Source organism: Enterobacter sp. ECC-219, from assembly GCF_043966805.1.
In the GTDB taxonomy this organism is placed as follows: Bacteria; Pseudomonadota; Gammaproteobacteria; order Enterobacterales; family Enterobacteriaceae; genus Enterobacter; species Enterobacter cloacae_N.
This window is the reverse complement of sequence record NZ_CP143680.1, coordinates 1,200,022-1,257,023: the sequence shown is the minus strand read 5'-3', so window position 1 is coordinate 1,257,023 and position 57,002 is coordinate 1,200,022. Positions and strand designations below refer to the sequence as shown.

General features: G+C 53.2%; 54 protein-coding genes, 1 tRNA gene and 1 pseudogene (2 of these 56 only partly in view). 20 read left to right on the top strand and 36 right to left on the bottom strand.

All coding sequences use genetic code 11. The features are described 5' to 3' along the window. The 4 genes in view from V1603_RS05870 to V1603_RS05855 are tightly spaced (at most 30 nt apart) and all read left to right on the top strand, a layout consistent with a single transcriptional unit that may run on beyond the window. Positions 1-1,567: the 3' portion of an amidohydrolase gene (locus tag V1603_RS05870; RefSeq protein ID WP_395313613.1), read on the top strand. It extends 305 nt beyond the left edge of the window; the window shows 1,567 of its 1,872 coding nt (coding positions 306-1,872); its start codon lies beyond the left edge, outside the window; the stop codon is at positions 1,565-1,567. Continuing rightward, the gene (locus V1603_RS05865; RefSeq protein WP_116343929.1) at positions 1,567-1,974 is read left to right on the top strand and encodes a DoxX family protein; all 408 of its coding nucleotides are present in this window, start codon (positions 1,567-1,569) and stop codon (positions 1,972-1,974) included. Before V1603_RS05870 ends, V1603_RS05865 begins: the two co-directional genes overlap by 1 nt. Next, complete coding sequence (locus tag V1603_RS05860; protein ID WP_395313612.1) at positions 1,971-3,590, top strand: MFS transporter; 1,620 nt, start codon at positions 1,971-1,973, stop codon at positions 3,588-3,590. Before V1603_RS05865 ends, V1603_RS05860 begins: the two co-directional genes overlap by 4 nt. Before the next feature lie 30 nt (positions 3,591-3,620). After that, positions 3,621-4,442: an alpha/beta fold hydrolase gene (locus V1603_RS05855; RefSeq protein WP_061099379.1), complete on the top strand. Its 822-nt coding sequence runs from the start codon at positions 3,621-3,623 to the stop codon at positions 4,440-4,442. A gap of 41 nt (positions 4,443-4,483) precedes the next feature. On the opposite strand, the gene V1603_RS05850 is transcribed toward V1603_RS05855, so the two are convergent. Both V1603_RS05850 and V1603_RS05845 read right to left on the bottom strand, forming a co-directional pair. Further along, positions 4,484-5,878 (bottom strand): MFS transporter, encoded by a 1,395-nt coding sequence (locus V1603_RS05850; protein WP_395313611.1) that lies wholly within the window; start codon positions 5,876-5,878, stop codon positions 4,484-4,486. Positions 5,879-5,928: 50 nt separating this feature from the next. Further along, positions 5,929-7,017, bottom strand: coding sequence for a cellulase family glycosylhydrolase (locus tag V1603_RS05845; RefSeq protein WP_395313610.1), 1,089 nt, complete (start codon positions 7,015-7,017; stop codon positions 5,929-5,931). Between the two features lie 185 nt (positions 7,018-7,202). Here V1603_RS05845 and V1603_RS05840 point away from each other — a divergent pair, with 185 nt between their 5' ends. Continuing rightward, positions 7,203-8,210, top strand: coding sequence for a LacI family DNA-binding transcriptional regulator (locus V1603_RS05840; protein ID WP_395313609.1), 1,008 nt, complete (start codon positions 7,203-7,205; stop codon positions 8,208-8,210). Here V1603_RS05840 and fosA read toward each other — a convergent pair. Further along, positions 8,196-8,621, bottom strand: coding sequence for a FosA/FosA2 family fosfomycin resistance glutathione transferase (gene fosA / locus V1603_RS05835; protein WP_395313608.1), 426 nt, complete (start codon positions 8,619-8,621; stop codon positions 8,196-8,198). The two genes, V1603_RS05840 and fosA, sit on opposite strands and share 15 nt — an antisense overlap. A 199-nt stretch (positions 8,622-8,820) precedes the next feature. Between fosA and trpS the strand changes: the two genes are divergently transcribed. Then, entirely contained in the window at positions 8,821-9,825 is a 1,005-nt protein-coding gene (trpS, locus tag V1603_RS05830; RefSeq protein WP_395313607.1) for a tryptophan--tRNA ligase, read from the top strand. A gap of 573 nt (positions 9,826-10,398) precedes the next feature. Next, complete coding sequence (locus tag V1603_RS05825) at positions 10,399-10,770, top strand: hypothetical protein (RefSeq protein WP_163330729.1); 372 nt, start codon at positions 10,399-10,401, stop codon at positions 10,768-10,770. Positions 10,771-10,828: 58 nt separating this feature from the next. On the opposite strand, the gene V1603_RS05820 is transcribed toward V1603_RS05825, so the two are convergent. The 4 genes from V1603_RS05820 to V1603_RS05805 form a co-directional block, all read right to left on the bottom strand. Further along, positions 10,829-11,296, bottom strand: coding sequence for a SymE family type I addiction module toxin (locus tag V1603_RS05820; protein WP_163330728.1), 468 nt, complete (start codon positions 11,294-11,296; stop codon positions 10,829-10,831). Positions 11,297-11,739: 443 nt separating this feature from the next. Then, positions 11,740-12,225 (bottom strand): Hcp family type VI secretion system effector, encoded by a 486-nt coding sequence (locus tag V1603_RS05815; RefSeq protein WP_008501360.1) that lies wholly within the window; start codon positions 12,223-12,225, stop codon positions 11,740-11,742. Position 12,226: 1 nt separating this feature from the next. Beyond that, the gene (locus V1603_RS05810; protein WP_395313606.1) at positions 12,227-12,745 is read right to left on the bottom strand and encodes a hypothetical protein; all 519 of its coding nucleotides are present in this window, start codon (positions 12,743-12,745) and stop codon (positions 12,227-12,229) included. After that, positions 12,726-13,241 (bottom strand): DUF2778 domain-containing protein, encoded by a 516-nt coding sequence (locus V1603_RS05805; protein ID WP_395313605.1) that lies wholly within the window; start codon positions 13,239-13,241, stop codon positions 12,726-12,728. Before V1603_RS05805 ends, V1603_RS05810 begins: the two co-directional genes overlap by 20 nt. Before the next feature lie 638 nt (positions 13,242-13,879). Between V1603_RS05805 and V1603_RS05800 the strand changes: the two genes are divergently transcribed. Then, the gene (locus tag V1603_RS05800; RefSeq protein WP_395313604.1) at positions 13,880-14,893 is read left to right on the top strand and encodes an HNH endonuclease; all 1,014 of its coding nucleotides are present in this window, start codon (positions 13,880-13,882) and stop codon (positions 14,891-14,893) included. Then, positions 14,893-15,477: a class I SAM-dependent methyltransferase gene (locus V1603_RS05795; RefSeq protein WP_395313603.1), complete on the top strand. Its 585-nt coding sequence runs from the start codon at positions 14,893-14,895 to the stop codon at positions 15,475-15,477. The genes V1603_RS05800 and V1603_RS05795 overlap by 1 nt, the downstream gene beginning before the upstream one ends. A gap of 295 nt (positions 15,478-15,772) precedes the next feature. Here the strand turns inward: V1603_RS05795 and V1603_RS05790 are convergent, their stop codons facing one another. Then, positions 15,773-19,291 (bottom strand): AAA domain-containing protein, encoded by a 3,519-nt coding sequence (locus V1603_RS05790; RefSeq protein WP_395313602.1) that lies wholly within the window; start codon positions 19,289-19,291, stop codon positions 15,773-15,775. Positions 19,292-19,523: 232 nt separating this feature from the next. Between V1603_RS05790 and V1603_RS05785 the strand changes: the two genes are divergently transcribed. Together V1603_RS05785 and mcrC are read left to right on the top strand one after the other, a co-directional pair. Further along, entirely contained in the window at positions 19,524-20,918 is a 1,395-nt protein-coding gene (locus V1603_RS05785) for an MrcB family domain-containing protein (protein WP_395313601.1), read from the top strand. After that, positions 20,918-21,964, top strand: a complete 1,047-nt coding sequence (gene mcrC, locus V1603_RS05780; RefSeq protein WP_395313600.1) for a 5-methylcytosine-specific restriction endonuclease system specificity protein McrC — start codon at positions 20,918-20,920, stop codon at positions 21,962-21,964. The genes V1603_RS05785 and mcrC overlap by 1 nt, the downstream gene beginning before the upstream one ends. Positions 21,965-22,059: 95 nt before the next feature. Here mcrC and V1603_RS05775 read toward each other — a convergent pair whose 3' ends face one another. The 3 genes from V1603_RS05775 to V1603_RS05765 are packed head-to-tail and all read right to left on the bottom strand — an operon-like array spanning position 22,060 to position 28,978. After that, the gene (locus tag V1603_RS05775; RefSeq protein ID WP_395313599.1) at positions 22,060-25,308 is read right to left on the bottom strand and encodes a type I restriction endonuclease subunit R; all 3,249 of its coding nucleotides are present in this window, start codon (positions 25,306-25,308) and stop codon (positions 22,060-22,062) included. After that, complete coding sequence (locus V1603_RS05770; protein ID WP_395313598.1) at positions 25,305-26,618, bottom strand: restriction endonuclease subunit S; 1,314 nt, start codon at positions 26,616-26,618, stop codon at positions 25,305-25,307. Before V1603_RS05770 ends, V1603_RS05775 begins: the two co-directional genes overlap by 4 nt. Then, positions 26,618-28,978 (bottom strand): N-6 DNA methylase, encoded by a 2,361-nt coding sequence (locus V1603_RS05765; RefSeq protein ID WP_395313597.1) that lies wholly within the window; start codon positions 28,976-28,978, stop codon positions 26,618-26,620. Before V1603_RS05765 ends, V1603_RS05770 begins: the two co-directional genes overlap by 1 nt. 430 nt (positions 28,979-29,408) lie before the next feature. On the opposite strand from V1603_RS05765, the gene V1603_RS05760 reads away from it, so the two are divergent. After that, positions 29,409-30,635: a site-specific integrase gene (locus V1603_RS05760; RefSeq protein ID WP_167790694.1), complete on the top strand. Its 1,227-nt coding sequence runs from the start codon at positions 29,409-29,411 to the stop codon at positions 30,633-30,635. A 21-nt stretch (positions 30,636-30,656) separates the two neighbouring features. Continuing rightward, positions 30,657-31,301, top strand: coding sequence for a hypothetical protein (locus V1603_RS05755; protein ID WP_395313596.1), 645 nt, complete (start codon positions 30,657-30,659; stop codon positions 31,299-31,301). A 44-nt stretch (positions 31,302-31,345) separates the two neighbouring features. Here V1603_RS05755 and V1603_RS05750 read toward each other — a convergent pair whose 3' ends face one another. The 13 genes from V1603_RS05750 to V1603_RS05690 all read right to left on the bottom strand — a co-directional run bounded on the left by V1603_RS05750 (position 31,346) and on the right by V1603_RS05690 (position 39,034). Further along, positions 31,346-31,777, bottom strand: a complete 432-nt coding sequence (locus V1603_RS05750; protein ID WP_395313595.1) for an endonuclease domain-containing protein — start codon at positions 31,775-31,777, stop codon at positions 31,346-31,348. Next, positions 31,750-32,049: a hypothetical protein gene (locus tag V1603_RS05745; protein WP_001598188.1), complete on the bottom strand. Its 300-nt coding sequence runs from the start codon at positions 32,047-32,049 to the stop codon at positions 31,750-31,752. The genes V1603_RS05750 and V1603_RS05745 overlap by 28 nt, the downstream gene beginning before the upstream one ends. Beyond that, the gene (locus tag V1603_RS05740; RefSeq protein WP_001598187.1) at positions 32,033-32,458 is read right to left on the bottom strand and encodes a hypothetical protein; all 426 of its coding nucleotides are present in this window, start codon (positions 32,456-32,458) and stop codon (positions 32,033-32,035) included. The genes V1603_RS05745 and V1603_RS05740 overlap by 17 nt, the downstream gene beginning before the upstream one ends. An 18-nt stretch (positions 32,459-32,476) precedes the next feature. Next, on the bottom strand, positions 32,477-32,986 hold the full coding sequence (locus V1603_RS05735; protein WP_137578987.1) for an HNH endonuclease signature motif containing protein: 510 nt from the start codon (positions 32,984-32,986) through the stop codon (positions 32,477-32,479). Between the two features lie 16 nt (positions 32,987-33,002). Then, the gene (locus V1603_RS05730) at positions 33,003-33,998 is read right to left on the bottom strand and encodes a hypothetical protein (protein ID WP_001598185.1); all 996 of its coding nucleotides are present in this window, start codon (positions 33,996-33,998) and stop codon (positions 33,003-33,005) included. Positions 33,999-34,066: 68 nt separating this feature from the next. Further along, positions 34,067-34,414, bottom strand: coding sequence for a hypothetical protein (locus V1603_RS05725; RefSeq protein ID WP_001598184.1), 348 nt, complete (start codon positions 34,412-34,414; stop codon positions 34,067-34,069). 159 nt (positions 34,415-34,573) lie between these two features. Then, the gene (locus V1603_RS05720) at positions 34,574-35,269 is read right to left on the bottom strand and encodes a hypothetical protein (RefSeq protein WP_001598183.1); all 696 of its coding nucleotides are present in this window, start codon (positions 35,267-35,269) and stop codon (positions 34,574-34,576) included. A 2-nt stretch (positions 35,270-35,271) separates the two neighbouring features. Then, positions 35,272-35,511: a hypothetical protein gene (locus V1603_RS05715; protein WP_001598182.1), complete on the bottom strand. Its 240-nt coding sequence runs from the start codon at positions 35,509-35,511 to the stop codon at positions 35,272-35,274. A gap of 247 nt (positions 35,512-35,758) precedes the next feature. Next, positions 35,759-36,340 (bottom strand): hypothetical protein, encoded by a 582-nt coding sequence (locus V1603_RS05710; protein ID WP_001598178.1) that lies wholly within the window; start codon positions 36,338-36,340, stop codon positions 35,759-35,761. Beyond that, positions 36,324-36,515, bottom strand: coding sequence for a hypothetical protein (locus V1603_RS05705; RefSeq protein ID WP_001598177.1), 192 nt, complete (start codon positions 36,513-36,515; stop codon positions 36,324-36,326). The genes V1603_RS05710 and V1603_RS05705 overlap by 17 nt, the downstream gene beginning before the upstream one ends. Then, positions 36,515-36,718: a hypothetical protein gene (locus tag V1603_RS05700; protein ID WP_001598176.1), complete on the bottom strand. Its 204-nt coding sequence runs from the start codon at positions 36,716-36,718 to the stop codon at positions 36,515-36,517. The genes V1603_RS05705 and V1603_RS05700 overlap by 1 nt, the downstream gene beginning before the upstream one ends. Beyond that, entirely contained in the window at positions 36,715-37,152 is a 438-nt protein-coding gene (locus tag V1603_RS05695; RefSeq protein WP_044264644.1) for a hypothetical protein, read from the bottom strand. Before V1603_RS05695 ends, V1603_RS05700 begins: the two co-directional genes overlap by 4 nt. Positions 37,153-37,189: 37 nt before the next feature. After that, positions 37,190-39,034, bottom strand: a complete 1,845-nt coding sequence (locus V1603_RS05690; protein ID WP_395313594.1) for a DEAD/DEAH box helicase — start codon at positions 39,032-39,034, stop codon at positions 37,190-37,192. A gap of 1,064 nt (positions 39,035-40,098) precedes the next feature. Here V1603_RS05690 and V1603_RS05685 point away from each other — a divergent pair. Continuing rightward, complete coding sequence (locus tag V1603_RS05685) at positions 40,099-40,308, top strand: hypothetical protein (RefSeq protein WP_001598170.1); 210 nt, start codon at positions 40,099-40,101, stop codon at positions 40,306-40,308. Positions 40,309-40,347: 39 nt separating this feature from the next. On the opposite strand, the gene V1603_RS05680 is transcribed toward V1603_RS05685, so the two are convergent. The 7 genes from V1603_RS05680 to rraB form a co-directional block, all read right to left on the bottom strand. Then, the gene (locus V1603_RS05680) at positions 40,348-40,974 is read right to left on the bottom strand and encodes a recombinase family protein (RefSeq protein WP_001598168.1); all 627 of its coding nucleotides are present in this window, start codon (positions 40,972-40,974) and stop codon (positions 40,348-40,350) included. A gap of 588 nt (positions 40,975-41,562) precedes the next feature. Then, complete coding sequence (locus V1603_RS05675) at positions 41,563-42,378, bottom strand: hypothetical protein (protein WP_112018755.1); 816 nt, start codon at positions 42,376-42,378, stop codon at positions 41,563-41,565. A gap of 35 nt (positions 42,379-42,413) precedes the next feature. Beyond that, the gene (locus V1603_RS05670) at positions 42,414-43,325 is read right to left on the bottom strand and encodes a restriction endonuclease (RefSeq protein ID WP_094317794.1); all 912 of its coding nucleotides are present in this window, start codon (positions 43,323-43,325) and stop codon (positions 42,414-42,416) included. A 546-nt stretch (positions 43,326-43,871) separates the two neighbouring features. After that, positions 43,872-43,956, bottom strand: a tRNA-Leu gene (locus V1603_RS05665). A gap of 106 nt (positions 43,957-44,062) precedes the next feature. Continuing rightward, entirely contained in the window at positions 44,063-44,785 is a 723-nt protein-coding gene (locus tag V1603_RS05660; RefSeq protein WP_395313593.1) for a topoisomerase II, read from the bottom strand. A gap of 30 nt (positions 44,786-44,815) precedes the next feature. Next, a complete protein-coding gene (gene miaE, locus V1603_RS05655; RefSeq protein ID WP_395313592.1) occupies positions 44,816-45,574 on the bottom strand; it encodes a tRNA isopentenyl-2-thiomethyl-A-37 hydroxylase MiaE in 759 nt (252 codons plus the stop codon). 46 nt (positions 45,575-45,620) lie between these two features. Beyond that, positions 45,621-46,046: a ribonuclease E inhibitor RraB gene (rraB, locus tag V1603_RS05650; protein ID WP_006810300.1), complete on the bottom strand. Its 426-nt coding sequence runs from the start codon at positions 46,044-46,046 to the stop codon at positions 45,621-45,623. A gap of 99 nt (positions 46,047-46,145) precedes the next feature. Between rraB and argL the strand changes: the two genes are divergently transcribed. The 5 genes and pseudogenes from argL to xynR all read left to right on the top strand — a co-directional run bounded on the left by argL (position 46,146) and on the right by xynR (position 49,224). Next, on the top strand, positions 46,146-46,241 hold the full coding sequence (gene argL, locus V1603_RS05645) for a putative translational regulatory protein ArgL (RefSeq protein WP_213375672.1): 96 nt from the start codon (positions 46,146-46,148) through the stop codon (positions 46,239-46,241). Then, a complete protein-coding gene (gene argF / locus V1603_RS05640; protein ID WP_225287231.1) occupies positions 46,211-47,215 on the top strand; it encodes an ornithine carbamoyltransferase in 1,005 nt (334 codons plus the stop codon). Before argL ends, argF begins: the two co-directional genes overlap by 31 nt. A gap of 277 nt (positions 47,216-47,492) precedes the next feature. Then, positions 47,493-47,855, top strand: a pseudogene (locus V1603_RS05635) (CHAP domain-containing protein). Between the two features lies 1 nt (position 47,856). After that, positions 47,857-48,291: a DUF3828 domain-containing protein gene (locus V1603_RS05630; RefSeq protein ID WP_395313591.1), complete on the top strand. Its 435-nt coding sequence runs from the start codon at positions 47,857-47,859 to the stop codon at positions 48,289-48,291. A 174-nt stretch (positions 48,292-48,465) separates the two neighbouring features. After that, a complete protein-coding gene (xynR, locus tag V1603_RS05625) occupies positions 48,466-49,224 on the top strand; it encodes a DNA-binding transcriptional repressor XynR (RefSeq protein ID WP_233003434.1) in 759 nt (252 codons plus the stop codon). A gap of 4 nt (positions 49,225-49,228) precedes the next feature. On the opposite strand, the gene V1603_RS05620 is transcribed toward xynR, so the two are convergent. The 5 genes from V1603_RS05620 to V1603_RS05600 all read right to left on the bottom strand — a co-directional run bounded on the left by V1603_RS05620 (position 49,229) and on the right by V1603_RS05600 (position 56,030). Further along, on the bottom strand, positions 49,229-50,839 hold the full coding sequence (locus V1603_RS05620) for a glycoside hydrolase family 43 protein (RefSeq protein ID WP_395313590.1): 1,611 nt from the start codon (positions 50,837-50,839) through the stop codon (positions 49,229-49,231). A gap of 11 nt (positions 50,840-50,850) precedes the next feature. After that, positions 50,851-52,233 carry an MFS transporter gene (locus tag V1603_RS05615; RefSeq protein ID WP_320720085.1) on the bottom strand — a complete coding sequence of 461 codons (1,383 nt, stop codon included), beginning with the start codon at positions 52,231-52,233 and terminating at the stop codon, positions 50,851-50,853. Between the two features lie 226 nt (positions 52,234-52,459). Further along, positions 52,460-54,427, bottom strand: a complete 1,968-nt coding sequence (gene yagF / locus V1603_RS05610; RefSeq protein ID WP_395313589.1) for a xylonate dehydratase YagF — start codon at positions 54,425-54,427, stop codon at positions 52,460-52,462. Positions 54,428-54,441: 14 nt separating this feature from the next. Further along, positions 54,442-55,350 carry a 2-keto-3-deoxygluconate aldolase gene (yagE, locus tag V1603_RS05605; protein WP_116343957.1) on the bottom strand — a complete coding sequence of 303 codons (909 nt, stop codon included), beginning with the start codon at positions 55,348-55,350 and terminating at the stop codon, positions 54,442-54,444. Positions 55,351-55,577: 227 nt separating this feature from the next. After that, positions 55,578-56,030 (bottom strand): YhcH/YjgK/YiaL family protein, encoded by a 453-nt coding sequence (locus V1603_RS05600; protein WP_233003429.1) that lies wholly within the window; start codon positions 56,028-56,030, stop codon positions 55,578-55,580. A gap of 674 nt (positions 56,031-56,704) precedes the next feature. On the opposite strand from V1603_RS05600, the gene arcA reads away from it, so the two are divergent. Continuing rightward, on the top strand, positions 56,705-57,002 hold the beginning of the coding sequence (arcA, locus tag V1603_RS05595; protein WP_395313588.1) for an arginine deiminase. Its footprint extends 923 nt past the window's final position; only the first 298 of its 1,221 coding nucleotides appear in the window; it begins with the start codon at positions 56,705-56,707; its stop codon lies beyond the right edge, outside the window.

The following is a 57,002-nucleotide window of genomic DNA, read 5'->3' as shown; positions in this document are numbered from 1 at the left end:
GCAGGCCCTGCGCACGCCGTCACCCCAGTGGGTGCGCGTGGTGGGCGGCTGGACCGAGTTCCAGTTTGCCGAGCGCCGCATGCCGACCCTGGACGAAATTAACGACGCCGCGCCGGATACCCCGGTCTTCATCCTGCACCTGTACGACCGCGCCCTGCTCAACCGCGCCGCGCTGAAGGTAGTCGGCTACACCAAAGACACGCCCAACCCGCCGGGCGGCGAGATCCAGCGCGACGCCAACGGCAACCCGACCGGGATGCTGATTGCCCGTCCGAACGCCATGATCCTCTACGCCACGCTGGCCAAAGGGCCGAAGCTGCCGCTGGAGCAGCAGGTCAACTCCACCCGTCAGTTCATGCGCGAGCTGAACCGCCTGGGGCTGACCAGCGCCATCGACGCGGGCGGTGGCTTCCAGAACTACCCGGAAGATTATGAGGTGATTGCCGAGCTGCACGAGAAAAAGCAGATGACCATCCGCATCGCCTACAACCTGTTTACCCAGCGTCCGGGCCACGAGCTGGAAGACTTTGAAAAATGGACCGACATGCTCACGCCGGGCCAGGGCAGCGACTTCTTCCGCCACAACGGCGCGGGCGAGATGCTGGTCTTCTCCGCCGCCGATTTTGAAGATTTCCTCGAACCGCGCCCTGACCTCGCGCCGGGCATGGAGGACGAACTGGAGCGCGTGGTGCGCCATCTGGTGGAGCACCGCTGGCCGTTCCGCCTGCACGCCACCTACAACGAATCCATCAGCCGCATGCTGGACGTCTTCGAGAAGGTGAACCGCGACATTCCGTTCAACGGCCTGCACTGGTTCTTCGACCATGCGGAAACCGTTACCCAGGCCAACATCGACCGCATCAAAGCGCTGGGCGGCGGCATTGCCGTGCAGCACCGCATGGCCTTCCAGGGAGAGTACTTTGCCGAGCGTTACGGCATCGAAGCCACCCGCCACACGCCGCCGGTGGCGAAAATGCTGGAGACCGGCGTGCCGGTGGGCTTAGGGACGGACGCCACTCGCGTGGCGAGCTACAACCCGTGGACCGCGCTCTACTGGCTGGTCTCCGGCCGTACCGTCGGCGGGATGCAGATGTACGACCACAGCGCCCGTCTGGATCGTGATACCGCCCTGATGCTCTGGACCCAGGGCAGCGCGTGGTTCTCCAGCGAGCAGAACCAGAAGGGGCAGATCAAAGTCGGCCAGCTTGCCGATCTGGCGGTGCTGAGCAAAGACTACTTCCGCGTGCCGGAAGAGGAGATCAAGGGCATCGAGTCCGTCCTGACGGTGGTCAACGGCGACATCGTCTACGCCGCAGGCAGCTTTGGCCCGCTCGCGCCGCCGGCCATTCCGGTTCTGCCCGAGTGGTCCCCGGTGGTGAAGGTGCCGGGCCACTACCGCAGCGCGCCGCCGCAGGCCGCACGCGTCGGCTTGAGTGTGGCTCACCACTGCAGCGGCCCGTGCGGGGTTCACAGCCACCAGCATGATTTCGCCCGCACGTCAGAGATGCCGGTGTCCGACGATAACGCTTTCTGGGGGGCGCTGGGCTGCAGCTGCTTTGCATTCTGATGAAAAACACCACTATGCCGCCCCGGGTCGACCTGGGGCTGTTCTTCCTGCGCCTGACCGGCAGCCTGCTGCTGCTCTACGTGCACGGCCTGCCAAAGGTGCTGCACTTCAGCGAAGAGCTGACGCGCATTGAAGATCCGTTTGGCTTCGGGCCTTACGCCAGCCTGATCCCGGCAATATTCGCTGAGGTGATCTGCCCGCTGTTTATCATTGCGGGCGTGTACACCCGCCTGGCGTGCCTGCCGATTATCGCCGTGCTGCTGGTGGCGATGCTGGCGGTCCACCCGAACTGGTCGATTGCCGAAGGGCAGTTTGGCTGGCTGCTGCTGATTATCTTCACCACCCTCGCCCTCACCGGGCCAGGCCAGTGGCGGCTGCAGCGTAAGGCAACGGAGAGGTTCGCATGACCCAGGTTAACGACGTTCGCGACGCACACGTCGAGACGACGCCCGCATCGACGGTTTCTCCCTGGCAGCCGCTGAGCCAGCCGGTGTTCCGCATGCTGTGGATCGCCACGGTGGTCTCTAACGTCGGCTCATGGATGAGCGACGTCGGCATCAACTGGAGCATGCTGAGCCTGAGCACCGATCCGCTGGATATCGCGCTGGTACAGGCGGCCAGCAGTCTGCCGATGTTTCTCTTCGCCCTGCCGTCCGGGGTGATGGCGGACATCGTCGACCGACGTAAATACCTGCTCTTCTCCCAGCTGTGGGTGTTCATCGCCGCCGCCGTACTGACGGTGCTCTCCTTCACCGGACACGTTACCCCTACCGTTCTGCTGGTGGCGACGTTTCTGCTGAGCGTGGGCGCGGCGATGAGCTCGCCGCCGTTCCAGGCCGTGGTGCCCGATCTGGTGAGCAAGCCGGAGCTGGGTGCCGCCGTGGCGCTGAACTCGCTCGGGGTGAACATCAGCCGGGCGATTGGCCCCGCGCTGGGCGGTTTTCTGCTGTCGCTCGCCGGGCCGTGGATGGTGTTTGCCCTGAACGCGCTGTCCGTGGTCGGCGTGGCGTGGGTGCTGTGGCGCTGGCGTCCGGCGCCATCCGTGCAGCGCCTGCCGCCGGAGCACTTCTTCTCGGCGGTGCGCTCCGGCATTCGCTACGTGCACGCCGCCCCGGTGCTGCGCAACGTGCTGGTGCGCACCGTGGCCTTCTTCGTTTTCGGGAGCGCGGGCTGGGCGCTGCTGCCGCTGGTGGCGCGCCGCGAGCTGGGCTTAGGCCCGGCGGGCTACGGCGTGATGCTGGCGTGCATTGGCCTTGGAGCGATTGCCGGAGCCATCCTGCTGCCGCGCCTGCGCCAGCGGCTGAACGCCGACCGCCTGATGGTGGCCGCCAGCCTGACCTTTGCCCTCACCATGCTGGCGCTGGCGTTTGTGCGCCACGTCTGGCTGCTGAACCTGTTTGAGTTCTTCACCGGCTTCGCGTGGATTGCGGTGCTCTCCACCCTCAACCTCGGCGCGCAGCGCAGCGCCGCCCGCTGGGTGAAGGCCCGCGCGCTGGCGGTTTATCTGACGGTGTTCTTCGGCTCGATGACCACGGGCAGCGCCATCTGGGGGCAAATCGCCTCGCAGTTTGGTACCCCGACCTCGCTGGTGGTCGCCACGCTGGGGATGGTGCTGGCGAGCACCACGGTGTTCCGCTGGAAGCTGGAGAAAGATCCGGATTTAAATCTCGACCTGAGCGGCCAGCCGCTGGACGGCGTGGAGATTGAGCTGCCCAACGAGCGTGGCCCGGTGCTGGTATCGCACGAGTACATCATCGACCCGCACAACGCGAAGGCCTTCCTGGAGGCGGTACACGAGCTGCGCCGGGTGCGCCGCCGCGCCGGGGCGATGAGCTGGGCGGTGTATGAGGATATTGAGCGCCCCGGTCTGTTTATCGAGACCTTCCTGATGGGCTCCTGGATTGAGCATCTGCGCCAGCAGGAGCGCCACACCATGAATGACCTCCTGCTGCAGAGCCGCGTTCTGGCTTTTCATCAGGGCACAACATCACCGGCAATTCGCTATCTGGTCGCGCCGGTTTAAACATAACAATCACCTGTAGAGGAAGACACTATGGCAACGTTTAAGGCAAAAGACGGCACGCAGATTTACTACAAAGACTGCGGCGCGGGCAAACCGGTTCTCTTCAGCCACGGCTGGCCGCTGGACGGCGACATGTGGGACAGCCAGCTGAACTACCTGGCGGAGCGCGGCTTCCGCGCCATCGCCTTTGACCGTCGCGGCTTTGGCCGCTCGGATCAGCCGTGGAACGGCTACGACTACGACACCTTTGCGTCCGACATCAACGACCTGATTACCACCCTGGATCTGCGCGACGTGACGCTGGTGGGCTTCTCCATGGGCGGCGGCGACGTGACCCGCTACATCAACAACTACGGCAGCGCGCGCGTGGCCGGTCTGGCGCTGCTGGGTGCGGTAACGCCAATCTTCGGCAAATCCGACTCCTTCCCGCAGGGTGTGGATCAGAGCGTGTTCGACGGCATTCGCGACGGACTGCGTAAAGATCGCGCCCAGTTCATCAGCGACTTCGCGACGCCGTTCTACGGCACCAACGCCGGGCAGACCGTCTCTGCCGGTGCCCTGACCCAGACGCTGAACATCGCCCTGCTGGCGTCGCTGAAGGGCACCATCGACTGCGTGACCGCCTTCGGCGAAACCGACTTCCGCCCGGATATGGCGAAAATCGACGTGCCGACGCTGGTTATTCACGGCAGCAACGACCAGATCGTACCGTTTGAAAGCACCGGCAAGCTGGCGGCGGAGATGATCAAAAACGCCACGCTGAAGGTGTACGACAACGCGCCGCACGGTTTCGCGCTGACCCACCAGGATCAGCTCAACGAAGATCTGCTGACGTTTGTGAAGTCGCTGTAATGCTTTAAATGCGAAGCCTGATGGCGCTTCGCTTATCAGGCCTACAAGGGCTGGTCCTGTAGGCCGGGTAAGGCGCAGCCGCCACCCGGCGCTTTCGCAGACGCGTTCCGCTCCGCCAGCAGCCGACAAACCTCCGCATGCTTCTCCTCGGTGAAGGTAAAGCGCGACATAAAGCCCATTCGGATCAGCGAGCCGATAGCCGGTAACAAACAGATCCCGAAGAACAGCCCCGACAGTACGCCTTCGCTCTGAATTTGCGCCTGCGGCACGTAGCCGATCATCGTCAGAAACACCCCGATTAACCCGCCGCCCACCGCCACCGACATCTTGCCGGTAAAGGTCTGCCCGGAGAAGGTAATCGCCGCGCAGCGCTTGTGGGTGTGGTACTCCGCGTACTCGATGGTGTCGGCAATCATCGACGAGGTGAGGATGTTGGTCATCATCACGAACAGCGTGCTCAGGCCGAGCAGAATAAACAGCATCGTCACCTGCTGATAGCCGACAAACCACATCACCACGCGCACCGCCACGTCCAGCCCGCAGAGGATCATAAACAGCTTCCGCTTCTGCATCCGGCGCGTCAGCATCGGGGCAACCAGGCACAGCACCGCCGCCACGATCCCCATCACACCAATCGCCATCTGCAGGCTGCCGTCGCCCAGGTTGTTGATAAAGAAGTAGATATACAGCCCGCCCGCCACGTTGTGGAACACGCAGAAAAAGAACGACAGCAGGACGATAAACAGCGGCTTGTTCTGGCGCAGGTTGTGGAAGGTGTCGCGGATGGTCACCTTCTCCGGGCTCGGCGGCACGCGCTCTTTGATCTGCATAAAGCCGTTGAGCATCAGCGGCAGACCCACCAGCATCATCACCAGCGCCGCCATAAAGTAGCCTTTATCGTTGCTGTACTGGGCGAAGAACGCCGCCAGCTTCGGGAAGAAGATGTTGGCGCAGGCAATCCCGGCGTTCACCCCGAGCATTGCCGCCGTCACCGCGCGGGTGCGCTGGGCGGAGTCGTTGGTCATCACCGACGACATCGACCAGAACGGGATATCAGAGATAGCGTACAGCGTCCCCCACAGGATATACGTCACCCCGGCGTAGAGGATTTTGGTGGGCATGTCCGCTTCGATTTTATAGAACGACAGCAGCGTGACGCCGGTGATCAGCAGCGGCGCGATGAGCAAAAAGTGGCGAAACTTGCCGAACCGGCTGTTAATGGTGTCCATAATGCTGGCAAACAGCGGATCGTGAACCGCGTCCCACGCGCGGGCAATCAGGAAGATGGTGCTCGCCGCCAGCGCCGAGATCCCCAGCACGTCGGTGTAAAAATAGTTAATAAACGAACCCACTAAACCAAAGCTAAAACATTGACCTAAACCATAGCCAAAATAAGACCACAACTCGCGAGACGGTATTTTCATTGTCATTGCCATTGTTATATGCCTGCCTGGTTGCCCGGCGGTCGGCCGCCGGGTCGATATTATTAGCCCTGAACTTTCGGGGCGATCTTGCGCAACTGCTGCATTAATGCGATTTCACGGCGCGAGAACGGAATGCCGTTCTCCTCGAACACGTCGTGGAACCAGAGGCGGCAGTAGTCCGTGGACTCCTTCATCACCACCGGCCACGGCAGCCACGTCTGGGTTTTGCCGCGCACCAGGCCCCACTGGTACGGCGCAACCTTCGCCGCGTACATCAGTGGAAGCTGCTCTTCGATGGTGCTGCCCACGTGACGCGCCAGCCATTCGGTGCAGAACAGCGGCCGACCGAGCTTTTGCAGCTGCTGGATAATCGCCGTCATGCGCCCGGTGTGGGTGTAGGCGTGGAAGCTCACCACGTCCGAGAGCGCCAGTGCGGTCTGGTCCAGCGGATGCCGGAAGAACGTCTCGCCCTCCTCTCCCGGCGGCAGACGCCAGGCGCAGACGGTAAGCGGCTGGGTCGGGTCCTCCTCACGCACCCACCGGAACGCCAGCTTCATCAGCTCATGGGCGCAGGTCTCCAGCTTCGCGTCGTACTGCACCTCCTGCGTGCCGGTCGCGAAAATGCCGCGGTTGCCCGGCTCGTTATAGAGATCCCACAGCAGGACGCGCTTATCGTCGCGGAACTGGCGAACAACGTCGCGGATATAGTACTCAATCTGCGGCCAGCAGTCGGGATCGCACACCTTGTCGCGCCCCGGGCTCGCCGCCGCCTGGCTGTTGTGCTTGCCCGGCACCGGCGGCTTTTGCGGGCCGAGGTACGGCTCGTCGCCGGAGAAGCCGCAGTCGTCCATCAGGGTCAGCATGGTGCTGAACCCGTGACCGTCGGCAATCGTCAAAAACTGGTCGATGCGCGCCATCAGCCCGTCACGGTCGTGCTCCCAGACGATAAACGGCAAGTTGATGCGCAGGGTGTTATAGCCCGCCTCCGCCGCCCAGCCCAGCTCGCGCTCGATGGTTACGGCATCGAAGGTCTCTGCCTGCCAGATATCGGTCCAGTTCACCGCCGTCGACGGCAGATAGTTGAACCCGCACAGCCAGCCTTTTTGCTCGTACCACGCCTGTGCCTGCTCCCTGCTCCACTGCTCTTTCATTACGCGTCCTCTTACTGATAATATTTAGCTAATAAATATTAGTTGCGGGATAAATGCGCAAATCACGGCGCACCGAAAAGCGACGGCTCTCACAAAGTTCACGCTTCGATGAATGAGAAACGTGATCGACGGCGCTAAAGCGTGCGGTTAGGGTATGATGCGAAGTCGCGAAAGGGAGAGGACGGATGAAGCGAAAAACGAAAGTGACGATGAACGATATTGCGCGGGCGGCGGGCGTGTCGCAGGCGACGGTATCGCTGGTGCTTAACCAGTCCCGCAACATCAAGCTCAGCGACGACACCCGCCAGCGGGTGATTAACGTGGCTACCGAGCTCGGCTACGACCGCCTCCCCGCCGTTCACGCTCCGCGCAACCAGGAAGAGATCGCCCTGCTGGTGAGCTCCATGCAGAGTTTCGACCCGTTTATCGACGCCATCAGCCAGGCGCGGGAAGCGGCGTGGCGCAACGAGACGTTGCTCACCGTCTACGACTACGGCGACGACATCGAGCTGGCGCTGAACATCATCCGCCAGCTGGAGAAGCGTAACTGCATCGGGATTATTCTCGCGTCTCCGGTCACCACGCTGGTGGACATGACGGCGTTCCAGGACTGCACCCGCATCCCGCTGGTGCTGCTCAACCAGCGCGACCCCGGCTCGCCGCTGCTGCCGTCGTTTATCCCGGACGACTACGCCAACGCTTTTCAGGTGACTAAACACCTCATCGCCTGCGGGGCCACGCGCATCGCCCACATCACCGGCGAGAGCTGGATGGAGGCCTCGCGCCAGCGTCTGGCGGGCTACCAGGCGGCATTACAGCAGGCCGGACTGTCGTGCGACGACAGCCTGGTGCGCCAAACCAACTGGCAGTTCAGCGAGTCCTTTACCGCCACGACTTCTCTGCTGGAGCTGACCGAGCGCCCGGACGCCATCTTCTGCGCCAGCGACTGGCTGGCGATTGGCTGCTATCAGGCGCTGGCGGTGAACGGCGTGCGCATCCCGCAGGACATGCTGCTGGCGGGCTACGACGACCAGAAGATTTCCGAGCAGCTCACCCCGCCGCTGACCAGTATCCAGCTGCCCTACAGCGAGCTGGGGCGGCTGGCGGTGGAGTACCTGTGCAATCAGGAAGATGCCGCCACGCACGTGACGCTGGCGGGCAGGCTGAAGGTGCGCGCCTCAAGCCTCGTCTGAGGTAAACACCATGCCCGCGTAGGGCTTCTCTCGACACGCCGCCAGCCGCGCGGCGAGGCTGCCCACGTGCAGCTCCAGCTTGTGCCCGTCCGGGTCGAGAAAATAGTACGACGCCCCCTCGCTTTTGTTCTGCTTCCAGACGGTGACGCCCGCCTGCTCCAGCCTTTGCGAGAACGGTTCAAAATCCGCCTCCGCGACGGTAAACGCGTAGTGGGTGTAGTCGCTCTCCTGCGGCGGCACGTACTGGCGCGCCTCGTCGTACGACAGGCAGACCCACAGATCGCCGCAGGTGAGATAGGCCCCGGTATTCCAGCGGGCGTGCAGCGCCAGCCCCAGCAGCTCGTGCCAGAAGGTGACGCTTTTTTGCAGGTCGCTGACCGCGAGGGTCAGGTGGTTGAGTGATTGCAGCATGACATGCCCTTTTGTTTTTCGCGCCGGACGTGATACGGTAAAGAGATGAACATAAACCACGCCGTGCTCACCGTAAACCGCTGGTGGCTGCCTTCTTAAAGGCGGCACGGAGTAGTTTTTCCCATTTTCAGATAGCCGCCGAAAGGCGGCTTTCACACATCTAAGACCCCTTTCGGCATTACAACGTTAAGGAGTCTTTATGAACAAGCAAACCATCCTCACCGGCGACCGCCCAACCGGCCCGCTGCACCTCGGCCACTTCGTCGGATCGCTGCGCCAGCGCGTGGCGCTCCAGCAGACGCACAACCAGTTTGTGCTGATTGCCGACCTGCAGGGGCTGACCGACAACGGCAGCAACCCGCAAAAAATCCGCGACAACATCCCTGAAGTGCTGGCCGACTACCTCGCCGCCGGCATCGACCCGAACCTGACCACCGTCTGCCTGCAGTCCGCCCTGCCCGCCCTCGCCGAGCTGACGATGCTGTATATGAACATCGTCACCGTCGCCCGCGTGGAGCGTAACCCGACGGTGAAAAACGAGATTGCGCAGAAGGGCTTTGCCCGCTCGCTGCCGGTCGGGTTTATGGCCTACCCCATCAGCCAGGCGGCGGACATCACCGCGTTTAAGGCCGAGTGCGTGCCCGTCGGCGACGACCAGCTGCCGATGATTGAGCAGACCAACGAGATTGTGCACAAGATGAACAGCCTGCTGCCCGCCCCGGTGCTGCGCCACTGCAAGGCGATGCTGAGCGACACCAGCCGCCTGCCCGGCATCGACGGCAGCGCCAAGATGTCAAAATCGCTGGGCAACACGCTGCACCTGTCGGCCAGCGAAGAGACCATTCACCGTGCGGTCAGCGCCATGTACACCGACCCGAACCACCTGAAGGTGAGCGACCCGGGGCAGATTGAGGGGAACGTGGTGTTTACGTACCTCGACGCGTTTCATCCGGACAAGGAGAAAGTGGCGGCAATGAAGGCGCACTATCAGGCGGGCGGGCTTGGGGACCGGGTATGTAAGAACGAGCTGGAGGGGTGTTTGCAGGAGCTGATTGCGCCGATGCGGGAGCGGAGGGCGATGTATATGCAGGACAAGGGGGAATTGATGGCGATGCTGAAGCGCGGGACCGAGCGGGCGCAGGGGGTGACGCAAGAGACGTTGAGGGAGGTGAAGGTTGGGCTGGGGGTGCCGGTGTTTAGTTAAGTTAGATTTAGCGGTGGAGTGCGTGGAATTGGCATGAAGCCGCTAACTTGATTATTACGGAAATCAGCGAGGAGCAAAAATTCTTAAATGCATTATTAGTCAATGTCGTTTGTCATTCTGTTAAGAGCGCTATATTCATAGACTCTTAATATTTTAAACGCCACGGCAACTGCTATGAGTAAGTTTATTATTTCCATGCTGAATACGTTACTTTGTGTATTTGTGATTGTGTTATGCCTCATATGCGTGGGCGTCACTGATAACTGGAAAGAATGCACAATAGCTATAACCATCACTTTAGGATGCGCACATTTCATGGCCGTTTTACTAAATCGTGTATTGCCTCATAAGTTATCTATCTTAGAAGGAATACTGGAATTATTGGGAGGACCACTATTAGTTATAGGCGCAATTGTGTGCTTTGATGTATTCGAACCCTGGCCGTTAAAAATCATTGGGATGTTTGCGTGGGTTGTTTTGGTTTTCTTTGGACCATCAATTATAAGTCCCAGGCGTTAACTCGGTCTGTTAATAAATGTCTACGTCATTTCTTCACTCACGGAATCCAACATAATGTACCCCACTCTTTCGCAGGTCATTGAGGTTGTACGCCAGTCATCTGGACATCATCGCAAGCGCATCGATGAAAAAACCCTAATCGAAGCTGACCTTGATATCTGCGGCATGGATGGCGATGCCCTAATTGAAGACTGCGAGGCAGCGTTTGGCGTTACGCTCGTCACTGAAGAAGATGGTTATGAGAAAACTTTTTCTCTCGCTGCAAATGAATTCCTCTTTAGTACCGAAGGCATAGATTACTTCGGTATCTGCCGTTTGATTCGCAGGATACGTGGCATACGTGAACCTGTGATACGCGATTTAACCGTTGGCGAACTCCATGCTGTACTGGTTAAGGCTGTCAGAGAACAAAGACATGATGTTTGAGTTATTTTTAGCGTAGTGCGGGCATGTCCTCACATGCCCGTGCAGACTGGCTTGAAGTTTAAACAGCCTTCCCACTCCCACGCTTAATCACCGGCATATCACCCGTATCATTTAGCGCTCCCGGAAACGTCTTCAACCACTGCGCGACTTTCTTTTTATTTATATTCACCACGCTCATACCTTCCAGGCATCCCCATAATTCTCTTGTATGCTGTGGCGTAATCACAATGCAGTCTTTCATGGCGCGGATTTTCACTGGCATGCCATTGATGAAACCCGCGCGTTTTAACCAGTCGCCGCCCAGAAGAAGATATTTCATGTCTATGCGTGCATAGAGTTCGCAGCAGGCGGCGCTGTCCTGCGGCGTTTCCGCGCGGGGATGGACGGGCGCCGCGTTGGGCGGGTTGCCGTGAAGTCGGCGGGCGCTGTTTTTGCGTACCAGCTCGCGGTTTTCAATCATGCCGGTGAAAGCGTCTGATTCTGTTTTGCAAACAGTAAACTCTGGCTTAAAATTCGTCGCAGCCATTTTCAACTCCCTTATAGTTGGTTGTGGTTAGCGGTATGGGGGTGTTGCAGCACCTTCATATCGCGAATTCTCTCTTTAAATATTCTTTGATACTTCCTTTGCCGTTCGGCGTAATTTCTGGTGCTTATTATACAGGACTGAATATAAATACAGCGGTTTGGCGTGGGATAAATTTGAAATTTGCGAGGGAGATTCAGGAAAAGGGTTGGGTCAGGGAAATTACGCAGCGAGGACTATCAGAATATAAGGTGAGCGCCCGCATGGACCTCAGAGCAACCATTCGCCGATCTGCGGGCTGGCCATGAGTCGTTTTATTATCAAGTTCGGTGACCGACTGAGCGATCACCTTTAATACGATGGCAGTTATACAGCATTACGGACAGGTTCCCTTGAGAGGATAAGCGTTAATAAAGAGGAGGCACTCAATGCCTCCTTTCTATTTGTTACGCTCTTACGTTCCAATCGTCCGTATACTGGACATTACCATCAACATAACGCCAGGTGATTTTGTCATACATCAGGGAAACAGATTCCATGTGGTTGATCTGCGAGTTTCCTGCCATTTTAGCGTTTGGCATCCCTGGGTTAATGCCCGTCACTTTCACACCCTCAATGGTCATGACGAAGTAGCACTCTTCTTGTCCTGCATGGTTAATGCGATACCAGCGAATCTCCGCACTTTTCAACGTTTGACCGGTGGCAACGGCTTTGTATAGGTACGGGCTGGAGCTATCAAACTCCTTTTCAATCATCATCGGAGAATGTGAACGCTTGCCAGTAATCTTCCCGTTGGCACTGTCTACTGGAATGTTCAGACCATGACTAAAGCCAACAATCTCTATACTCCCCTCACGATCCTGAACGTCTACAGCTCCTTTAATGTCTGCGCCGCCATCGTCCTTAAGCCACATGTAAGCCGGAATAGGCATTTTACAAACTCCTTTTAGTTGTGATTTTCTTCGTGATGAACCAGTAGCAAACAATCGTTAAGAGCAACTGAAAGCCCACAATCGCCGCCATTGTGAAATTTGAATACGTTTGATCCGGGAATAAAGACTGATAAGGCAGTAAGCGAAATAACGCCCAAAACAGGAAGGTAAACCCGAAGATTTTAGCTAACCGTCGCAATGTGGAACTGAACCACTCTCCGGGGATGCCAGCTGGACTAACTTTTTGTGTCGCGCCACTGTACGCCGTGGTAATCGCGCTCATGACAGGTACGCTGATTAATGTATTGATTAAGATGCTAAAATAGCCGTCTAACGATTCCCAAACTTCTAAATCAGGTTCACCCAAAATGAAGCGGGTAAACTTGTCGGCGCTTTGGAAATCGAAAAGCCCCGTAATAGAATTAACTAATCCATCATACGGAACCATTTCAGCAACGATCAGCACAACAACAGCGAACAGCACTATCTTAATGAATAAACTAAGGGCATGTTTTGCCACTGGAGATCACCTCAATCGTGCCGTATGCCTGTAGCTTCCTCATGCAAGGAACATCTATTCTTTGGCTTCTCAACAGAGCATTACGCAACATGGCAAAATCAGAATCATGTGGGAGAGTGATACAACCTTCTGATAGTACGCCTGGATGCAAACGGAAATTGCCACGCTTAACGCTCTCAATCCATGTGTAATCGTCGATCCCCCAATCATCACGCCATAATGCGAACCATTCAGAATGTTTGAATGTTGCACCATTGGCGAAGTGATTATAAATGTCTCTTCCCACTGTGTTTAGCTGTGACTTGAGTCCACCCTGAGGGCGGTCAACAATCCAGTATTTACCCGCTGGTACTGGCCCCTCTTTGGGGATCATTCCACATGCCCCACGATTACGGTAAGCACCATTACCAGAGAAAGCTAAAAACGTGCCTATACCAGGAAACGATAACGGGGAATAGTACGCATCATTAATTACGAACTTTCCATGTAGAGCCATAGATAACCCTTTTATCTATAATGACTTGTTGGCTTATCGTACTCCTACGCATTCGGACATAAGAAAGTTTTCTGCCGGGAGATCTCTGATTTTCAGATAATAGCCCGTTGGTGGTAAGACAACGTGTAAGGCCGTTAAGCGGTAACATCAGAGGTGTATCAGGAAGCTAGGTTTATCAAGTTGACCATGTGCCCTCAGGGGCGTGACCGAACCGCTGGCAGAGTGACCTGCTCCCTGATGTTAGTAATGTCTTCATAAGCCACATGAGAACATCCCCATGAAGAGGCGTTTTTCCGACTGGCGTAATTACCGCTGCCTATTATACAGAACTGAATATAAATACAGCGGTTTTGCGACAGGTAAAATTGGGAAATACCAGGGGGATTCAGGGAATGGGTTTGGCGGATACTGGTAAATCGCTGGCTTGAAAATCAGTCTTATTTTCCTCATCCAGAAATCTATTCATTCGTTAAATTAATTTAGACGACAAATTCGTCGCATCCAGCCCTTCTTCTCAGATCCTACAAAAATTCATCAAACCTATAGATTAACGATTTACATCACCCTGATTTTGTTATGTGATCCTGTTACAGGCTTTAGTAACGCCCTGCCCAGCCAACCGTAACAGGACTTCATCGATGGAATTTTATCAGGCCGATCCGACGCTTGAGAACTACTGGCGTGGTGTGATCCTCTTTGGAAGGAACGTCGCATCTTACAAATTTGCGCTGGCGTCGGCGTTGTATGAAGTGGATAAGACGGGCAGCGATTTGATAACGCTCGACCAGCTTGCTGTGCCGTTCAGCCGCTATCTTTGCGAGCACATGAAGCATGCGCCAAAGCAGATCACCTCCCGCAGCAGTCAATTTCTGGAAACCTGCCTGAAGTTCAACAGAGGTGAAATCACCCACGCCCAGCTCATTGAAGCGACGGTGCGCCTTGGCTTTAACAATGTGATTGATGCCTTTCATTACGTGAACCAGGGCGAGATCGATAAACGTTTTTTCCTTGATGAGCGCAAAACCCACAACGGGATCCGACTGACGGATAACTTCTATTTACTGGGCGAACGCCTGCAGTATAAAAACCTCGCCTTTGAAACCAATGCTCGCTGGAACCTGGTCGAACAGGCCTGGTCGATGGGGATTTCACGTAACCTTGCGGGCGTGGAGTTTGATGAAGATAATCAGCTGTTGTTCACGAGGGTGAACGCGCGTCGCGTAGACATCACCAGCTGTCGCGACAGCCTGAATGGTTACCAGAAAGGACGGTGTTTTTACTGCTTCAAACCCATCAGCCTGGTACCGGGAGACGCAGAACTGGCGGACGTCGACCACTTTATTCCCTGGGCTGCCCGCCATGAAGTGAGCAATATTAACGGCGTATGGAATTTAGTGCTGGCCTGTCGGTGCTGTAACCGTGGCGTTGAAGGCAAATCTGCACGCATTCCCGACCTCAGGCTCCTGCAGCGGTTACACACCCGCAATGAATATTTTATTCAGAGCAAACTGCCGTTACATGAGACGATTGTTCAACAGACAGGGCTGCGTCCTGAAGCACGGAAAAGCTTTCTTCAGCGTAACTGGCAGGCCGCGCTGGACAAACTTATCCATACCTGGAAACCCAACGCGGAAGGCGAGGCAACGTTTTAATGACACTTCACTACTATCAGAATCACGCACAGGATTTCTTCAATGGCACGGTCAATGTCGATATGACCCCGCTTTACGAGGCCTTCACCCAACATCTGCCTAACGGTGGCCGTGTTCTGGATGCGGGCTGCGGTTCAGGACGAGACGCAAAAGCATTTCATGAGAGGGGCTATCTTGTGGATGCTTTTGATGCCTCTTCCGCGATGGTGGAACTGGCAAGGCAACATACCGGGTTACCCGTGCAGTTGATGACATTTTCAGAGATCGACGGTAAAGCGCAGTACGATGGGATCTGGTGTTGTGCATCTTTGCTGCATGTCCCCTCTTCTGAGTTGCCTAAAGTGATGCAGAAGATTGCGGATGCGCTTAAGCCTGGCGGCGTCTGGTATGTATCCTTTAAGTATGGCAACGGTGAGCGCGTGCAGGGTGAAAGACGGTTTACGGATCTGGATGAAGAGGGATTGCAGGAGTTGCTGAGGGCGGTTCCGGGGATTGAGATAGCTTCGCTTTGGACGACACAGGATAACCGCCCGGACAGGGATGAGGCATGGCTGAATGGGGTAATACGAAAAACCGCCGCTTGATCATTAGTCGGTGCTAATCGACACGGAGTATCTCGATGCGGTTTTCATCATCGCCAGCATGATTCTGTTGATGTCTCCAGTGCGCTGGCCACGCCAGATTTCCCAGTGGGAGAACATTCCTACGCCTCTGTATAGGCAATTTCTCCGTCGAACACGTCGAATAGTGCTTCAGCCTTTATCTTTCTTATGCTGCTCATACTTACATCTCCACGAGCAGTACACGGCAAAAATCTGTCAGAGCGTCAGGCCTGAACACCCAATAACGTATCGGTGTGTTCAGGCACTTACTACAGTTTTATAACTGCCGCTGCTCAAGGCTGGAATAAATCGTTTTGATCTCAGCTTTTAAGCTATCACCGCGATAGACCATCGACGTATCGTATCGCTGATATCTTTCCTCACGCGCGGCGCTAAACCAGTTAAAGGAACCGACGCAGAGTAGCCCCTCATCACCCACCACAATCTTACTGTGAACACGATTAACCAGCTTCGTTGTGATGCCCATCTCATCCAACCTTTCCAGGGCTTCATTCAGGCGCTGGTGTTTCTCTTTACGCTTTTCAAAATCAGCATGATCTGTGTTAGACGACTTATCCGTCACTACCGTGATATCAATACCACGGGCGCGCGCCTGAGACATCGACGCCAGGAAACCCGTCTGTTCCAGCTTTTGCCAGGTGAGCCACGGGGAAACGATAGTAATACTCTGATTAATGGAGTCAAAAGTCTGGTTCAGAAACGCATCATGTTGCTCCACCCCGTGCAGGGTTGAAATCTGCGTTTGCGAGGTAGTTAAATCCTGGCGCTCCTGAAACTCAAACTGCAGCGCATTATCAGTAGAAGCAAACAGGTATTTCGCCAGCAGCCCCCGGGGTGACGATCCGGGTTGGATCTCAAAGAGGTCCATATCGCCAAAGACCAGGAAGCTGTCTTTCGCACGCGAAACGGCGACGTTCAGCATGCTGCTGTCGCTGTCAATAAAACTGCCATCTTCATGCTTCGAATATACAGGAGAGAACAGCACAATCTCCCTTTCCGCCCCCTGCAATGAATGAACAGTACCGACTGTCAGCGAATTTTCATCGCCACTACAATTAATATCCAGCTTACGTAATGACGATTTAATCGTACTGACTTGTGCCGAAAATGGGGTAACAACCCCCACTACTTTATGTAGAGGTTCGCCATAATGACGCTCGATTTCCTCTTTGTGCGCAGCTAGCCACGCAGCTATCGTCTCAGCTTCAAATGCGTTATAACGGCTTCCTCCACTAGCCTGCATACCTTTACCATCAATATGCAAATATCCCATTGCAGGAAATATTGTCTCTTTTTCTTCCCCTCGTTTGGGCTGCAACTTACCGTGGTAGCAGAGGGTATTACAGTAGCCAATGATGTTATCGAAACAGCGACGGTGTTCGTACAGATACATCCCCCTCGCAAAGTCCGGATCATATTGATAACGCGAGTTAAACTGGGCGATCTTCATGACACTGCCAGATGCTGCACTCTTTCCTGAGTCACACACTAGGGCATAAGATTCGGTAAGTTCTTCTTGAGTACCCCCAGGAAGGATATTCTCCTCAACCATGTTGCCGATATCAATACCGGGCAAGCTATTCCAGATAGGCGCAATCTGCTCTGTGTCACCAATCACCAGGGCTTTCTTCGCCAGTGCGAAGGAGGCTGCGGCAACCTCAGGAAGCACCTGCCCCGCTTCGTCGACAATTAGTAAATCGGCAAAGTTATATAAATAGTTATCGTCGAATTTCTTATTGCCGCCGACAAATTCGCTGGTTTTCATATGGTAAGGAAACATGAAGCACGTCATAACTACACAGGGCGTTAGCTTCATTCTACGCTGCCAGCGGGCCTTTGTACTTTTCGCACCAGTACGACCTTTTTCTTTTTGAATATTATCTATGGCAGCCATGTCCATCAGCCACCGACCTTCCCAGTAATGCGTCGCCAGCAGAAACGCCGGGAAACGGAGCTGTGTATCGGCAAGTTCATCGGCTTCGCGCAGACTCAACTCTGTTTCGTCCTGATTTCCCAGTGAGCGAGTAATCTCGCGCCAGCGCAGTGCCGCTTCGCTTTCACGTCGGGAAATGTCCTCAGCAATATCGATCTGCTGCTGATACCCGGTCTGTTCATTATGCGATTGTGCAATCAGGTCATCGATAAAAGCATCAATTCCATTAGGCAGAGTTCCCTGGAATGCAGTCATTCTTTCGCCAAACGTAGCCTCCAAAAACAGCTTCATTTGATAGTGACGCTTAGTACGAACGGCGGGAAGCCAGGAGAAGAGAGCAAACATGAACGACTCACCGGCGCGATATTGTTCCCACTGTTTTTTTCCCTGCGTTAATAGCGAGATTTCATTTGTGCTATCGAGCAGTAACGTCCTCTTGTCCTGAATATACTGCTCGAGATTGTCACTGATGGCATGTCGCTCCTGACGGATTGCGTTCAGGCTGTCCCACGCAGGCTCTATTTGCTCAAGCTCTGCAGAGAGTTCAACTAAACGCTGATGCAAGAGATCCACAACCTGTTCAGGTGAATGGCATTCCACAGTCGGAAATGCTGCACTTGCCTTTTCAAGGAAAAAGAACCGGGCATCTTCTACATATTCAAGGGATTCAACGCAGTTAAAAAAGTCTTCCGTCTGGTATTTTTTTGCTGCCTCGGCTTTTCGGCTTGAAGACGGGAAGTAAGCGCCAAAGCTTTTTACATCAGGTAACCAACGTCCGGCCATAGGCCCACTGCCGGTAGCAAAATCTTTTCCGAACGCCTCAATAATGTTGGTAACCGCCTGGTTGTTGGTTGAAGTCGCAATCACCACTGGTGGTTCAGTTTTGTTAAGCGCCGCCCTCGCCCACTCCGTGGCAATGATAGAGAGCACCAGTGTGGTTTTTCCGGTTCCCGGAGGACCGTTCACAGCAAGAATATCGCCCGGCTTCTGAGTGAGATAATGGCTTAGGGCATCGCGCTGTGCGACAGCCAGAGGGAATTTATCGCCAGAATGGCCCAGACGCTCACTGAACATAGCATTGCTGGCAAGGAGTGACTCAACAGAAGACTTCTCTTTTGAAGCAAAGCGCGCAAGTAAAGGCACCTCTTTTTTGCACGACAGCAAATGATCGTACATAGGCAGGATATGAATGCTGGCTCCGCCAGGCTGGTTGGCTTTAATCACATAGCCATATCCAGCCGGCTCATATTGCTCTGGTGCATCAAGCCATTTCCCGGCCACACTTTTTAAAAGTTCATTTGTGTCTTTCAGATACTTTTGCCACAACTGCTTATAGCGAACATATCGTTCCGCCCGTTGTTCGTTTGTTTCCTCGCGCGGTTCACCCTCATCTCCGGGACCAAAAGTGACCGAATCATGTGTGGTTTTGTACCTGTCATATTCCGTCATCTCACCAATAGAAAAGGTACCTTTAGGGAGAGGTTCAAGCAGGTCACGGGGAATGGTTGCAGGAGATGCGGGGAACAAAAAGCCCTCTCGGTTCAACAGTGCGGAAGTAACCAGAGGCGTAACTATACCTGGTGCGCCTGCCTTGCGTTCCTTGCCATGCTTTAACAGGCGGATCCATACCTGCGGCCGTAACATCACCTCGACGGTCTTAACCTGCTCGTCTTCGCCCTCGAAGAACGCTTGCACGATCTCTTCATCCAACCTGCCCCGCTCGACATTCATCCACTGAGTAAATGACTCTTCATCTTTGCACTCAAATGCCCCTTTTCCAGACTCGGCATCAGCTAAGGTATTACGCCAGTATGAAGTGAATCCCTGAGTGTTACTGTCCATTCCCCATCCCGTGACTTAAATGAAATTATTGATTTCGCAGATATAAATTCTTCATATGATTAAGTATTGTCCACGTTGCGAGCGGGATCGCAATAATTATTTGGCATGCACGAAGGAACTGATTTCAAAGACAGAATATATTCACTGAAGAGTTCGAACTGTTACGATTAACAGTAGCGATTCGTCCTAGTGGGCGTCATAATGCACGATAGACTTCTCGTAAGGAGTAGAAATGCTATCAGTTCAATCATGGCTTGAAAAATTTGTTGAACAGGCCGATCAGAAAATTTCACAATCAACTAAAGACTATCCAGATACGCTTCATGGACTTAAGGTGAAGGTTAGTTTCGGCTTTGGTAATTACAGTTCTGTTCCCTGGATTGCATTTCTTGCTGAGGGTCAGGAAGTGTCTCATGGTATCTATCCTGTCATACTTTATTATAAAGATTTTGACGAACTTATACTTGCTTATGGGATAAGTGATACAAAGATTCCTCAACTTCAATGGCACTTTAACTCTGATATACCAGTGACGATTAGAGAATATTTACATACTAACCTTGGGATATACCCAAAGAAATATGGTCAGTCTTACTATGCATTCTCACAAAAAGTTTCCAATGGAATTGATTACGTAAAATTTGATGAAGAAATAGAAAAAACAATCAATGTATACAAAAAATTATTTTCCAGTTCCAAAGTATTGCCCCATCCAGATCCTCACTCCATTACTATGGTCAAAAAGCCCTACGATATAAACAATGCATTGAACGACCTCTTTATTCCTCAATCAACAATAGAAACAATTATTAAGCGTTTGGTGGTAAAGAAAAACGTCATTCTGCAAGGTCCACCCGGAGTAGGCAAAACCTTCGTAGCTCGCCGACTGGCTTATCTGCTTATGGAAGAAAGGGACTCACAAAGAGTTGGTATGATCCAGTTTCACCCATCTTATAGTTATGAAGATTTCGTACAGGGTTATCGCCCAAATGGTGATGGCTTCCAACGGAAAGATGGGATTTTTTATAGCTTCTGTCAGAAGGCTCTGAAAGAGCCAGATAAAAAACATGTTTTTATCATCGATGAAATTAATCGGGCGAATTTAAGCAAGGTTTTTGGCGAAGTCATGATGCTTATTGAACATGATAAGCGTGGTGCGAACTGGGCAATACCTCTTACCTACTCGGAAAATTATAGTGAACAATTTTATATACCTGCTAACGTCTATATTATTGGTTTAATGAATACAGCAGACCGTTCTCTGGCAGTCGTCGACTACGCTCTCCGCAGACGCTTTTCATTTATTGATATCGAACCCGGATTTGAAACAGAGCGATTTCGTACTTTCTTACTGGATAACAAAGCCGAGCCTGAATTCGTCGAATCATTATGTTTCAAAATGTTGCAATTAAATAATGAAATTAGTAAAGATCCTGAAATACTCGGAAAGGGTTATAGGATCGGGCATAGCTATTTTTGCAATGGTTTAGATGATGGCAATCAACCAAATGTGGAATGGTTCAGAACAATTGTTTTTTCAGATATAGCGCCGTTGCTTGAAGAGTATTGGTTTGATAATCCTGGTAAAAAACAAAACTGGCTCGACCTGTTACTTGAGGACATATAATGCATCAGCCAGCGATCCCAATACGTAACATCTATTATATGCTGACTTATGCATGGAATCATTTACAGGATGCTAAAATAGTAAATCTTGATGCAATACCGGCCAATAACTTACTAGATATACTCGGACATGCTTTAAATAAATATGTTCTTTATCTTTCTCGTCGGGGGTTTGAGCTGGATTACCAGCCAAATACGGAACTAATCTCAGGAGTAAAAGGAAGGGTGAATCTCACTCAAACACTCCGAGGTTTACATATGATACAAGGAAAAACAGTCAGTACTTTTGATGATCTAAATCCGGATACGCTTGCAAACGAAATTATTAAAAGTACTCTGACTGTATTAATAAAAAATGAAAATTTAAATAAAATCATCCGAGAAGAATCTCGATCCATTAGAGCAAGGATGCCAGAAGTGAGAGAAATTAATTTATCTCCCCTTCACTTCAATAAAGTGAAAATTAGGGCTGGTAATCGTCACTACAAATTCGCGATTAGTTTATGCAAGTTTATTGCAGACAATTCGATAAGCAATCAAAAAAATGGTAGCTATCGTTTTTATGATTTTGAGCGTGATGAACGTAAAATGTCGCTTCTTTATCAGGAGTTTTTATATTGTTTTTGCATGCGAGAATTACAAAACGCTGAAGTTAAACGCTCATATTTGAAATGGGATGCATATAGTGACACTGATAAAAATTTAACTTTCTTACCGCGAATGGAAACAGACATAACAATTACTAGCAATAGCAGAACATTAATAGTTGATGCAAAATATTATAAGAATATCTTTTCTAGCCGTAACGAAACGCAAAAGTTTCACTCATCTAACCTCTATCAGCTGATTAATTATTTATTGGCCTATAAACCTACGCAAGGTCATAAAATTAGCGGATTGCTAATTTATCCTCATGTTAAGGGAGCAGTAAAACATCGATATAATGTTAGCGGTTTCGATGTGGGGTTATGTACTATAAATCTTGATCAAGAATGGACGCAGATTCATAAAGATCTATTATCTATCTTTACCGAAAATTTAGAATAATTAATTAGATAATGGTCTATAAGATCAAGGGGTAACCGAATATTATTTATAATTCAGCCACTCGTCACTCCGGCGCCCCTTGAATCGAATAATTGCTAAGCCCCTTTCAACATATCAAACACCACGCGGGCAAAGCCCTTCGCCAGTTCAGGATTAGAGAGATATTGCACCATCATCTCCTGCTGGGCTTCGTTGCTGTCCATAACGGCATCATCAATCGCCTTCGGGAAATCACCCAACATCGCTTGTTCGCGCGTATTGTTCGCGATCTGAGTCATCACCGCCTGATTTTCTGACAGCTTGTCGCGCACCGCAAAGGCATAATTGATCATGTCTTTATCGGTCAGATTATCGGTGACAAAAAGCTCGTTCAGACGAGCCAGTATATTTGAAAGAAACTCCTCTTTCTTGTCCTTTGGTTTCGCCGTTCCGACATCATTACCCGGTTTGATTTTGTATTCCTCTGCATCCTCTTGCAGCTTCAGGTGCTGTTCGTGAAGTTTAGACAGGCGATAATGGCTCATCTCCACATTGCTTAAATCAATCTCGTCTTCTTCGATACGCTGCTCATGCAGCAACGGACGCAGATGGCGGGCAAACAGGCTCAGCTTTTCAAGGTTCTTGTCGTCATAATCGACGATTTGCGACATAAACTCGTAAAAGCGAACAAAGCTGCCGAGATCTTTCTTGAAGATATCCAGCTTACTTTTTTCTTTCTCGCAATCTTTGAAGGTGTTTTCCGCATTGGTGATCAGCACAACATCACCGGTCTTCTTGGTGCGTTCAAACATCTCTTTGGCCAGCACATAGGCATCTATTGCCGAAGTGTAGCGATGCTTCCAGCGCTCCACCGCAGGTTTGCAGATATTGCTGATGGCAGCGTTGGATTTGTTTTTGCTGAAGAACGCCTCACAGAACTGCTCCACTTCGTTCCACAGGAAAATACCGCTGGTGCGGAGCTTTTCATAAAGCTCAAAGACCAACTGCGGATCGCTGACATCCGTCAGTTCCGCTGTCTGGTAGTACGGCTGGAAAGCCCCCAAAATCTCGTCCGGCTCGTTATAGAAATCGAGCACAAAGGTGCCGGACTGTGCCTTCCCAGGATAGGTACGGTTCAGGCGCGACAGCGTCTGTACGCACTCCACGCCCCCCAGCTTTTTATCCACATACATAGCGCAGAGCTTGGGCTGGTCAAAACCGGTCTGGAATTTGTTGGCTACCAGCATCACCTGGTAGTCATCGGTATCAAACGCTTTACGCATATCCCGGCCTTTAAGTCCTGGGTTCATATTGATCTCGGTGAACTTCTGGTTAAGCAGCGCAAGGCTGTTGTGGTCATCTTCATGGAATTCCACTTCCCCGGAGAATGCCACCATTGCGCTAATCTTGTCGTACTTATGCTCGGCGATGTATTTATCAAATGCCAGCTTGTAGCGCACTGCTGCTTTACGCGAACTGGTCACCACCATCGCTTTTGCCTGGCCGGCCAGTAAGTGCATAACATGCTTGCGGAAGTGCTCAACAATCACCTTCACTTTCTGCGACACATTATGATCGTGCAGCGACACCCACTGGTTCAGTTTGATCTTCGCTTTCTTGCTGTCCACTTCCCGATCAGGATCGTCCAGCTTTTGCAGCAGCTTGTACGCCACTTTGTAGTTGGTGTAGTTCTTCAGCACATCAAGAATAAAGCCTTCTTCGATGGCCTGACGCATAGAGTAAACGTGGAACGCTTCCGGTTTGTTCGTTTTCGATGCCGGTTCCTGTGGGTTGGGACGACGGCCAAACAGCTCCAGCGTTTTGGCTTTCGGTGTGGCGGTGAAGGCGTAATAGTTGAGATTGTTGCTGCCCTTACGCGAGGCGACGGTGGCATCCAGAATATCTTCAGAAGACATTTCCACATCGTCATCCACTTCTTCGGTCATCAGCACTTCTTTCAGCTGACGCGCCGTAGAACCGCTCTGCGAGGAGTGCGCTTCATCGGCAATCACCGCGTATCTTCGCTGCTTCAGGCTGACGCTATTTTCAATCGCCTTCAGGACAAACGGGAAGGTCTGGATGGTGACGATAATGATCGGCTGCGAGTTTTCCAGCGCACTCGCCAGCTTCTCCGATTTAGAGCCGTCGCCCTCTTTATTATTGATACGCCCGACCACGCCGTCCTGATGTTCAAACTGATAGATGGTGTCCTGCAGCTGGTCGTCAAGCACGGTGCGGTCCGTCACCACAATCACCGAGTGGAACTGCTTCTCGCCATTTTCATCGTACAGGCGGGAAAGCTGATGGGCCGTCCAGGCGATAGAGTTGGATTTGCCCGACCCCGCGCTGTGCTGAATCAGGTATTTATTGCCGGTGCCTTCCACTGTGGCGGCAGTGATCAGTTTGTTCACCACGTCCCACTGGTGATAGCGTGGGAAAATCAGGCTCTCGCTTTTGTACTTCAGGCCAATGGCATCTTCTTTTTCAACGATTTGCAGATGCACAAAACTGGCGAGAATTTTCAGCAGATTGTCTGGCAGCAGCACCTCATTCCACAGGTAGCTGGTGGCGTAGTCATTGGCATCTTCCGGGATGTCGTTCCCCGCACCGCCGTCATGGGTACCTTTGTTAAACGGCAGGAAGAAGGTTTTATCGCCCTCGAGCTTGGTCGCCATAAACACTTCGTACTGGCTGACGGCAAAGTGCACCAGCGCGCCGCGTTTAAAGGTCAGCAGCGGCTCAGGTTTGTTGGTGCCAGGATCCTTCGGCAAACGCGTTTTCTTATATTGCGTAATGGCGTTTTGCACCGCCTGCTTAAATTCAGACTTCAGTTCCAGCGTCGCCACCGGCAGGCCATTGACGAACAGCACCAGGTCGATACGCCATTTCTTTGCCTTACTACCCGTTTCTTCAAATGCAGCGTTCGACGCATGCGGGCTGTAAACCAGTTCCGGCACAATACGGCAGATATTCTGTTTGTAGCGCGTCAGGGTTTCCGGATTAAGGTTATGTTCCGGTTTAAACTGGCACAGGGAAAAGCGTGCGTTATGGCTTTTGATACCATGACGCAGCACGCCTAAAGTGCCGTAAGTACGAGACAAAACATCGGTGGCGTTGATATCCGCTTTTTTCAGCTGAGCCACCAGCGCATCAAGGAAATGACGCTCGGTATCGGTAGGATAAATTTTGGCAAACTTCTCCCACTCCTGCGGCTGCGTGGTCTGCACAAAGATCAGTGCATCTTGGGAATACAGCGCTCGTTCGCGATCGTAGCCGTCGGTTTTGCCACAAATCCAGCCTCTTGCTTCCATCTGAGCAATCATTTCACTCTGGAAAATCAGCTCTTTGGTGCTGTCCATGCTCATGCGATGACCTCCTGTGACTCCTCAGCTTCCTGTGTATCTGGCGCAACCCAGTCACGGACGTCGATTTTTCCGGTGACGGCGGCGGAGATAAGGGCGGTGCGGCGTTCTTGCATCAGTTCAATTTGATGTAAAACATTACCAATTAATTTGGAATACATTTTATTTAAGCTATCTAAATAATTTTCAATAGCAATTAATTCCTCTGCGGGAGGAAGGCAGATTTTAAAATTACCTATAACTTCATTTGATAACTGTTTTACTGTGGATCCATATGCAGACACATTCAATTGTTGCTTCCAATATAAACTTTCACTCACAAGTAAAATAAATTGAGTTAACATTTCTTTTGGTCGCATAATCATCATTTGAGCATTAATAAAACCAGTATCACAACCAATTATATTTCTATCAAACTTAGCTACATGCCCAATTGTGCCACGAACAGTTATGATAAGATCATTATGTTTAAGCTTCCCTCTTCCAAGAGAGTTAAATTTCGCAGTAGAGATATAACTTAAATTATTTGTCGTGAGTTCAAAATCAGTAATGTTCTTTGAAGAAAAGAATGGGATTCCATTATCAACATAATCACTTTCATTTGGATAATTAACGCCTCGATCTCCATCGATAAGATAACAAACATTCTTTACTTTAGTCACAGTCCAATGAGCCGGCACGTCCCCCAACCACTCAACACCAGAATCTTTCATCGGCACATCAGGGTTTAGCCCTTTTGTAACGGCATGGCTAATGACTGCCTGACGTTTTTCTTTCAGAAGTTCAATTAGCTGCTGTTGCTTCTCGATTAGGTTATCGATTTTTGCGGTTTCGAGATCTAAAAACTCGGTTATTTTCTTCCGTTCTGACTCAGCCTTTGGTACGGAAAATTTATAATTACTCAAATGCTCCTGAGTCATACTTGGCAGGGCTGTATTTGTAGAATAACGAGAAAACTGTATCGTGAGCGCCAGATAATGAAGGTATTTTGCATTAAAACCTTCATTTAACTCTGTGTAATACATTGTATCAACAGTCCAGAATGGCTCATTTATATATAATGGCTTGTCGATGGTTCCTTTGCGTCCAAGTAATACAGATGGCTTGTCATACATAAATTTAGATGCGAACGTAAATTGTCCACCTGACCCCATAACTGGATAGCCATCTTCAGTCTGAACAGATTTATAATCTTGGCCGTTTTTTATTGTCGCCAAGTTTTTCAATCTACAAACAGTCCAGGATTTAGGTATTGGCCCCAGCCACTCAACCCCAGAATCCTTATACTCCGGATACGCCTTATACTTAGCCATCAGGAATGTACCTCCTGCAGCAGCTTCATAATCTCGGCGCTGACCGCGTCCAGGTCGGCATCGATCTCTTCCAACGGGCGCGGTGGTTGATAGACGTAAAAATGGCGGTTAAACGGAATTTCATAACCCACAATCCCCACCTCACCATCTTTCGCATCACGCTTATCAGCGTTGATCCACGCGTCATTCACGTGCGGTAGTACTTCAGACTCGAAATAGTTTTCAATCAGGTCGCTGGTGGATACCGCCGGGTTCAGCGGCACGTTTTCGTTATCACGCAGCTCGCCGTCCTGCTCAAACTCAACAACCTTGCCTTTGTATTCAAACGCACCGTACAGCGGCTGAGCGGCTTCTTTCAGCGCCTTCTTCACCACCGGCTCGGCATCCGGGTTTTTGGCGGTGATAGCATCGATAAACTGCTTGTTCTCTTTCGCATCCAGCTTCACGCCAGCCGTTTTGATGGCCCCTTTCAGGGTCAGCTGGAACTGGTTGAAGTCATTGCTCACTAACGTTTTACCACCGGCCTGCGTACCCAGAGCAGCCTGAATCTGCTGTGCTTTTTCCATCAATCCGCGCTGCGCCAGCCACAGTTTGCTGTCGAGCAGGTCTTTAATCTGCTTCTCTTTCAATTCCGCGAACTCGGCTTTAATAATGGCGCGTGCTTCTGCTTCCAGTTCGGAGAAATCACCATAGGTGTCTTCCTGCCATTGGGCTGCGAACTCTTCATACAGGCGTTCCATCGGCGCGTTAAACGGCTTCGGCGCAAAGCGCAGCGTCGCAATTGCCTCATCCGTCACCTGAGCAGATAAACGCAGCGGGCGTTCAATGGTCAGGCGGCGATAGCCAAAGTCGGTGCTGTTAAAGATTTTACTGGCGAAGGTTTTCGGCGCTTCGGTTTTAGTAGTGGCAGGCTGGCGACCGCGGCTGGATTTTTGCTCGGCGGCTTTTTCCAGACCAAGCTCTTCCAGAGTGGTGGCATCCACGACCTCAAAATTACCGAAGGTCTGGGTAATAAGCTTAATATCGTCTTCGCCCATCAGGTTGCGCTTGGAACCCAGCGATTTACGCATTTTGCCGCACAGGTTGGTGCCATCAATCAGCTGTACTTTGCCTTTACGCTCAGGCGCTTTCTTGTTGGAGAGGATCCAGACGTAGGTGGCAATACCGGTGTTGTAGAACATATCCGTTGGCAGCGCGACAATGCCTTCCAGCAAGTCGGCTTCCAGAATGTAGCGACGGATTTCGCTCTCACCGCTACCCGCACCGCCGGTGAATAGTGGGGAACCGTTAAGGATAATCCCGATACGCCCGCCGTTGCTCACGGTGCCATCCACATTGTGGTTGTCGCGCATTTTGCTGATCAGATGCATCAGGAACAGCAGTGAGCCGTCGGAGACACGCGGTAGGCCCGGGCCAAAGCGACCGTTAAAACCTTTCTGCGTATGTTCGTCGTTAATCTCGCCCTCAATCTTTTTCCAGTCCACGCCAAACGGTGGGTTAGAGAGCATGTAGTCGAACTGATCCAGCGGCAGCTGGTCGTTCGAGAGGGTATTGCCCAGCTTAATACGGCTGACGTCCTGACCTTTGATCAGCATGTCGGCTTTACAGATTGCGTAGGATTCCGGGTTCAGCTCCTGACCAAAGGCACGCATAACCGCGTTAGGGTTCAGCTCATGCACATATTCCATGCCCGAAGAGAGAAAGCCGCCGGTCCCGGCCGTCGGGTCATAAATGGTGCGGATGATACCGTCCTGTGTTAGCGCTTCGTCATCTTCCATAAATACCAGTGAAGTTGTCAGACGCACGATATCGCGTGGAGTAAAGTGCTCACCGGCGGTCTCGTTGGAGCTTTCCGCAAAACGACGGATAAGCTCTTCAAACACCAGACCCATTTCATAGTTGGAAATGGCTTTCGGGCTAAGGTCGGTAGTGGCGAATTTCTTCACCACTTTGAACAGCAGGTTGGCGTCTTCCAGCAGTCCGACAAACTCACTGAATTTGAAGTGTTCGAAGATTTCACGCGCGTCCGGGGAGAACGCCTGTACGTAGCTTTCCAGGTTGGCTTTGATGTCGTTCTGCCCCATCTTCCCCAGATCCATCTTCGAGGTATTGAAGAAGGAGAGGCCGCTGGCGCGCAGCAGAAACTTCTCTTTGGCATCTTCCGGCAGTGGGCTGGTTTTTAATTCATCATATTTCGCCACAACCGCATCTTTGGTCTCCGCCAGCACACACTCTAGACGACGCAATAGCGTAAAAGGCAGGATCACGCGCCCGTACTGAGACTGTTTGAAATCACCGCGCAGCAGATCGGCCACCGACCAGATAAACGCAGCCGTTTGGGAAAAGTTAGTGTTAGTCATGAAACCCTCGGGGAGATCGCAGCCATAATGCAAATGTGCACAGGCAAATATTCATTTTTGGAATCCAGTGCGCAAAATCATACCCGCTATAAAGGCTATCGCAAACGATACAGGGCAAAGAAATGAACAATGATATTGAATAACTAATTATCAGCAGAGTGAGTAATGTGGATTCTGCTTGCTGTTCATGAAGGAAAATAATTGGGTGAATATGGCATTTCAGACACAAAAAAAGCCGCCCTTAAGCGACTTTGATTTGCATCTTTTGGTGCCGAAGGCCGGACTCGAACCGGCACGGGTTATAGCGGCTTAGCTTGCTTCAAGAATCATTGTTAACTCATTGAACTAGCGAGACTAAAGCTCATAACCCCGGCACATTTCACAGACTGTTTAGCCATGAAAAAGCCCCGACAACATAACCGGGGTTTGTATGAGTTTCAAGAGAGATCGTTATCTAGTTTTAGATCCCTGCGGGAATTACCTCGTGCGGATAGCTATCCCCAGCTACATGCGCCACCTGTTCCAAGGGAAACGCTACTTTATGAAAAGCACAGGGACACGAGACATACGGCAAGCGCGTTTGTTTCGCGATGCTATTGCTCTGGAATGGACTCGCTTACGGAATCTGCTTAAGCCACAAGGCGGCTCATCTGTAGACCAAATCATTGATGAGCTACGCCGTGTCAGTGTGTACGCCAAGGAAGCCCCCGCATCGTTTGGTGCATCGATTCAGGCTTGCCCTTCCCTACTTAAAATGCGCGATCTGTATCTTCTCCAATACAGCGAGAAGAGAAAGCTAACTACACTATCCAAGACCAACAAAGCCGTAGAGGTGCTGTTAACCCACCTGAAAAAGAAAGATGTTCAGTTGCGGGATATTAACCGAACCATAGTTACAGGCTGGTTAGATAAGCTCAAAACTGAGCGAGCGCCTCAAACCATCCAGAACTATATAAGCGCACTGGCGCAGATATGGGATCTGGCACGCAATCGCTATCACGATGCACCACAGGACAATCCTTGGCGCGGCCATGCGCTCGAAGCAAAAAGCAGCAAGGTCAGCTATGAAGTCTTCGCCCCGGGCGAGCTAGCAAAGGTCTATGATTTGCTCGATGATGAGATGAAGGCGGTAACGGCTATTGGGGCATACAGCGGTATGCGGATCAATGAAATATGTACGCTACGTGATAGCAGTATTAAAACCATCGAGGGCGTTTTGTGCTTTGAGATCACCGAGGGGAAGACCAAGAGCGCGGCACGAATCGTTCCAGTACACAGCAAGTTAATCCCCCTCGTGAAATCATTGCTCAAAACCACACATAGCGGTTTTCTGTTCTATCACGCGTCAATTACAGACCGGGCGGATGGGAAACGCTCAACGTGGCATACGCAGCAGTTCACACGGGCAAAGCGTAAAGCTCTCGGTGAGACTTATACACAGAGAAAAGTGTTCCATTCACTCCGCCATGAGTTTGTGCATCAACTCGACCGTGCTCAAGTGCCAGAAGATAGAATTGCGCTACTGGTCGGTCATGAGCGCGGAATCACAGAAAGCTTCAAGACTTACTCAAAAAATGCCGTGTCCGCACAAGAAGTAAAGGAATATGTCGAGTTGGTCAAACATGTTTTTGATCTGCCGATATATAATAAGTTGTGATAAATATTAAATGAGGAATATATGGAAACTATCAATACAAAAGAAACATGCCCTTCTGAGTTTTATATTTTCGTAAACGATATGAATCCTATAACACATAATAACGTCAATATTGTAGGTTCAATATCTTCAGCAGCTATCTCAGCTTTAGCCATGAATGGAAATAACCTTCAAAAATATATAGACGGTGATCTAGACTACCTTCCATTTTTACCAAATGAAAACATGTTCCCTGCATTGTCCATGTATCATGTTAGTGCAATCAATGACTATCGCATTGAGTATAATGCAGAAATAAATAGAAAGGCATATTTTAAAACATATCCCTCCAGACTTTCTGCTGTATACGCGTTTGGTGATTATGATACTTGCGTCGAGGTACATCAAAGACATAATTGGGATCTAAATACTGTTCGACGTTTTCGATTGAAGGACTTACCCTATACACGAGTAGCAAAAGTTAATATGGAAATAGTCTCTTTAATGAGACACGCATATAAAATATCAACATTTGAGTCTGACTACGAAGTATGGCAGCATTACTGGAGTGGGCAAGGAAACCTAGGACTACAAATCCCAGACCGTGATTTCAAACCCCAGCACATCGAAAGCGGCGTTATTTGGGAGTATTTGATAGAAGGAGCGCTAGAATTAATTAGAGAATAAAACAAATACGCATTGGGCTAGGTTATTCTAGCCCCATATGAAAATTATTTGTTAGGGTAGATAACATTAATCCCTTTGTAAATTTTACGATACATATCTACCATTGCCCCTAATCTTATGACACTCATCCCGCACGTCAACCCAACATAGCGGCCACCCTCAGCAGCGTTAGCAGAACGATGCACCACAGCACGCACGCGCCCGGTTCGGTGGCAGTGATCTAGTACGGCAGACGTAAGGCGCAGCGGCTTACCTGTCACTGCACAGCGTCGGTATTGATAATTCCACAAGAAGACACGGACAGCGGCCACGTCAGCGCGGCGCAACTCCAGCCGCCCGGAACCATTCAACAGGAAGCGATACACATCTTCGAATACAGCAGCATTTGTAATCCGTTCTGCCAGCGGCATGTTGCCGAGGTGTTCCAGATAGCCCCGCATCGCTTTTCTTAGTAGTTGGTCTGTCCGTGTAACCATGATTCAAAGTCTCCATTGTCAGAGGCAGCCCGCTTGCAGGCTTCGTATTCTTCGCGCTGGCGTTGGCATACCAGAACATAAAGCTCATCAGCCATCGCATTAACGCGTTCGTCACTGATACCGTTGCGGCGCATTAGCCCCAGCAGCTTACGAAATTCAGCTTCAAGCTCAGGCTCTCCGGTATCCATTACCCACTGTTTCAGGTCAGCGAGTGCGCCAGCCATTGGCGGCGGCTCGATGTACCGCCACCTTAATTTAATCGTGGTTGTCATCTTCTTTATCCTCTCTGTAAGCCGGGTGCATTGCCCGGTATTGCTCAATGGTCAAACCCTCGCTGGCCGCTGTAAGCCGTTCCTTTTGCTTACCAGCCAATCGCAAGGCGCTGTCTCTCCAGCAGAGCAGAAAGAAGATTGTCAGCACCTGCTTACTCAAGCCACCCAGCAGATCGCCAAGCCCTTGCTCCAGCAGACAGGCACGCCATGCAGCGGCGTGCTCCGTCATAGCACCCACTATCGGGACAGGTGCGCCGAGCATTGTCGCAAGCTGACTCATAACACTGTTAGCATCGCCCGGATGCAGCCGGGGAATAGTCATGCGGCCAGCCTGCGCCAACAGTTCGGCGTACCGCTGGCGGCGCGGGTCATCATCTGCCAGCGCTCTAATCGGCTTTTCATCAGCCATTAATGGAACCTCCGAGGATTAGGCAGCCTGCAATAAATCGGCTGGCGTTGAGGGATGGTATCTGGCTTTAACTTTCAGGTACGCGGCACGCGCCGCCGCTTCGGTAGTGAACAAGCCAAGGTGATGGCGTACACCATCAACGCGTATGTAAGCCTCCCATTTGCTACAACCCTTATTCCAGCTATACCCCCTTGCCTTGCGTCGGTTCTGGTCGTTTTCCCGCTGCGTAACCAAGCGCAGATTGCATAGGCGGTTGTCGTCACGGATACCATTGATGTGATCGATCTGCTTACCGTGAGGAATAGCGCCATGCGCAAGAATCCACGCCACGCGATGGGCTTTTAGCTGGTACTGCTTGCCATCAAGTCGCAGGGCAACTTGACGATAGCCATCAGCTCGCCGGGTGGAGTCAGCATAGGAGCCAGCCTTAACCCGGCGTCGGTTAGCTTTATGGTGCAGGCGACCTGTCACCGGGTCATACAGGAAAAGGGATCGCAACAGCTCAGGGGCGTAAGCATCATTAACCATGACTCAGCCCCTCCAGTTATGCAGCTTGTCGGAAATTGATAACGCAGTCAGGACGACGCAGCCCAACGTTGAATAGGCGATATGAGTCCATCACCATTGTCATTTCGCGCTCATCATCCCACTGGCGATTGATGACGCTCTGCGCTTCGACTGTCACAAGTACAGACGCAGGCCGGAACAGCGTCGCCCTCGTCATCGCTTCCTCTGCGGTAACGTCATAATCAGCGCCCAGTTCATGCCCGGTAATGGCTTCCTGCGGGTAACTGTTCAGCTCAATGACACGCACCCCAGCGACATAGCCAACACGACGCCATGCGTAATCGTTGCCACTATCCCGGCTGTAACGGACGTTCATCAGCTTCTTATGTTCCATCAGGATGCTGAACCAAGCCGGGTCGATAAGCAGTACCAGCTCCGCCACCGGAATATCTTTCTCAGTCAGGAATCGATTAACAGCAGCTTTGATAGCGTGAACCAGTTCGTTAGCTGCATCCTCTTCGCTCCCCGTGGTCAGGTCGAGCGAGACAACATTATCCGTAAGCGGGTTAAACGTTGGTTGCAGTGTCGGCGGCGGTACGAAATCAGTCGCTTTGAGTAGCTGGATGGTGTGCGCTTCGTCGTAGAATTTAGCGTGAGCAGTACCGATATTGCGGCTCAGCTCTGCGCGAAAGGTGGGAGCTGTCCAGTCATCCTGATAGTCAATCGGGATGCGGATATAGCTCAGCGTATCCACAGAGATAACCAACTTGTCCGACTTAACGGTGGTAAGCTCCAGCGATTGCCCTGCGGTTCTACCCTTCACCTCAAGATCACCACTCAGGCGATCAATGCGGTATTGGTTGCTGGCTTTCAGCGGCTTGTATGTGCTCAGCCCCTCGGCCAGAAAGACGCTCTTTGCCTCAAGACGGGTCTGAACGTCCCGGTCATACGCTTCAATGTGAATGTCGTTGTCAGCATCTACACCGCCCCAGTGCGGGCGGAATTGATCAGGGGTATAAACATTGTCAGTCATAGAAATAGCTCCCGCGCCAGCGTTAGCCAGCGCGATTTATGGAAAAGGGGAAAAGAGAATGGGATGAATCAGGCAGCAGCTTTTTCAGCCGCGATCTCAAGAATCAGGCCGATAAGCGCGAAGGCAGGCCAATGGGGATTAAGCTCGTGCAGGTGCGCAACGCCCCCACCAAAAGCATCGCGCATATCAGCACCAGAGATGCCCGCGCGTTTGGCCGCCCGGCGCAGCAATCGCAGCTCGGAGCCGGGAACATATGCCGAGGGCATACGCACGCCAAAGCGTGAGGCGAGCCGCCGCCAGTGAGTTTCATCAACAAAGTCTTGTTTAAGCTGGCTGGCGTTCGCTTTCCAGTGTTCAATCCTTGCGCTACGGGCAGCCCTAGCCGCTGCCACGTTTTCAGGTGTCAGTAAGGTCATTGTCAGATCTCAATGCAAAGTGGGTTTATGTGTGGCGTTTGAGAGGTAATTTCGCGTTTTACAGGCGCAGGTATACGAATGCACATCTGGCGATGTACAACGCGATTCAGGCTCTAAAACGTAAGGTTAAGACGTGGGGAAGACAGGACAGGCGATTGCTTAACGGCCAGCGCGTTTGCCAGCGGAGCGCTGCGCAACCAGAGCGCGGTATTGATCGTCGTACTGGCGATGGCCGGGGCCATACCCTGATTGCTGCGCCCACTGCGAAAGCTGGTCATACGCCGCGATAAACTCCGCATGTGACATTCCAACAGATTGCGCGGCAGGCTGGCCGTATGGGTTTCCCTGTGCAGAAACGTACCCGGAAGCAGAACCAGCAGCCATACGTTCTTGCAGGTACTGAACCGCCCGCTGCATCTGTGCAGGGTCGCCAGACATAACCATACGTTCAAGGGTGGATTGCGTCCCAGCGTCGAGTGTGCCAGCGTACTGCAACATCGCGTCAACTGTCCCCTGCCCTAGCTGGCTTTCGACAGACTGGTGAAACTGCCCCATTAACCCTTGTAGCTCGGCGGTGTACTCAATAGATGTTCCATCCATCAGGGGGATAGTATCGCCCACCTGCGCCCCGGCGCTGTCCGCGTTTTGGTCTTGCTGATTAGCAATGTTGCTATTATTCCATTGGCCGCCATCATTGCCGTTAACGGGCTGGGTACGGAGGAAATCAGCATCAGCAGGCGCAGAGCTAAAGCGGGATGCGCCATTGTCAGCGCCAACAGGTGCAGCCATGTATGGCGATTGCTGCGACGCAGTATCAGCGCCCGAAAGGTACGGATTAACATTCTGGTCAGCCATGATTATGCAACCTCTTGTGATGTAACTCGGCGGTGTGCCAGTTCAAGTAAAAGCATGTGCGCGTGTACGCATCGGGCAGGAATCATCTTCTGTCCGTGGTACGCTTTGCCGAGATCTTGTCTGTCGATCTGGTACACATGAGCCAAATCGATTTGGCGTAGATTTAAGGCGTCAGCAATGAATTTCAGTTGTTGCCCGCAATCAGCCGCGCGGCGTGGCTCCATTAAAATGATGGTGCTCATGAAATAATCCTCAGTTAAATAAGCCCGTGACGGCGTAGCCAACGACGCTCGCCAACGGAGCCGCGCGGGCGTTGTTTCGGATTCTGGTTTAGTGTTTGGCCGGGGCCAGTTCGCCCCTCCCCGGACAGGTTCTGCGTCAGCACATCCCAACCCCGTGATTCTATCGGCGCGTATCCTTCGCGTTGTTCATCAAGGTTCACGTAGAGATCAGGGTTAACGGTAGGGTGCAGCGATTCGTTCTCTGCCATCATGCAGCCTCACTGAATTTGGAATTAACAGATTCCAGAATGTCGGGATAGCTCCATCGATTTCTCAGGCAGCGTTGCACATGCGCGATGGCCTCAACAGGGACGCCCAGCTTTTCGGCAATTTCTGCGACAGGCCAACCGAAGCGCTCTAACTTGTGGATCTCATCTAAATCAGCAGGCACTATCTTGCGCACTGCTTTTACTTTCTCCGGCTTTGCTTTAACGGCTTTCGGCACTGGGTGCGTGTGGGCGTTAGTGAACCGAGAATGCGCGATAGCCAGCACTGTTTCAGGGCGAATCAGCATATCGCGGGCAATCATAAACTCTGTATCACGGTGCAGCTTGCCGGGCTTATAGCGGCTGCGGATGGCGCTGTACTCCGCCAACGTGATATCAGCATCGTTTTTCCACTGGTCTGCCAAGTCATCGACATAGACGCCACGGATTACACGGTCGATGTCGCTCGGGCTGAAACCAGTGGCCGCAGCGATTTGCTCGTTATTCAGAAGCTGTTTGTACACCAGCGTGTTGATGTGCTGGATATCCACAATGGTTAAGGTCGCGTTACTGGTGGTTGTCATATTGGAACTCTCCATCAAAGTTAATCGAATCTTCTACAAGGTCTTTAATCAAAGCGAGGCTGGTTGCGGTGTGGACACCACCGCTGCGCCGGGTGTTGTCGTACATGGCTTTGGCCTGCTTCTGGTACTTCTCAGGCAGTGAGGCGAACCACTGGCGAAAGTGTTGTGGCGTCATCAATCATCATCCTCAAATACGCGATTAAACGATGCGTCAGGCGAGTCGGCGGCGTTCTGCTTGAGGAAGTTCACGCAGGATGACAACTCGGCAGCAGCCATGCGGGATTCTCCTGCCTCGTCTTCCCGGAGCCTGCGAGTTAACGCACCCAGCAGCAGGGTCTTTAACTCCCATGTCCCGGTTTCAAATTCAGATTTCGTCATTGGTGGTTATCTCCAACAGGTAACAGGCCAAGCGCCCGGATGTGCTGTATTACTTCTTGATGCACGGGCTTCGGCAGGAACAAGCGGCGGGCAATAGCGGCGTAAACTTCATCAGGCGTCTTGCGCACTGGATGCACTCGGCCATTGAAAACCCGATCAGAAAGGCGGACAGCTTTCCAGCGACGCGAACCATCCGGCCTTTTCATGCGGTTCAGCACAGCGGCCAGACACTCCCACGGCTCACAATTATTCAGCAGACAATACCGCTGTAGTGGCGTACTTGCTTGACGTAGCAAAGCCTCACGGTTAAGGGTCTGGCGATGACGCTCAGCCAATCCATCAAAGGAATAGCCGTTCAGGGCAAAGGCTAATTGTGCGGTGACGAGCGCATCCGCACGCGCAGCATGACGCTGCGCATGTTCGGTAACAGGCATATGATTAACTCCAGAGAATCAGGGAGAGCCTTTCGACTCAGAGGTATTTAGCGATGTACTGCCAGTTGCAGTTTTCAGGGCGGTAGAAGTAAGCAAGCTCATCAGGCGCAGCATCCAGCGCCAGCGATGACCACAGCAGAAACGCGCGAGCTGCCTGCCCGTCACGTCCGGCGCGGCCAACCATTTGCACTAAATCGGGCAGGTCTTCGGGAACATAAGTGACAATTACGTTACGCACGTCAGAGATATCAGCGCCGAGGCCAAAGGCTTTGGTCGCCACCAGAACAGCACCCGGCGTGCTGGCGAACCACGCAGCGTTCGCATGGCGCTGGTCACGGGGCAGTCGCTTGACGTCAGAATGATAAGGCCGGGCGCGGTCTCCCAGCTCATCGAGATACGCGTAAAGCATTTTTATGCTGTCCACCAAAATTAAAACTTTCTCATCCTCCGGCAGAGCATCAACCAGACCAACGGCAGCCCGGCGCTGGGTTTCACATTGCCGAACAGGAACAAGCTGGATGTTTTCACGGGCAGCGCTGGCGCGGAAGGTGAGAAAATCACCACGGCAGCCCAGCTCTTGCATCAAGGCAGCCTCATCACCTTTTCGCAAAGTGGCAGTGAACGCACAACGCTGCGCAGCGGGGAAGGCATTTTGCAGGGTATGCTTCATCGCGGGGAAAGCGGCGCGGAACTCCCAGTCCTCAACGGTGTGAACCTCGTCTATTATGAACCTGTCCACACCAGCGGCCATCAGTGCCGCCAGCACCTGACTACCCGGCACCAGATGCTCAGGAGAAACGACAATCACCCGAAACGCCCCGGCAGCCAGCCCCGCAAGTTGCTGCGCATTACGCCGCTTCGGTAGTTTATCGCCAAAGGCCACCGCGTGAACGCCAGCCTCCCTTAACTGCTGTAGCACCTGCTGCTTGATGGTGTTCGTCGGCACAACGATAACGGTCAGCCCCTCGCCAGCACCGGATTCAAATTGCAGGGCATAGGTGAATGCAGCCGTCTTTCCGTACCCGGTCGGTAGTACCGCCAGCATATCGCGGTCACGGGCAAACACAACGGCGGCTACGTCCTGCTGTCCGGGTCGCCAGTCGCCACCGTCTGGCGGCGGCAATGGCGCAAACGCCGGGCGGTCGCATTGCTCCAGCTCGCGGAACCTGTACGGCGCAGTAATCAACGGCGGGATGGACGGCGGCAGGTCTGCGCCCCCAATGTCACAATGCAGATTCAGCGTATTGAATTTATCATCTGTGGGTTTCAGCTCACCGCACCATAGCTGACGGAAAGCCGGGCTTTCACCCAGTCGCGTAAAATCAGCATGGCGCATAGCTTCCAGTTGGCCCATACCCCGGCTGATTCTTTTCAGGGTGGCGTCATCGCAAATCAGAAACTCACGGCAGGCTTTGAGAAAAGCATTCTGCCCGGTTGTCGATTCGGGTACGGCGTGCTCGCGCGGTTTCAATGCGGCATCGTCTACGCGGACGCCGGGGATATCTGGCGGCAGCGGGTCAACATAACGAGCAGGCTTCTTGTTGAGCCACATTTCTATCTCAGCGCGTCGGCAATGAATAGCGTCGCCGGGCTGGATGACTTGCCGCAACCCAGTGTCAGAGCGCTGTTTTTGCTTCTTCGGTTGAACACCGTGCAGCGCTCGCCACTCCCGCAAGGTCATCGCGGAGCCATCTGCATTGTAATAAAACTCCTCGGTCTTTGTGTTGTATGCCGCCTTAACGGGTTTACGTTTCACGGGACATATCTTGGAACGGCGGATAACAATCCCGTCAGCAATCATTTGCTGTACATCTGCGTTTGCAGTATTGAACGGGTCAGCGTCAGCAGCCTGCGCAAGCAAACGGCGTAGATTCGTTGGCATGGTGAAATCTCCAAAAAGTAAGGTGAGTATAGAATGGGGCGTAGGACGGCAGCGCCGGGAGTGTGGCAGTCTGTTCTTCTTAGTGGAGGTTTTTATTGCAGCGGTGGCAGTGCTCCGTCTCCCCACAGTAGATGCCCTTACATGGTTATTTTTTAACCATGGCTCTCTCAAGCCTTGCTCTATCTGACTTTATGGATGATTAGGCGATAACTTTTGGTAGGTTTGGCGGGACACTAGAATGGGTGTGGTTAGGAGCGGCATTGTGAGTACCATATCCCAATATAGTAGCCTTCATTGGGTGGAATCCGGCAGGATGACAGACGGCAAAACGTGAACGCAGTAGGGCAGTATAGTGATAGGGCGCAGGGGTGAAGCCCTGAGATGAGTACCTGTGAGGGGGTGGATAAGGAAGATGATACGGCAAATACAGTACCGATAGAGAGTACCGTACCACTACTCTATCCCCCGCCGCGTTGACTGCCCGGCAAGCGCGGTTGCGTGGAGGGCCGAGCATCACAGCGGACGCAGGCCGATGAATGAACCGCAGGCGAATGAAAGCGGACTCGCAGACGCGAGAAGCGCAGCCAGTGTAGAGCGAAAAGCGATAACACTGATTAGGAGAAGGGATGAAAGGGAAGAACCCTTTTTTGTACATGTATTTTAAATGCAATTTTAAGGATACTACTAACGTGTTAACCAGCCTCAAATCTAGCTTAGTGATTGGACAACACAGCCTTTGATCCCTTCCCCTGCCCTATCCCTCGAATTGTTCAGTGATAAATCACATTCACAATCTGATCTCGATGTTCATCGTCTGGCACGGCTAAAGCCCCGCCACCTCTTCACATCGAGAGCCGCAAGTAAAACCGTATACTATAAAGAGAGGATATTTTTGCTCTACGTCACATTTGACACGAACTAATTATGGCGTTTTAAATCTGCACTTGAAAAAACGATGCCCAAGTTTCTTAATGTTAATGGATGTATGGAAGGTTGCCTCTTGAAATGCACATCATTAGGTAACTCATTGATTAAAGTTATAACTTTAAGAAGGGATTTGATTCATGCCTATTAGTGATCATGATTACGTTAACTTTTCGCAAGACCACGAATTAAATTATGTGCTGACACGCGTGGGTAAGCGTCAGACAGAGGCAAACCGTTCTACATTACGTGTTATGGGGACTGAACTCAAAGGCGTATTACGCAAGACAATGGTTACTCATAAAGAATTTTTTGAATACGTTAAAACACAGCTCCGTCGCTTAGAATAAGCTAATCAGGGGCAAGTCTAAAAACCTGCCCCTATAATTTTATCTACCTGCAAGTATCTCCCGCTTGATACGGTAGAACGTTGCCCGGCTTATCCCGGCAGCTTTCATGATGTGCTCTGGTTTATTCCCAACAGTAAGCATAGCGCGGACAGTTTCACGGGCGCTCTCATCCTTAGACTTCCCGTTATATTTCCCCTCTGCTTTGGCACGTTCGATGCCCTGCGCTTGGCGCGCTCTGCGTGTCTCGTAGTCCACTCGTGCCATCGTAGCGAGGATATCAATCAGCATTGCATTAACGGCTCTCAGAATGCCCTCTGTAAGCTCTGACGCTGTATCGTTCAGTAGTTGCCACGAGGTTGGTAGGTCAACGGCAACGATAACCAGCCCCTTATCCTGAATCCTCTGTTTCAGTGTCGCCCACTCCTTTTGCGTGAGGCGGCTTAGCCTGTCGATGCTCTCGACAAGTAAGACCTCTCCGGCCTGCGCATCATCCAGCAGGCGCATCAGTTCAGGGCGAGCGAGCCTTGCACCGCTGGCGTTCTCGATGTACACCGCTCGCACAGGCCAGCCCCGCTCACTGGCGAACTCTCGCAGCAAGCCCAGCGCCCGGTCTGCGTGTTGCTCTGCTGTACTGGCGCGGCAATAGATAAGCGCATTGTGTGCCATGCTTCCCCCCTAAGTCTCAATGAAATATCACAGCAAGACCTATAAGAGATCACATCAACAATGTGTAGTCAATAGAGCTTTATAGATAGTCAAATGAGACAGTGTGTCTATGTCTTTATCAGGTATACCCAAACGAGACAGACACAAGCGCAGGCAAGAGCAGCACCCAGCATCAACGCAAAGTGCTTTAACAGTGGAGATTCAGGAGTGATTTAGCGTTTAAAGAGAAGAGTAACCCTAACCCACAGTCTCATGATCAGAACGCGAAACAGGGTCATAAACGCCACAGAGGAAGGCAAATCGATATACAGCCCGCCCAGCCTTCGGCTGGGAGAGGCGCACGGGGGGAGTTGAAGCCTTAACCGTCGAGGGAGGCGCAACCGTAAGCGTGCAATTTTTCAAGCCGGGAGTTAGCTATAGGCTAACGGTAGAATGCGGCTTGTAGAGGTAGTGCGCACATACCCAGTACAACAGCATTACTCCACGCGCACAAGCCCCTGAGAGCCGCTTGGGATGGGGGTTTTAGAGGCGCAAATTCAAACATGCGGCAGATACTACATGTACCGGATAAGATGTTACGAAAACTTGTTACTCCTCAAGCGGGATGAGCTTTTTGCCCGTGTCTTCGAAGAATGAAAATGAAGCCCAACGATATGTATATAACAACGCAAACTTGCCAGCATGCGTCTCAATAATTTCTTTTAAATATGACTTGCGTTTATTACCCTCCGGGAATTGAGCCGCAAAGTTTACTATTGCTCTTGATGACAGCCCACCTCCGTTTCGCATAAAGAGAATAAAATCACTCCCTCTAAGCACATTAAACTCTGCACAATTCGTTGAGTCATTATCAAACTTGGCAACTATATCTTTTATTTTGTCATACAGTTCAATCATACCCACAAAAATCTTGCCATCGGCCAGCTGTATATTTCTTTTGTTTAATTCGGATATATAACTTGTATCATCAACTTTGCCAATCGGATATCTGGCCTGAAGCACAATATCTTGCGACGCAATTTTTAATAATTTTAATTCATCAACAGTTAATGCCAATTCTAAATCAATAGCCATCCTATCCAGTTTATGACCGTAATCGCGAAACTTAGTGTCTATAGTATCTTTTTGCGCACCAAGATTCATTAAAAGGATCGCGGATTTTAATAACATTTCGAAAGCATACCCCAGCAGCAACCTGCTAGTTTTATCAGTTGAGGATGCTATGTCGATATATTCATGCACAACGGGAGATTTCTTATCTGTAATCTTAAAAAGGTTTTTATTTCGTTCACCTTCACTTCTCAATAGCTTTGCTGATAAATACAGTTTTTTGGACTCAGCTAACCAAGCCTTGCGGTCAAAGATACCTTTTCCATTTTTCTGTGTGATAATTTCACTCTGCATTTCCAGCCCTTATATTGTTAAATAAAATCCGTAGCTCATCCGGGACCGATACCGTAGCAGTTATAGCCAACAACTTTCAGGAGGGGTTCAAATTCAATTGTGCCCATATCCTCGATCCGTTGCCAGTCTCGTTCAACCTCATCAGGGTTGAGACCACCCAGCGTAAAAGCATTAGTGACAATGTGTCCGGTATGCTCATCTTGTAATCCGTTGATATCTTCAACAGGTAAATGGCCGAGATATAGATTTTGTTTTACAAAAAGCCGAAGAGTTAAGGTGACTTCCACCTTATCACCGTATCCATTATCAATTTGAGTTTTAACCCCCTCAAATATCAATAACTCATCATGTTCTCCCGGTTCACTAGGTAAAGCACCACTATCCCACCGAGACTGAGCAAGCCCTAACGCCGTACCCAATAGCTCGTTCTCCGGGCTGTAGACTGGCAACTTGTAAAACTCATTCGGAATTAGCAGAGGTTTAGGAGCAGAACATCTAATGCCAAAACTCATGAAACTGTTTCTGAAATCACACAATACAGGGGCAGTCACTTCCGCCCGCCATTTATGGTCGCCTGTAGAAACTGGGCGATAAAGCGCAATTTGTAATTTCTGTGCACGCCGCAAAGCTGATTTAGTAAAACCAGCAGGACAAACCAACGCTCCCTGATGCGCACATACGTCCTGTACTAACCCGTGAAACTCTTCAACGCCTTTGACATCCACCGGATTTGCGTAGTCTTTGCAATCAATAACAATACGCATCTTGTACTGACCAATGGACTGTTCCACCAGAACATCCACCTGCCTTTTAGTTTCGCTCTGGATACCATCAAGCATCACATTGTGTTGCACTACAGCATCAGGAGAAAGCTGCTTTTGAATCATGGCAACAAGTTGTTCGAGAGCTTTCCAATCGGGAATCTTATTTTTATCTTGACCAGCCATTGTACCGCTCCGTTTGGGTCTTATATGTAAAGATACCACTGGAGCAACTTGAAGTAGAAACTCATTCCGCTATGTTGATATACAAGATAGCCATAAAGCCCCGTTGGTGGTAAGACAACAAGCGGAGCCTCTGGCGACTTCATCAGGGTTATGTCAGTTAGTGAGGCTTATCAGGATGACCATGTACCCAAGGGGAGCGAGGCCGAACCGCTGGCAGAGCTTGCATATGGTCTGCAAGTACCGTGACCACCATAAACCTGTTTATCCCCTGCGGCGTCTCGCGACGGCGACAGAACGGGGGCATCGGGCTAAAATGCGCTTCACTAAAAGTTTTTGGGATTGTTTAGAGACGGTGGCTACGTCATAGCTTTCAAGTTGAGTCAGTACGTGTTTGACGCTTGGAACTACACGCCGCTATGAGTTAACATCCCAATTACCACTATCAACCACAGCGGCTTTTTCAAGGGACATAACAGAGCATTTCTTACAGGCAAAAGAGACAGATTTTATTCTCTAACTAGCTGTATTGTAAGGAATTTAATGACTTGGTGCCGAAGGCCGGACTCGAACCGGCACGTATTTCTACGGTTGATTTTGAATCAACTGCGTCTACCGATTTCGCCACTTCGGCACTGAAGGGGATGCGGAAACGTTGTGGATTATACCTGTCGCGCGCCGCCATGCAAGCGACGACGCGCTAAACCCGCGCTAAGTGCCCAAAAAACCAGCGCCCTTTGTCACTCCAGCTCAGACACCGCCAGACGAATCACCCCCGCCGCCTTCTGCTCAGGCAGCGCCAGCACCTTCGCCCACATCTCCTGCACCATATCGCAGGAGAGCTTCTCTTTGCCCGCCGCCTTCTCCGGCATCTGCAGCAGCTGGATGTCCTCACCGTACTTATCGGCAAGTGCCTTCATAATCGGCCGCACGTCCTCGACGGCCGCCTCGCGTTCGGCGGGGGTCACGGTGTGGCGGTTTTTGCCGTAGGCCGCGCGCATCATGTCGGCGTCGGCCTGCATGCGCCGCGCCATCAGGTCTTTATCCAGCATGCGCATCGGGTTCACGCCGCCCTTCACCATCGGGTAGAGGAAGCGGAAGCAGGCGTCGTCGCTCACCTTCTGGATGGCGGCGGTCTGCTCCATGTTGATGGTCATGTAGTTCACCACGTTGGCGTCCGGGGCGTTTTGCAGGCGCGACATCTGCAGATGCAGGATCTGCGGCTGAATGGTGTCGATAATCTGCTGCTCCGGCTCGCCCGCTTTTTGCAGGGCGGCCATCTGGTCGAGAATGCGCTGATGCAGCACAGGCTCCTGCTCCTTAATCACCTGCCAGGCGGGCATCGCGTTAAGGGCGTTATCCATCTGCTGTTCAGGAGCGCGCTGCCTGTCGAAGAACACCCAGAACGCCACGGCGGCGACCGCGACAACAACAATGACCGTACTGATCCACGTTTTTTTCATCTCGCATCCTTATCCTTGCGTTATGCCGGTTTACACCGGCACGCCGCTGTGGAAGCGAAACTCGTGGTCCGGTGTCGAGATAAGTGTGGCTTCAATTTCGCCAAAAAGCTTTATGCGCGGTGAGATATCGTCGTCGCTCACCTGCTGAGCCAGCGTCAGGTAGTCCTGATAGTGGCGCGCTTCCGAGCGCAGCAGCGAGAGATAAAACTTCTGCAGGTCGTCGTCGAGGAACGGGGCCAGCGCGGCGAAGCGTTCGCAGGAGCGGGCTTCGATGTAGGCGCCGCAGATGAGCTTGTCGATCAGCGTCAGCGGCTCGTGGGTGCGCACATCCTTCAGCATCCCTTTGGCGTAGCGGCTGGCGGTGATTTTGACGTATGGAATGTCGCGGGCCAGCATCGCCTCGCGCACCTGCCAGAAGTGGTGCAGCTCCTCTTTAATCAGCAGCACCATGCTGTCGATGAGCGACTGGCCCCACGGGTCGTCGGTTTTGGGCATCACGCTTTTGCCAATCTGCCTGTGCAGGGCGATGAAGTCCGGCTCCGGGCCGTCGCGGAAGGTGAACTGTTCGTAGGGTTTGAGCCAGTCGAGCAGCGCGTCGGCACCGCTTTCGTCGGCGACGTATTTGCGCACCAGCAGCAGCGCGGTCTGGGCGGCCTTGAGCTCGCACACCATGTGGTCGGTAAGCAGCAGCGGCAGGTTCGCCGGGTCGCGGGCTTTATCAATCCATGCTTGCGGGGTCGGGCACTGGAGGAAGTTGAGTACGGGGGCGAGTATCTGCGGGTAATCCATGGTTCTGCCTTGAAAAAGCGGTGGCGCGCGCCACCGCCTGAAACGCTTAGTGACGCACGCCGTCGTCGTCTTCGTCGACGTAATCTTCGTCGTCACCTTCTTCGCCGTCTTCACCGTTCGGATCTTCGAAGTAGGTTCCCCAGCCGTCGTATTCCACGTCAAACTTCTCGGCCAGGTTCATCAGCTGTTCTACCTGCGCGTCGATCAGCTCCGCCTTCAGCGCGCCTTCGCTCAGGATGTCGCAGCAGATGACGGTGTCGCCCTCTTCCACTTCCAGCTCTTCCGGCTCGGTCACTTCGTAACCCAGCTTGAAGGCTTCCACGGCCATTTTTTCCAGCGCGTCGAAATCATCCGCAGAGAAATGGTGCTCGATGGTGTACAGCGCGTCCGGATCGCTACCGTCTTCCAGCAGCTCTTCAATAATCAGACGCGTCTCTTCGCGTTGCTCTTCCAGGTGTTCCGGGTTTGCCATGGCTCAATCCTCTTTAAAGTGCGGCAGATACTTCTATTTTCACACACGGACGGGTTTGCCTCCACCTTTGTTGGAAAGATTTGTGAAACGGGGTTGCAAATGAATAATTACACATATAAAGTGAATTTTAATTCAATAAGTGGCGTTCGCCATGTGAGGATAAAATGTCCGATTTATACAAAAAACACTTTCTGAAACTGCTCGACTTTACCCCTGCACAGTTCACTTCTCTGCTGACCCTTGCCGCACAGCTCAAGGCCGATAAAAAAAATGGCAAGGAAGTACAGAAGCTTACCGGTAAAAACATCGCGCTCATCTTCGAAAAAGACTCGACCCGTACACGTTGCTCTTTCGAAGTTGCCGCATTTGACCAGGGCGCGCGCGTCACGTATTTAGGCCCGAGCGGCAGCCAGATTGGGCATAAAGAGTCAATTAAGGACACCGCGCGCGTGCTCGGGCGGATGTACGACGGCATTCAGTATCGCGGCCACGGCCAGGAAGTGGTCGAGACGCTGGCGCAGTACGCGGGCGTGCCGGTGTGGAACGGGCTGACCAACGAGTTCCACCCGACCCAGCTGCTGGCGGACCTGCTGACCATGCAGGAGCACCTGCCGGGCAAGGCGTTTAACGAGATGACGCTGGTCTACGCGGGCGACGCGCGCAACAACATGGGCAACTCGATGCTGGAAGCGGCGGCGCTGACCGGGCTGGATCTGCGTCTGGTGGCCCCGAAAGCCTGTTGGCCGGAAGAGAGCCTGGTGGCGGAGTGCAGCGCGCTGGCGGAGAAGCACGGCGGGAAGATTACGCTGACGGAAGACGTGGCGACTGGCGTGAAGGGCGCGGACTTTATCTATACCGACGTCTGGGTGTCGATGGGCGAAGCTAAAGAGAAGTGGGCGGAGCGGATTGCGCTGCTGCGCGGGTATCAGGTGAACGCCCAGATGATGGCGCTGACCGGCAACCCGGACGTGAAGTTCCTGCACTGTCTGCCGGCGTTTCATGACGACCAGACCACGCTCGGCAAGCAGATGGCGAAAGAGTTCGATCTGCACGGCGGAATGGAAGTGACGGACGAGGTGTTTGAGTCGGCGGCGAGCATCGTGTTCGATCAGGCGGAAAACCGGATGCATACGATTAAGGCGGTGATGGTGGCGACGCTTGGGGAGTAATTGACTCCTCTGCGGTCTGGTGCCCTCACCCCGGCCCTCTCCCACAGGGAGAGGGAGAAAACACTAAAAACGACAACAGCGTTATCGTCGGGCAGAAAAATTCATTTTACTGACGCTTTCTCAGATAGGCATTAACCATAATAAGAATTTATATTTTTATTAACCATTATTTACTGAGTAGATAATGGTTAATATCAGGTCATTATCAATTACAAAACACCGTATATTATCGGCGTAATATTTCCTTATTGCTGCATTTCGTTAATAAGGATTATTTATGTCATGGAATAAGCATGAAGCTGTGTCATACGCCCGTAGCCACGCACTAACCCATACTGGACACTATTGCGCTCGTGCAATCGCCGCCGCTATTCGAGCCGGAGGGCTTAAAATCTAAGGGGCAAACGCTAAGGATTTCTGGCGTTCTCTTGAAAAAGCAGGGTTCACAAAAGTCTATGGCACTCCCACAGAGGGGGATATCGCGGTGATTGATGCCTTGCCCGGCCCGAATCAGTACGGGCATGTCTGTATTTACGATGGCGCTGGAACCTGGTATTCAGATTTTAAACAGAGAACACTGTACCCGGGGCCAACGTATCGCCAACTCCAGCCTGCCGTAACCTTATACAGGCATTACTAATATGAATAAGCTCATCTTAATTGTATTATTCAGCACAGCAGTATTGGGGGCCGAAGATTTTCAGATACCGATGCAGCGCGCCCTTGAATTCAATCGCTGGTACGTCAAACAGGTGAACAACGATCGTTATCCTATTCAACAGGGAAACGAAATCGATAAGTTCGTTACGACCAGCACCATGAAAAAATTACGTCATGCAGCCGATCCCCGTTATGCCGACGCTGAATTTTACGAGGCTGATTTTTTTATGAAATCGCAATATATCGGCGAGGACTGGGCTGAGAATGTAGCTATTGATTCGTATGATTCAGACCCAGTCTGTGTAAACGTGAATATCACGTTTGGCAAAAAGACCCAGCACACAGTCATTGATTGTATGGTTAAAGAAGATGGGATCTGGAAAATTCAGTCTGTCGCCGCTCGGGATAATAATTGATGCCCCCGCTAACAATAATGGAGCCGCCTTTGTTGCCGGGCTGCGATGCGGTCTGGTGCCCTCACCCCGGCCCTCTCCCACGGGGAGAGGGAGAACATCGGCTCCATTTCATTGATTTTTCACCCCGAAAAAGGTACGTTTTCGCCTTAATTCCAGCGTGGACATGCCAGCATTATGCCGATTATTCAGTCTGTTGAACGTGCGTTGCAGATCCTCGACCTGTTCAACGAACAGGCCACCGAGCTTAAGATCACCGACATCAGCAAACTGATGGGGCTGAGCAAGAGTACCCTCCACTCGCTGCTGAAAACCCTGCAGCTTCACGGCTATATCGATCAGAACCCGGAGAACGGCAAGTATCGCCTCGGCATGAAGCTGGTCGAGCGCGGTCATTTCGTCGTGGGCTCCATCGATATTCGTCAGAAGGCGAAAGGCTGGCTGACGGAGCTGTCCCAACGGACCGGGCAGACCACCCACCTGGGGATCCTGGACGGGCGTGAAGGGGTCTATATCGAGAAGATTGAAGGCAAGCTGGCCGCCATCGCCTATTCGCGCATCGGCCGCCGTCTGCCGGTTCACGCCACCGCCATTGGCAAGGTGTTGATTGCCTGGCTGGGCGAGGCCGAGCTGAACGCCCTGCTGGAAGGCTATCAGTACACCACCTTTACGCCCGCTACCCTCGCCTCTCGCGAAGCATTAATGACCGCCCTGACGCAGACTCGCGAGCAGGGCTACGCCCTGGACCGCGAAGAGAACGAGCAGGGCGTGCGCTGCGTGGCGGTGCCGGTGTGGAACCACGAGTCCCGCGTCATCGCCGCCCTGAGCCTGTCGACGCTGACCTCACGCGTGGACGACGCCGAGCTGGCCCGCTTCCGCGAGCAGCTTCAGCAGGCCGGACTCGCGCTCTCACGCGCGCTGGGCTACCCGGCCTGAGCCGTCAGGCCGGCTCGTAGGTGAAGTAGTCAAAGTCTGCGTGACAACCGTCGCCGCTGATGTCCTCGCAGTGCAGCCCCACAAACGCGCCGGTGAAGAAGCCGCGCCCGCCGATGTAGTCATCCGATAGCTTCCACGCCTCATAGGTTACCGGCACGGCGTGCCACGTCTCGCCGTCGAACGAATAGCTATAGCGGTAGACCAGCGTATCCACGTCCACCCGCAGCCAGACGCTCTCCGCATGTTCCGGCACCGGAATGGGCTGCTCGTGCAGCGGCCACGACGGCACGTTGTGGTCGAGCTGAATAACCTTGATGGTTCTGCCCTGCCCCTCCTCGTAGTCCACAAAGCAGTAGCTCCAGTTTTTGCTGTTGTAGTAGCAGGTCAGCCCCGCGCTCTGCTGGAAGTGGACCGGCGAGAACTGCATCCGCGTTTCTGCCCGGAAGGCGAAGTGCTGCCAGCGGCGCGCCACGGTCGACTGGGTGAAGGTCGAGTTGAGCGAGTCGTTGCCGTAGAGCCGTAAGTAGCCCGGGCGCGCGGTGAGCGAGCCGAGGGTGTCGTCGAACGGAATGCGCAGGGTCTGCAGCTCCGGGTCAAGCGAACTAGCGTCGAAATCGTCCCGCCAGGTGGCCTGAACGGCTGCTGGCTGCTCGGCCATCTGCGGGCCGGGCACGGTCAGCTGCGCGTGCTTGCCGCCTTCCACGTACGGCCAGCCGTCGCGCCACTCAATGCGGGCGATGCCGGTCTCGCGCCCCAGCGGACAGTAGCCGCGTCCGCCGGAGGCCAGCAGCGGTACGCCGGGAAGGCGCAGCGGGCGGCTGGTGAGGTAGGCCATGTACCACTCTCCGGTGTGGGTCTGCAGCAGCGAGCCGTGGCCGCTCTTCTGCAGCGGGTTCTCCGGCAGGTGCCAGCTGGTCATCATCGTTACGTCCGGGTGCAGCTCGTATGGCCCGTCGATATTTTTGGAACGCAGCACCACGACGGCGTGCTCGTAGCTGGTGCCGCCCTCGGCGACCATCAGGTAGAACCATCCCGCGTGGCGATACAGGTGCGCCCCTTCGGTGTAGCAGAGCGGCGTGCCGGTAAACAGGGTTTTGCGCTCGGGCGAGAGCGTGCCGGTCTGCGGGTCAAACGCCTGCAACACGATGGTGTTGTGCGGGTTGCTGTGGTGACGCGGCCCCCACGGGCGGTAGATATAGTATTTGCGGCCATCGTCGTCGTGGAACAGGGACGGGTCAAACCCGCCGTTGCCCATCGGGATCGGCTCGCTCCACGGTCCCTCAATGGAGGGCGCAGTGACAAGGAAGTTGCGGCCGTTTTTCCACGGCGAGTCGACAATCTTCACGTCGGTATAGAGCAGCCAGAATTTGCCGTCGGCGTAGCTCAGGCACGGCGCCCAGATGCCGCCGGAGTCCGGGTTGCCCTTCATGTCCAGCATCGACACGTGGTCCAGCGGGGTGCTGACCAGCGACCAGTTTTTCAGGTCGCGGGAGTGGTAGATGCGCACACCCGGGAACCACTCGAACGTTGAGGTGGCGATGTAGTAGTCCTCGCCCTGGCGGCACAGGGACGGGTCCGGGTTGAAGCCGGTCAGGATTGGGTTAGTGATTTCCATATTGCCTCCGGTTAATGGGATGCGGCTGTCGCGGCGTCGGGAACGGCCTCGCCCTGCGCCGCGCGATGCTTGATCAGCTGCTGGCTGATGGCCTCCACGCGGGCGTCGGTGAGCTTGTAGAACGACAGCATGATGAACATGCCCGCGTAGAGCACCACCGGCACCACGCAGAACAGAATTTTGATGGTGGTCAGCACCTCAACCGGCTGCACGCTGCTGCTGGCGGAATAGTTCACGTACGCCAGGATCCAGCCCACCACCGCCCCGCCAATCGCCAGGCCAATCTTCAGGCTGAACAGGTAGGTGGAGAACACCAGCCCGTCGAGGCGGCGACCGCTGCGGCTCTCCTCGTAATCCACCACGTCAGAGGCCATCAGCCACTGCAGCGGCGTGGTGGTGTTAAAGACAAACAGGAACAGGATGTTGAGGGCAAAAATCAGCGCGATGTGCTCAGCCGGGGTGACGAAAATCAGCAGGCTGATCAGCGAGTAGGCGACGATGATCCACTTGAAGGCGGTGACGCGGTCGAAGCGGCCCAGCAGGCGTGAGGAGCAAAGCGACCCGAACATGGTGGCGAGGCTGCCGTAAAGTAAAAACTGGGTCGCCATCTCCGGGTGATCCATCACATATTTCACGAAGTAGAGTGTCGCCCCGCCGCGCACCACGTTGGAGCAGGTCGCCATCATCTTGAACGCGCACATGATGCGCCACTGGCCGTTGCCCAGCAGCAGCCTGAGATCTTTCGCCACCGACGAACCCGGCTGAACCTCAAAGGTGTAGCGCTCTTTGGTGGTGAAGAAGCAGACGTAGAGCAGCACCACGCCAACAAGCCCCAGCACGCACATGGCGCCGAAATAGCCCACCTGCTCATCCCCCTTGCCGATGATGCTCACCAGCGGCAGCGCGATGCCGCTGATGGCGAGCGAGCCCGCCGCCGCCAGGAAGAAGCGCCAGGACTGCAGGGCGTGACGCTCTTTCGGGTCGGCGGTGATGACGCCCGGCATGGCGCAGTACGGCACGTTAACGAAGGTGTAGACCAGGGTCAGGAGAATGTAGGTCACGCAGGCGTAGATGATTTTGCCCTGCGCGGAGAAGTCCGGCGTGTAGAAGGTCAGCACGCAGACGATGCCGAACGGGATGGCGCCCCACAGCAGGAACGGGCGGAACTGGCCGTGACGCGTGCGGGTGCGGTCTACCAGCAGCCCCATCAGCGGGTCGGTGACGGCGTCGAGCACGCGGGAGACCAAAAACAGCGTGCCCATTATGCCCGCCGACAGGCCGAAGACGTCGGTGTAGAAATAGGCCAGCAGGAACATCGTGGCCTGCCAGACGAAGCCGCAGGCGGTGTCACCCAGCCCGTAGCCAATTTTGTCTTTCATGGTTAATTGCGTCATCAGAATTACACCCTTATGTAGTGTGCTGAATTACAACATCGTGTTAATGGAGTGTAATGAGCTGTTCAATTAACCAGCAATGGTCATATCTTATTTCCGAATTACGTTATTTTGCTTTTGTGACGCCGACGATATATCTCAACCTATTGTTTATATTATTAAATAACAGAAATGGAAAAGCCGTCCGCGGAATATTTTCCGCAGACGGTTTTATCTCTGAAAATAATTAAATGCCGAGCGCTTTTTTACCGGCGTTAATTACCTCAATGATTTTATCGGTGTCATAAATACAGCCTTTCCAGGTGCCGCCACTTACCGACTGCAGCGCCGCCCACAGCCGGGTATCGTCCGGCAAAAAGTCGTGGGCGTGCAGGTCCGGGTGCGTCTGCCGCCGCGCCAGCTCGCGCGCGCCCTCCTCCGGCGTCAGCGGGTTGTCCGCCGTGCCGATGAAGTTAACGCTGCCCGTGAGGGTCAGGCGGTCGACGGCGATCTCGATGATGTCATTATCGCGCAGCTTGCCAATCGGCCCGCCCGCCAGCGCTTCCGGCGACACGTGGCCGAAGCAGGCGCCCGTCGACACGCCCGAGAAGCGCGCATCGGTGATGAGCGACACCGTCTTGCCCCATGAGATATGCTTCAGCGCGGAGGTAAGCTGGTAGGTCTCTTCCATGCCGGTGCCGGACGGTCCGCCGCCGATCACCACCATGATATCGCCCTGCGCAATCTCTTCCCGCTTGATGGCCTTGATCGCCTGCGCTTCCGAGACAAACACCCGCGCCCGGCCGGTGTGGCGGTACACGCCATCTTCACCCACCACCGACGGGTCAATCGCCGTGGCCTTGATCACCGAACCTTCCGGCGCGATGTTGCCCGTCGGGAAGCAGACCGTCGAGGTCAGCCCTTTCGCTTTTGCCTTCTCCGGCGGCAGGATCACATCATCCGGATCCACGCCGTCCTGCTCGCGCAGGCACTGGCGGAAGCGCTCACGGCGCTCGGACGCCTGCCACCAGTCGAGGTTCTCGCCCACCGTCTGGCCGGTCACGGTCATGGCGTCCAGATGCAGCAGGCCGAGATCGCGCAGGTGGAGCATCACCTCCGGCACGCCGCCCGCGAGGAACGCGCGCACGGTCGGGTGATAGTCCGGGCCGTTGGGTAGCACGCTGACCAGGCGCGGCACCCTGCGGTTGACGCGCGTCCAGTGCTCAACGTCCGGGATCGTGCAGCCCGCCGCGTGGGCGATGGCCGGAATGTGCAGCAGTAAATTGGTGGAGCCGCCGAACGCCGCGTGGATCACCATCGCGTTTTCGATGGCTTTATCGGTGAGGATATCGCGCGTGGTAATGCCGCGGTTATCCAGCTCGCTGACCGCGCGCGCCGCCTGACGGGCGATCTCCAGCCACACCGCCTGCCCGGACGGCGCCAGCGCGGAATGCGGCAACGCCAGGCCCAGCGCCTCCGCGACCACCTGCGAAGTGCCCGCCGTGCCGAGGAACTGACACCCACCGCCCGGCGACGCGCAGGCGCGACAGCCCAGCTCGGCGGCCTCCTGCAATGAGAGTTCGTGGTTGGCGAAGCGCGCGCCGATGGTCTGTACCTTGCCCGCGTCTTCCCCCACGGTCGGCGGCAGCGTCGCCCCGCCCGGCACCAGAATGGTCGGCAGGTCGTGCATCGAGGCCAGCGCAATCATGGTGGCGGGCAGCCCTTTATCGCAGGTTGCCACGCCGATCACCGCCCGCCGCGTGGGCAGGGAGCGGATCAGGCGGCGAAACACGATCGCCGCGTCGTTGCGGTACGGCAGGGAGTCGAACATGCCGTGCGTACCCTGCGAGCGCCCGTCGCACGGATCGCTGACAAAGGCCGCAAACGGGATCCCGCCGCTGCGGGTAATCTCCTTCGCCGCCGCCTGCATCTGCATGCCGATCTCCCAGTGCCCGGTGTGATAGCCCAGCGCGACCGGGCGCCCGTCTCCGGCGCGGATGCCGCCCTGGGTGCCGATGATCAGCACCTCTTTCCCGGTCAGCCTGTTGGCGTCCCAGCCCATCCCGGCGTTCTGGGTCATGCCGAACAGGTTGCCGCTGGGGGATTCCATCAGCATCTGCGGGGTCAGCGGCAGCGCGCCCTGCGGCCCCGCCGCGTGGGTGATCACCGCATAAAACGCGTCGTCCTGTGGGGTGAAAATTTTCTCAATGGTCATCGTTATCGTCCGGCTCAGCAGAGCTTGAGCTGTTGCAGCAGGGTTTTCAGCTGCGCCTTGCGCGGCTCGTCCAGCGGCGATGCGGGCGGCAGCACGTGCGTGGAGATCGGGCGGCCGCAGAGCACAATCGCCTCTTTAATCACGTTCACAAACGGCGTATCCAGCTGATACATCTGCGGTATTTGCAGTAAGGTCTGATGATACTCAGCCGCTTTCGCCACGTCCCCGTCGCGCCACGCTTTCAGAAGATTCACCGACACCTGCGGGGCAAAGTTGCCGCTCGCCGAGATCGCCCCGTCGCCGCCGAGCAGCAGGGTATTAAAGAGGTGATCGTCATAGCCGCAGAGCACGGTGAAGTGCGGATGGGCACCTTTGACGGTATGGATCATGCTGCGCAGGTGGGCGACGGAGTCGATGGTGTCTTTGATGCCGATAATATTGCTGCGCGAGTCGGCGAGTGTTTTCACCAGCGCCGGGGTCAGATCCTGCCCGGTCAGCGCCGGGAAGTTATAGAGCATCACCGGCAGCGTGACGCTGTCCGCCACCTGCTCGAAATAGCGGATCAGGTTCGCTTCCGACACCTTCCAGTAGTAGGGGTTAATCACCACGATGCCGTCCGCGCCCGCCTGCTGCGCGTGCTGGCTGAGCTCAATGGTTTCCCGGGCGTTGGTGCCGCCGGTGCCGATCAGAACCGGCACACGACGATCGACATGATCGATAGCAAAGCGGGCAATGGTTTTACGCTCTTCGGCACCGAGCTGGGAGAACTCGCCGCCGCTGCCCAGGAAGAACAGGCCGTCAACGCCTGCTTTGATCAGATCGTCGATCAGCGCGGCGGTGCCCGGCTTATCGAGCTGACCGTCGGCGGTAAAAATGGTGGAGACAGGGGGAATGATTCCCGTGAACAACGCGGACTGCGGCATGAGATCTCCTTGCTGAATCATTTTGTTCTACATTATAGAACAGCGTTCATTAATTTAACGATCATACTATGACGCAGAAAAAGGAGAGGTAAATGGGAAGGGAGGAGGGAGTGCGGGAAATTTAAGCTGGATCACAGATTGCGTGGGTGCGGTCTGGTGCCCTCACCCTAACCCTCTCCCACAGGGAGAGGGGACTTTAACACCCTCTCCCCTTGGGTGAGGGAAAATTACTCCACTAACATTTTAACAACCACTTTTCTGACCTTAGCAGGCTCCCCAACCGCGCACAGCGGCTTATGCACTTCACCCGGCCAGAACACCACAAAATCCCCTTCGCTCAGTACCACGGTTTTCTCCTGCTCGCCTTCTGGCAGGAACGCGATGTCTTTGTCCGCCAGCCAGTCGGTGTCCGGCGCGCCGTGCGGCAGGGTACTGAAGGTCATCCCCTCCTGACCCTTCATCACGATCTGGATATCCAGATAGCGCGCGTGGTACTCGGCGCGGCGCTCGGCGAACGGCTGGGTCATGTCTTCCGAGACCAGATAAAACAGGCTGTTGCCGTTGATGTCGTGTTTCCCGAGCGGCGTGGCGTCGGTGACGTGGGCTTTAACGTGCTCAATGGCCTGGCGCAGATCGTCAGTCAGCCAGGACTGCAAATGGTGGATGTTGCCGATAATCATGTTCAACCCTCAATATAAAACAATGTTTCATTTTTATATTTTATACGAGAATCCCCGCTGCCATACCAGCCCTTTTTCGTTGAGATTTGCGCGAGCGCATGTTTATCGGGAATGGTGTTAATTTGCTGTTAATCCTGCTCAGGCATTTATGCAGGGGTTATGCATAACATTGGCAAGTGCATATCGCACGGCTGAACTAACCCTCTGATCATTCAGGTTAATTAACAAAACTCGTTGCCACCTCACACTTTACCGTTCTGATAATGTGCTCAAAAAAGCCATAATTATTTAAGGATTTTTCTTAAGTCAAAAATAGTTAATTACGTTAATTGCATAGCCATTCCCACAGGCATAATTAAACATTAAAAATCAGCAACATAACTGAATGTATCAAAAGATTAAAATCTACAAAATAATAACAATCTCAAATAATGCCACCGAATCCTGCTTAGCTATTCATCCCTGAATAATATGAAATTAATCATTATCTGATGCGAATCATGCAAATGGAAACAAACTCCTTAATATCCGATTTCGCGTGAGCAGCATCACAATAAGGATTATTTAACTGCCTAGTATGAATCACGAAATCAATTGAGCTTAGCCGCCATGTAATTAAACACAACGCATGGCGCATGCCCTTTTTATTCTGAAAAACAGTTAAAGGAATAATTATGGAAAAGCATTATGTCGGTTCTGAAATTGGTCAATTGCGTAGCGTTATGCTGCACCGCCCAAATTTAAGTCTGAAACGTTTAACGCCATCGAACTGTCAGGAGCTGCTTTTCGATGACGTGCTCTCGGTTGAGCGGGCGGGTGAGGAGCATGATATCTTCGCAAACACGCTGCGCGATCAGGGTGTGGAAGTCCTGCTGTTGACCGACCTTCTGACACAAACCCTTGATATTACAGAAGCGAAAGCCTGGCTGCTGGATACGCAGATCTCCGACTATCGCCTCGGCCCTACTTTTG

Excerpts from the sequence above, each read along its gene's own strand:
- V1603_RS05865 (WP_116343929.1), top strand. The coding sequence starts at position 1,567 with ATGAAAAACACCACTATGCCGCCCCGGGTCGACCTGGGGCTGTTCTTC.
- V1603_RS05860 (WP_395313612.1), top strand. The coding sequence starts at position 1,971 with ATGACCCAGGTTAACGACGTTCGCGACGCACACGTCGAGACGACGCCC.
- V1603_RS05855 (WP_061099379.1), top strand. The coding sequence starts at position 3,621 with ATGGCAACGTTTAAGGCAAAAGACGGCACGCAGATTTACTACAAAGAC.
- V1603_RS05850 (WP_395313611.1), bottom strand. The coding sequence starts at position 5,878 with ATGGCAATGACAATGAAAATACCGTCTCGCGAGTTGTGGTCTTATTTT.
- V1603_RS05845 (WP_395313610.1), bottom strand. The coding sequence starts at position 7,017 with ATGAAAGAGCAGTGGAGCAGGGAGCAGGCACAGGCGTGGTACGAGCAA.
- V1603_RS05840 (WP_395313609.1), top strand. The coding sequence starts at position 7,203 with ATGAAGCGAAAAACGAAAGTGACGATGAACGATATTGCGCGGGCGGCG.
- fosA (WP_395313608.1), bottom strand. The coding sequence starts at position 8,621 with ATGCTGCAATCACTCAACCACCTGACCCTCGCGGTCAGCGACCTGCAA.
- trpS (WP_395313607.1), top strand. The coding sequence starts at position 8,821 with ATGAACAAGCAAACCATCCTCACCGGCGACCGCCCAACCGGCCCGCTG.
- V1603_RS05825 (WP_163330729.1), top strand. The coding sequence starts at position 10,399 with ATGTACCCCACTCTTTCGCAGGTCATTGAGGTTGTACGCCAGTCATCT.
- V1603_RS05820 (WP_163330728.1), bottom strand. The coding sequence starts at position 11,296 with ATGGCTGCGACGAATTTTAAGCCAGAGTTTACTGTTTGCAAAACAGAA.
- V1603_RS05815 (WP_008501360.1), bottom strand. The coding sequence starts at position 12,225 with ATGCCTATTCCGGCTTACATGTGGCTTAAGGACGATGGCGGCGCAGAC.
- V1603_RS05805 (WP_395313605.1), bottom strand. The coding sequence starts at position 13,241 with ATGGCTCTACATGGAAAGTTCGTAATTAATGATGCGTACTATTCCCCG.
- V1603_RS05800 (WP_395313604.1), top strand. The coding sequence starts at position 13,880 with ATGGAATTTTATCAGGCCGATCCGACGCTTGAGAACTACTGGCGTGGT.
- V1603_RS05795 (WP_395313603.1), top strand. The coding sequence starts at position 14,893 with ATGACACTTCACTACTATCAGAATCACGCACAGGATTTCTTCAATGGC.
- V1603_RS05790 (WP_395313602.1), bottom strand. The coding sequence starts at position 19,291 with ATGGACAGTAACACTCAGGGATTCACTTCATACTGGCGTAATACCTTA.
- V1603_RS05785 (WP_395313601.1), top strand. The coding sequence starts at position 19,524 with ATGCTATCAGTTCAATCATGGCTTGAAAAATTTGTTGAACAGGCCGAT.
- mcrC (WP_395313600.1), top strand. The coding sequence starts at position 20,918 with ATGCATCAGCCAGCGATCCCAATACGTAACATCTATTATATGCTGACT.
- V1603_RS05775 (WP_395313599.1), bottom strand. The coding sequence starts at position 25,308 with ATGAGCATGGACAGCACCAAAGAGCTGATTTTCCAGAGTGAAATGATT.
- V1603_RS05770 (WP_395313598.1), bottom strand. The coding sequence starts at position 26,618 with ATGGCTAAGTATAAGGCGTATCCGGAGTATAAGGATTCTGGGGTTGAG.
- V1603_RS05765 (WP_395313597.1), bottom strand. The coding sequence starts at position 28,978 with ATGACTAACACTAACTTTTCCCAAACGGCTGCGTTTATCTGGTCGGTG.
- V1603_RS05760 (WP_167790694.1), top strand. The coding sequence starts at position 29,409 with ATGAGTTTCAAGAGAGATCGTTATCTAGTTTTAGATCCCTGCGGGAAT.
- V1603_RS05755 (WP_395313596.1), top strand. The coding sequence starts at position 30,657 with ATGGAAACTATCAATACAAAAGAAACATGCCCTTCTGAGTTTTATATT.
- V1603_RS05750 (WP_395313595.1), bottom strand. The coding sequence starts at position 31,777 with ATGGTTACACGGACAGACCAACTACTAAGAAAAGCGATGCGGGGCTAT.
- V1603_RS05745 (WP_001598188.1), bottom strand. The coding sequence starts at position 32,049 with ATGACAACCACGATTAAATTAAGGTGGCGGTACATCGAGCCGCCGCCA.
- V1603_RS05740 (WP_001598187.1), bottom strand. The coding sequence starts at position 32,458 with ATGGCTGATGAAAAGCCGATTAGAGCGCTGGCAGATGATGACCCGCGC.
- V1603_RS05735 (WP_137578987.1), bottom strand. The coding sequence starts at position 32,986 with ATGGTTAATGATGCTTACGCCCCTGAGCTGTTGCGATCCCTTTTCCTG.
- V1603_RS05730 (WP_001598185.1), bottom strand. The coding sequence starts at position 33,998 with ATGACTGACAATGTTTATACCCCTGATCAATTCCGCCCGCACTGGGGC.
- V1603_RS05725 (WP_001598184.1), bottom strand. The coding sequence starts at position 34,414 with ATGACCTTACTGACACCTGAAAACGTGGCAGCGGCTAGGGCTGCCCGT.
- V1603_RS05720 (WP_001598183.1), bottom strand. The coding sequence starts at position 35,269 with ATGGCTGACCAGAATGTTAATCCGTACCTTTCGGGCGCTGATACTGCG.
- V1603_RS05715 (WP_001598182.1), bottom strand. The coding sequence starts at position 35,511 with ATGAGCACCATCATTTTAATGGAGCCACGCCGCGCGGCTGATTGCGGG.
- V1603_RS05710 (WP_001598178.1), bottom strand. The coding sequence starts at position 36,340 with ATGACAACCACCAGTAACGCGACCTTAACCATTGTGGATATCCAGCAC.
- V1603_RS05705 (WP_001598177.1), bottom strand. The coding sequence starts at position 36,515 with ATGACGCCACAACACTTTCGCCAGTGGTTCGCCTCACTGCCTGAGAAG.
- V1603_RS05700 (WP_001598176.1), bottom strand. The coding sequence starts at position 36,718 with ATGACGAAATCTGAATTTGAAACCGGGACATGGGAGTTAAAGACCCTG.
- V1603_RS05695 (WP_044264644.1), bottom strand. The coding sequence starts at position 37,152 with ATGCCTGTTACCGAACATGCGCAGCGTCATGCTGCGCGTGCGGATGCG.
- V1603_RS05690 (WP_395313594.1), bottom strand. The coding sequence starts at position 39,034 with ATGCCAACGAATCTACGCCGTTTGCTTGCGCAGGCTGCTGACGCTGAC.
- V1603_RS05685 (WP_001598170.1), top strand. The coding sequence starts at position 40,099 with ATGCCTATTAGTGATCATGATTACGTTAACTTTTCGCAAGACCACGAA.
- V1603_RS05680 (WP_001598168.1), bottom strand. The coding sequence starts at position 40,974 with ATGGCACACAATGCGCTTATCTATTGCCGCGCCAGTACAGCAGAGCAA.
- V1603_RS05675 (WP_112018755.1), bottom strand. The coding sequence starts at position 42,378 with ATGCAGAGTGAAATTATCACACAGAAAAATGGAAAAGGTATCTTTGAC.
- V1603_RS05670 (WP_094317794.1), bottom strand. The coding sequence starts at position 43,325 with ATGGCTGGTCAAGATAAAAATAAGATTCCCGATTGGAAAGCTCTCGAA.
- V1603_RS05660 (WP_395313593.1), bottom strand. The coding sequence starts at position 44,785 with ATGAAAAAAACGTGGATCAGTACGGTCATTGTTGTTGTCGCGGTCGCC.
- miaE (WP_395313592.1), bottom strand. The coding sequence starts at position 45,574 with ATGGATTACCCGCAGATACTCGCCCCCGTACTCAACTTCCTCCAGTGC.
- rraB (WP_006810300.1), bottom strand. The coding sequence starts at position 46,046 with ATGGCAAACCCGGAACACCTGGAAGAGCAACGCGAAGAGACGCGTCTG.
- argL (WP_213375672.1), top strand. The coding sequence starts at position 46,146 with ATGAATAATTACACATATAAAGTGAATTTTAATTCAATAAGTGGCGTT.
- argF (WP_225287231.1), top strand. The coding sequence starts at position 46,211 with ATGTCCGATTTATACAAAAAACACTTTCTGAAACTGCTCGACTTTACC.
- V1603_RS05630 (WP_395313591.1), top strand. The coding sequence starts at position 47,857 with ATGAATAAGCTCATCTTAATTGTATTATTCAGCACAGCAGTATTGGGG.
- xynR (WP_233003434.1), top strand. The coding sequence starts at position 48,466 with ATGCCGATTATTCAGTCTGTTGAACGTGCGTTGCAGATCCTCGACCTG.
- V1603_RS05620 (WP_395313590.1), bottom strand. The coding sequence starts at position 50,839 with ATGGAAATCACTAACCCAATCCTGACCGGCTTCAACCCGGACCCGTCC.
- V1603_RS05615 (WP_320720085.1), bottom strand. The coding sequence starts at position 52,233 with ATGACGCAATTAACCATGAAAGACAAAATTGGCTACGGGCTGGGTGAC.
- yagF (WP_395313589.1), bottom strand. The coding sequence starts at position 54,427 with ATGACCATTGAGAAAATTTTCACCCCACAGGACGACGCGTTTTATGCG.
- yagE (WP_116343957.1), bottom strand. The coding sequence starts at position 55,350 with ATGCCGCAGTCCGCGTTGTTCACGGGAATCATTCCCCCTGTCTCCACC.
- V1603_RS05600 (WP_233003429.1), bottom strand. The coding sequence starts at position 56,030 with ATGATTATCGGCAACATCCACCATTTGCAGTCCTGGCTGACTGACGAT.